This window comes from Rathayibacter sp. VKM Ac-2926, from assembly GCF_022815565.1.
Lineage (GTDB): Bacteria > Actinomycetota > Actinomycetes > Actinomycetales > Microbacteriaceae > Rathayibacter > Rathayibacter festucae.
This window is the reverse complement of record NZ_JALGRS010000008.1, coordinates 56,651-112,371: the sequence shown is the minus strand read 5'-3', so window position 1 is coordinate 112,371 and position 55,721 is coordinate 56,651. Positions and strand designations below refer to the sequence as shown.

Below are 55,721 nucleotides of genomic sequence, written 5' to 3'. Positions count from 1 at the left end.
GCGGCGGCTACGCCGAGCACGTCGTCGTCGACGCGGGGCTGCTGCTGCCGGTGCCGGAGGGCGTCGACCTGATCTCGGCCGCCGCGCTGCCCGAGACGACCGCGACCGTCTGGTCGAACCTCGTGCTGGTCGCCGGGCTCCGCGCCGGCGAGACCGTGCTGATCCACGGCGGCGGCAGCGGAATCGGCACCACCGCGATCCAGATCGCCTCCGCGATCGGCGCCCGGGTGGCCGTGACGGCCGGCAGCCCGCGGAAGCTCGACGCCTGCCGGGCGCTGGGCGCGGACATCCTGATCGACTACCGCGAGCAGGACTTCGTGGAGCGGATCGCTGCCGAGACGGACGGCGGGGTCGACGTGATCCTGGATCCGGTCGGCGGCGACTACCTCGCCCGCGACGTCGAGGCGCTCGCGCTCGGCGGCCGCGTCGTCTTCATCGGCAACCAGTCCGGCGCGCAGGGCTCGCTCGACATCGGGACGCTGATGCGCAAGCGCGCGGCGGTGCACGCCACGACCCTCCGCGCCCGGCCGCTGGAGGAGCGGCGCGCGATCGTCGCCGCGGTGCGCGAGAGCGTCTGGCCGCTCGTCGCGGACGGGACGGTGCGGCCGGTGGTCGACGAGGTGATCCCGCTGGCCGAGGCCGAGCGGGCGCACGAGCGGATGACCGCCTCCGGGCACATCGGCAAGCTGCTGCTCACCCCGTGAGCGGGCGCTGACGACACAGCATCAGCCGAGAGGCCCCGTCAGCCGCGATCGGCGATGACGGGGCCTCTCGGCTGACGTTCTGCGGCGCGGACCGGTCAGACCGCCGCGCGGAGCAGGCCGAGCGAGCGGTTGATGCCGTCGACGTCGACGCTCGCGGGGTCGAACGCCGCCTCCGGGGCGAGCCCGAGGGCGTCGAGCGCCTCCGCGTGGTCGGCGGACGACGGATCGGTGGCGGCGCGGACCGTGTCGGCCCAGGCGGCCGGGCCGCCGGGGGCGTCGAGCGGAGCGGCTCCGCGCGCGCCCGTGCAGCGCGGCAGGGCGGCGCCCAGCGGCGACACCGACTCGAGGCGGATGACGTGGCGCCACTCGTCCTCGAGGTCGTAGACGTAGAACAGCTCGTCGCCGACGCTCTCGAGCACCTCGGCGAGCGCGACACCACCCTCGTCGACGAGGCCGGAGCCGAGCTCCTCCGCGTCGGCCGGCGAGCCGATCGGCGCCTGCTCCTCGTCGGGCACGCCGACGCTGAAGTAGTGCGGCTGCGCGTCGGTCCAGCCGAGCGAGAGCTGCAGGGCGAGGTGCAGATCGCGCAGCGACGACTCCGAGGACAGCTCGAGCCGACGCCAGACGACCGGCTTCGTACCGAGCAGCGAGACGTGCAGGGCGTAGGCGGAGTCGGTGTCCTCCGTCGCCTCGTCGAGGATCTCGAGGCGGGTGGCGTCGCGGGCGCCGAGCAGCACGATGCTCGCGCGGACGACCGAGGCGAGGACCGGCTGCAGGCCCTCGGGGAGCACGTAGCCGAACTCGGGCGAGTGCAGCAGCAGGCCGAGCTCGGCGGCGTCGTCGAGCATCCGCTCGGCCGCGCCGACCATCCGCTCGCGCTCGTCCAGGGCGTCCTCGAGCGAGACGTCGAGCTCGGCGGCGAGCTCGTCGACCAGCTCGCCGACGACGAGGCCCTCGTGGATCTGCGCCTGGCAGGCGACCGCGATCCGGGCCAGGACGGCGTCGGTGGTGGTAATCGCGCGCTCGCGCGGCGAGAACGCGCCGTTCTCGGTGTCGGCGGCGGCGAGCGCCTCCTGCGCGCTGACGAGCCAGAGCTCGATGAAGCGGGCGATGTAGGCGATGCGCTCGACCGTGGCCTCGCGCGCCTCGGAGCTGCGCCAGGCCGGCGCGGCGTCACCGAGGCCCGCGGTGGAGCCGTCGGCGTCGAGCACGTCGGAGGCGACCAGCGCGTCCCACCAGGCGGAGACCGGGATGCGGACGGCGTCGTCGCTCGGCGACGAGCCGGCGGAGGCGACACCGGCCTCGACCACGATCTCGCGGGCGGCGCGCTCGGAGATCGTCGCTCCGTCGGTGGCGGCGAGGTGCTCGACGACGACGTCGGCGGCGTGCACGAGGGCGGTGGCGCGGGCGGCGGAGAGCATCTCGGCGTCCGGGATCTCCTCGACCTCGAGCAGGTCGTCGAGGACGGCCTCGACGAAGGAGCCGGCGAGGTCGAGGACCTCGTCGAGCACGGCCTGGCACTCGTCGAGCTCCTCGTCGGTGCCGGTCCAGAGGTCCTCGTCGGTGAGGAAGTCGAGGAAGTGCTCGACGACCTCGGCGACGGTGAAGAGGGTGTCGTCCAGGTCGGCCTCGCTCTCCTCGCCGGAGAGGTCGGCCTCGATCTGGTCGAAGACGGCCTCGAGGAGCTCGGCGTCCGGCTGGGCGAACGAGCCGCGCGGGCGGAGGTCGCGGGTCATGGCGAAGAGGTCGGTGAGGACCTCCACGGCCTCGTCGACGTCGAGGTGCTCGTGCAGGACGGCGACGTCGGCGAGGTGCGACCGGTACCAGCTGCGGAACCGCACCATCAGCGCGGTCTCGGCCGTGCGGCCGCCGCCCTGGCCGCCGGAGCCGCCGGAGCGCCCGTTCCCGGATCGTCCCTGATTGCGCTTCTTGCCCATCGTTCCTCCGCGACCGCTCCCCCTCGACGACGGAGCAGTACAGCCTACCCAGTGCGGGCGAGCCGGGTCACGCTCGAGGGGACTCCAGTGATGAACGCCTCGGGAACTCGATGCGGCGGGCCGACCAGCCCGCTCGCAGTGCCGGAGCTGGGATCAGCCGCGCGTTGACAGCGGGCCCACGTCCTGCCTGACTGGCCTCGACACGAGGAGGCGCTCATGGCGGGGATCACCGCATTCGACCACGTCGGCGTGACGGTGCACGATCTCGAGACGGCGACCGCGTTCTTCGTCGGGCTGGGCCTCGTGCTCGAGGGCCGGGCGCCCGTGGAGGGCGAGTTCCTCGACACGGTGGTCGGCATGCAGGACGCCCGGACCGACATCGTGATGCTGCGGCCGCCCGGCGGCGGGACCGCCGTCGAGCTCTCGCGGTTCGTCCGGCCCGCACCGCGGCCCGTCCCCGCCCCCGTCGAGGCGGACGAGCCGGGTCTCCGGAGTCTCGCCTTCGTCGTCGACGACCTCGCCGCCGTCCTCGAGCGGCTCGCAGGCGACGGGTACGGGCTGGTCGGCGGTGTCGGCGAGTACGAGGGGGCCTGGCGGATGGCGTACGTCCGCGGACCGGAGGGCGTCATCGTCGCGCTCAGTGAGCGGCTGGCCTGAGGCACGACCCTCCTCCGCCCGGATCGATCCGTCGCGAAGGGCTGTCCCGCCCGCTTCGATCCGTCGCGGACGGCTCTCCTGTGCACTCGGGCGAGTGCTTCTCCGCCGGATCGATCGGTGCCTCGGCAGTGCGGCTGCGCGCGGGTCGGCGTAGCGTCGGGCCATGGGTGCATGGAGTGGAGAGCCGTTCGGCAACGACACGGCGAGCGACTGGGTCTACGAGCTCGACGAGGCCGGCGACTGGCAGTACGTCCGCGAGGCGCTGGACGCCGCCGTCGCGCCGACGCAGGTGGACGCGGATGCGGCGACTCTCGCGATCGCCGCCGCCGAGGTGGTCGCGCGCGGGCTCGGCCGGGAGGGCGGTCCGCACGCCGAGACGATCGCGCACTTCGTGCAGCGGGCCGGGCGTCCCGACGACGAGCTCGTCGCGCTCGCCCTCGTCGCGCTGGCCGCCGCCGACTCCCCCGGCAGCGAGCTCACCGAGCTCTGGGAGGAGGCCGACCCGGAGGAGTGGCGGGAGGCCAACGACGCGGTGCGGAGCGTGCTCGAGGAGGCCTGATCGCGAGTGCCTCCCCCGCGGGCGGGCGACGCGCCACTCGCGCCGCACTAGCGTGGCGGGGAACGGCCTGAGCAGGCCGCAACGAGAGCGACGAGGGGCCACGATGCCGGACTTCACCACGGACGACGGGGTCCGGCTGAGCTGGACCGAGCAGGGCGACCCGGCCGGTCGGCCGGTGGTGCTGATCGCCGGATTCAAGGCGCCGGCGACGAGCTGGAAGCCGCAGCAGGGGCCGCTCGCGGAGGCCGGCTACCGGGTGATCTCGTTCGACCGGCGCGGGCACGGGCTGTCCGAGCGGACGGAGGCCGGCGCGACGATGCTCCGGCACGGCGCGGATCTCGCGCAGCTGCTGCGCCACCTGGATCTGCGCGGCGCGGCGCTGGTCGGCGGGTCGATGGGCGGGAACTCGATCTGGGCGTTCCTGGCCGGCTCCGCAGCAGGTACGGCGGGAAGTGCCGACGAGAGCACCGACGGAAGCGCCGACGAGAGCACCGACGAGAGCCGCGTCGACCGCATCGTGATCGTCGACCAGACGCCGCGCATGCTCAACGGCGACGACTGGCCCTACGGCTTCTACGACTACACCGAGGCGAACCGCGACACCCTCTTCGCGACGACGATCCCGGATCCCGGGCGCTGGAGCATCGCCTCGAAGGGGCCGGTGCGGATCGCGCGGCTGCTGAAGGCGCTCGGCGGCGGCGAGCGCCGGGAGCTGACGGAGACCGAGCGGCGGCTGCTGAACGACCACGCGAAGGCGGACTGGCGGCCGGTGATCGCGCGGACGAGCGTGCCGGTGCTCTTCGTCGCCGGGCGCGAGAGCGAGTTCTGGCCGGCCGAGCACGCGGCGGCCGCGGCCTCGCTCGCCCCGCGCGGCGACTCCCTCGTGATCGAGAAGGACGGCCACGCGGCGAACATCGAGCAGCCGAAGGTCTTCACCGAGGCGCTGCTGGAGTTCCTGGCGCGCTGATCCCGGGAGAACCGAGAGCGGCGCTTCAGCCCGGAAACGCCTTGCCAGGGTTGAGCACGCCGAGCGGATCGAGCGCGTCCTTGATCGAGCGGTGCATGCCGAGCACGCGCGGGCCGAGCTCGTCGGCCGCTCCCGGCAGCTTCAGCAGCCCCACGCCGTGCTCGCCGGTGACGGTGCCGCCGAGGTCGAGGCAGTCCTCGACGATGCGGTCGAAGGCGCTCTTCGCGCGGGCCTTCGCGGCGTCGTCGCCCTCGGGCGCGATGATCAGCGGGTGCAGGTTGCCGTCGCCGGCGTGCGCGATGGTCGCGATGACCACGTCGTGGTCGGCGGCGGCCGAGCGGATGCGGGCGAGCATCTCCGGGACCGCGCGGCGCGGCACGCAGACGTCCTCGGTGAGCACCGGCCCGAGGCGCTCCAGCGCCGGATAGGCGAGGCGGCGGGCGAGGAAGAGCCGGTCGACCTCGGCCTGGTCGGTGGCCTGCTCGACCGAGAGCGCGCGGGCGCCGGCCATCAGCGCCTCGACGCGGTCGGCGGCGGTGCGGCCCGCCTCCCCCGGCTCGTCGACCTTAGCCAGCAGCAGCGTGTCGACGCCGTGCGGCAGCCCGAGGTGCTGCCAGTCGTCGACGGCGCGCAGGCAGGTGCTGTCGATGATCTCGAGGGCGGAGGGGATGATTCCGGCGGCCGAGATCGCGGCGACCGCGACTCCGGCGTCCTCGAGCGAGCCGAAGGAGCCGACGATCGCGCGCTGCTCACGGCCCGCGAGCGGGAGCAGGCGGAGCGTCAGCTCGACGATGATGCCGAGTGTGCCCTCCGAGCCGACCATCAGGCCGGTGAGGTCGTAGCCGACGACGCCCTTCGCGGTGCGGCGGCCGAGGCTGACGAGCGAACCGTCGGCGAGGACGACCTTCATCCCGAGGACGTAGTCGCGGGTGACGCCGTACTTCACGCAGCAGATGCCGCCGGCGTTGGTGGCGGCGTTGCCGCCGATGGTCGAGATGGCGGAGCTGGCCGGGTCCGGCGGGTACCAGAGTCCGGCCTCTGCGACCGCCGCCCGCAGCGCGTCGTTGATCACGCCGGGCTGGGCGACGACGAAGCGCTCGTCGGCGTCGATCTCGAGGACGGCGTCCATCCGCTCGAGTGAGACGACGAGGCAGCCGGCGAGCGCGTTGGCGCCGCCGGAGAGGCCGGTGCCGGCTCCGCGCGGGACGACGCTCAGACCCGCGCGGGCGGCGACGCGGACGGCGTGCGCCACGTCCTCCGCGCTCTCGGCGAGGACGACCGCCAGCGGCAGCCCGGAGGGCGCCCACTCGGCGTCGTCGTGGCGGTAGGCCTCGAGGACGTCGTGGTCGGTGAGGACGCGGTCGCCGAGCAGCGCGCGCAGATCGGCGAGCACGCGGTCCCCGGCCGGTGGCCCGTCCTGGGTCCGCTCGTGATCCTGGGTCTGCATCGGCACCGTCTCCACGACGGACGAACCTACACCCGGCGCCTGCGGGACCCGCAGTTGCCCCCGGCCGCGCAGCATCGCGGTCACCGCTTCACGCAGGTCCCGGGAGAGCGCGGATCGCCGCGATCGCTCGCCGGAGGCTCTGACTGCGCTCAGCGGCGTCGCGGGCGTTCCAGCGCTCGCCGGCGAAGGCGTTCATGTGTGCGACGAAGAGAGGTCCTGCTCCACCGGCGACGGAGACCACTTCCGAGCGGATCGCCCGCGACCTGGATTCGGAGCACAGGGAGAGAAGGGTCCGCTTGGCGTGAGGGAACGCTTCCGGATCGGCAGGGACGCGACCGCGTGGAACCGCGAAGTAGTGGGCGAACGCGTCCGTGTCCGAGAGCAGCCACGCCTCTGACATCGAGTGAGCGATGCGCAGACAGAACGCCTCGTTCGGAGCGGCGATCGTCGCGGTCAGCTCCTGTCGAAGTGACACCGGACAGGCCGCGTCGGAGTCGCGGAACACCACCCAGGGATGTTGGACGGCGGCGAGGTTGTACTTCGGAATGAGCGGATCGAGGCGGGATTTCCCTCCCGCGACTCGGATCAGCCCTACCGACCGGCCCGCAGCACGGACGACGGCGCTCGCGACTCCCCGGTCGGACTCGCCCTCGACCGCCACGTTGACCATCAGCGCCTCTTGCCCTGGCCCGCAGCCACCAGGCCCGTGAGGTCCTGCGGAGCGATGAGGCTGTTCACGGTGTCGGACGTGGGGAGATCCGCCTCCACCTCTCCCCTGACCTCCTCGATCGTGGAGAGCAGCTGCGCGACGGTTCCATCCCGGGTCACTCGGAGGACGAGGACCTCCGAGGCTCCGACTCCTTCGTCGTCGAGCAACTCCGGAGCATGGGTCGACAGGACGACCTGCAGCGCGCGATCCCTCTGCGTCGCGGCCAGAACCGTCGGAAGAGTCCGCACGATCGCCGAATTCAGAGAAAGTTCCGGTTCTTCCAGGAGCAGGACTCCGCCGTTGGACGGCGCGCTTATCAGGGTCCACAGCAGGCCGATGAGGCGCAGAGTGCCGTCTGAGAAGTCGGCCTCGCTCTGCCGAGCGGGAGTCTCCCGCCAGTTCTGGTAACCGGCGATCAGATGCGGGCGGCCCGCGGAGTCGACTTCCAGCTTCAGCGACTGGAACTCCGGAACGGCCGCGCGCAACGCCGTCTCCATGCGCCGGAGCCAGGCGTTCCGCGTGCCGGTCGTGACCGCGTTCATCTGCGCGATGAAGTCGCCGCCGTACGGGTCCCCGGGGGCCAGCCCGTTGCGGGAGGGATCGCGGATGATCTGCGGGACCAGATGGAAGTACTGGACCTTCGCGAAGTAATCGGCCAGCACCCGGAAGCTCTGGTTGGCCGCGATCTGCTCCAGATGGGTCTGCGTGAGCCGGACGGTGTCGGACCTGTCCTCGGGATCCGGACGCTGGAGGACGACGTCCCCGTTCTTCTCGACCAGTTCCTCGTCGACGATGGGCCGGTTGAAGCCGCCCTTCTCACCGCGGATGGACAGCCGGTAGCGCCACTGGTCCTCGCCATCGGAGAGCTGCAGATCGACGACCAGCCTGCCGCCCTGGTTGTTGCGCGCGAAGAGGCTTCTGACCTTGCTGATGCCGCCTCGGCGCTCGATCGCCGAAGCGAGTCCGCCGCCGGCCGCGGCGATGTCTCCGAGGAAACGGAAGAGGTCGAGGAGGTTGGACTTGCCGGACGCATTGGGGCCGACGACGAAGAGCCTGTTCTCGACCGGGAAGTCGAGATTCTTGAAGTTCCGCCAATTGCTCGCCCTCACGTGGGTGATCCGCACGGCGACCCCTCTTCCTGCTGTCGTCCTCAACTGCGGATCAGCCTAGGGGAACCGGTCCGCACGGTCGCCTGGCGGCGCTTCCACGCACGCCGCAGAGCGGGAAGTCTGGAGTGGAGCTCGGCCGAGCGATCGGTGACGGCGCCTCGGAGCGCCCGAGCGCGACCTCCGGAGGCCCGGGCACGGTGGGCGAGTGCGTGTTTCGATCATGAGAAATCCCGCAGCGATCTTGCGGCGGGGGTTGCGCCTGGGCCCGGTTCTCGTTGGAATCGCCGGATGACCGAAACGACGAACGCCGCCGCCAGTGCCCCCGCGAAGGGCGGAGGGTCGCTGAAGAAGGTCATCACCGGCCCGCTGCTCTTCGCCTTCATCGTCGGCGACACGCTCGGCGCCGGCATCTACACGCTGGTCGGCACGATGGCCGCGGACGTCGGCGGCGTCATCTGGCTGCCGCTGCTGATCGCGCTCGTCATCGCGCTGCTGACGGCCGGCACCTACGCCGAGCTGATCACCAAGTACCCGCACGCCGGCGGCGCCGCCCGCTACGTGGACCGGGCGTTCGGCAAGCCGTACCTGTCGTTCCTGGTCGGCTTCCTGATGATGGCCTCCGGGATCACCACCGCCGCCTCGCTCGCCAACGCGTTCGCCGGCGACTACCTCGGTGCGCTGCTCGACGTGCCGCCCGTGCCGACCGCGATCGTCTTCATCGCGGTGCTCACGCTGATCAACCTGCGCGGGGTGAAGGAGTCGCTGACCGCGAACCTGGTCGCCTCGGTGATCGAGGTCAGCGGACTCGTGATCGTGATCGTCTGCGCGGCGATCTTCTTCGGCGGCGGCAACGGCGACGCCGGCCGCGTCCTGGAGTTCAACCCGGAGGTCGCGCCGCTGCAGGGCGCGTTCGCCGCTTCCATCGTCGCCTTCTTCTCCTTCCTCGGCTTCGAGGCCGCGGCGAACATGGCCGAGGAGGTGCGCAATCCCTCGAAGGTCTACCCGCGGGCGCTGTTCGGCGCGCTGATCACCGCCGCCGTGGTCTATCTGCTGATCGCCCTCGGCGCCGTGATCGTGCTGCCGAACGAGGAGCTCGCGGAGTCGACCGGCCCGCTGCTCGACGTGGTCGCGGCCAGCGGAGTGGCGGTGCCGCCGTGGCTGTTCGGCCTGATCGCGCTCATCGCGATCGCGAACGGCGCGCTGCTGTTCATGGTGATGGCGAGCCGGGTCGGGTTCGGCCTGGCGTCCTCCGGTCTGCTGCCCAGCGCCTTCGGCCGCGTGCTGCCGAACCGCCGTACCCCGTGGGTCTCGATCGTCGTCGTCGGCGGCGTGACCATGCTGCTCAGCCTGATCGGCGACGTCGGCACGCTGGCCGAGACGACCGTGCTCCTGCTGCTCCTGGTCTTCATCTCGGCGAACATCTCGGTGCTGGTGCTGAAGAAGGACCGCGTCGACCACCCGCACTTCTCGGTGCCGCGGGTCGTTCCGATCCTCGCGATCATCGCGAGCGTCGTGCTGCTGACGCAGCAGACCGGCGTGGTCTGGCTCGGGACCGCGGGCTACGTGGTCGTCGGGACGCTGCTGTTCCTGGCCACGCGCTTCGGCAAGAAGAAGCACGCGGAGCAGGTCGAGGCGGCGGAGAGCGAGGGCGCGGACCGCTCCTGATCGTCCTCCTCGGAGATGCCGTGCCTCAGAGCAGAGGCGTGGACTCTCACGCCGCGGCGGAGGCGAGCGCCTCCCGGACGACCTCGGAGCGGGTCTTGTGCTCTCTCGCGGCACGCTCGTCGAGCGCGGCGAGCTCCTCGATCGTCAGCCGTACCGCGACGACCTGCGAGGGCTGCGCGCCCCGTCCCGGGCGTCCCCGTCCTCTCGCCTTGAGCGCATCGACGTCGTACCCGCGTTCCGCCTCGGCGGCCCAGGCTGCGATCTGCTCCTCCGTCACCGGTCGGCCGGCGATCGTCTCCTCATCGGTCATGCGGATTATCGTAATACGCAATGACTGGGTCGACGACGTCTCTGAACCATCCGGCGAGCAGCCTCCGACGACGCGGAGCGGACGTCTGCAGAGGTGATCTCCGCGTCGGCTGATGAGGTCAGCGCAGGTGTGGGACCGTGGGGCATGTCCGTCTCCCTCGCGCCGTTCCCGCCCGCCGAACTCGCCGATTGGATGTCCCTCCAGCGCGGGACGTACATCGAGGACCGGATGCGCGCGGGCGACGACGAGGCCGCCGCCGTGCGGAACGCGGACGCTAACGACGAGCGACTCTTCCCGGGCGGCGTCCTCGCCCGGGGCCACGACGTGCTGCGGGTCCTCGGCGACGGGCGTCCGGTCGGCGTGCTCTGGGTCGGCCCCCACCCGCAGGAGCTCGAGGGCGTCGCCTACATCTGGGACGTCGAGGTCGACCCGTCCGAGCGCGGCCGCGGGTTCGGCCGCGCGGCGATGCTCCTGGCGGAGGAGCACGCCCGTTCGCGCGGCTACCGGGCGCTCGCGCTCAACGTCTTCGGCTTCAACACGACGGCGCGGGGACTGTACGAGTCGCTCGGCTACGAGCCGACGTCGATCCAGATGCGCAAGGAGCTCGGCGCCGCGGAGGAGTGACTCACTTCGTTGCGTTCGGGTGCCGGGTGTGCACCTGCTCGAGGAACACCGTCCGGCCCACCACGAAGAACCGGAGGCGCGCGTCGCCCTGCCGCGTCGGCTTGTGCTGCCAGCGCTCGTGGACGTCAGCACCCTTCGTCACGGTGCCGAGCTCGCCCCGCAACCGGTAGTTCGACGGGGTCGTCTCTGTCGGCGTTCTCGTCAGGAAGTCCCACGCCTCCGCCAGGGCGTTCCGGCTGGTGGCGCAGAGGTCGGTCCAGCCCTTCTGCGCCTGCAGCGTGGCGAAGCGGATCTCGTACTCCGACTTCTTGAGAGGCCGCTCGACGCGGCTGTCCCTCGCCACGGCTACGGACGCTCGACGACGATGCCGGTCTCGAGCCAGTCGACCGGCATGATCGCGAGTCCGTCGGCGATCGCCGTGGCCGACTCCCGCCAGGAGACCAGCTCGGCCGCGGCCAGGTGCGCGTGACCGGTGGCGAAGGACGCGCGCGCCGTCGACAGCAGATCCTTCGCGCACTGCTCCCGGTCCGAGCCGGACAGCGCGAGCATCCAGGGGAAGACCTGCGCCATCCGGTCGCCGAGCGTCCCCCGGTCGTCGGTCGACACCGCGATGAGCTGAGCAGCCAGCTGCAGCAGCTGCTCGCGCGAGTCCGCCTCGCGCTTGGACATCAGCACGAGGTCGTCCCCGTCGCGACGCGTGACGTCGACCGGCTGCTCCTCCGCCGCGGCGAAGACGGCGCGCGCGTTCCGGCTCAGCTCGGAGGACTGGAACGTCGGGATCGGGGTGGTCGCCATCTCTCGATCGTAGTTCAGAACGACTTCTGAATGAGCTGCGCGCGAGAGTCTTGATGCGCGAGCATCAGCCTCCTTCAGGCGTGTCAGGTTCAGCGGCGGCACCACCGTCATCGCGCCGCTGCCTTCCATGGCCCGATCTCCTGGTCGTCGACCAGCCCGCGCCGCCCTGCCTCCTCGACCAGGGCGGACCAGCGGTCGGGCGGCATCCGGTGCTCCATGTCCTCCAGCGCTCGCCGAACGGTCGTCGCCGGGACACCCTCGTAACGAGTGAGCTCGTGGTCGGAGAGGTCGGTCCGGTTCTGCAGATCCAGCCAGTCCGGCAGAGCCCGCCGAACCCGGCGGCGGGTGCCCACGCGCACCTTCGGCGGATTGAACTGCCCGAGTGTCAGCAGATCGAGCACGGACTCCCGGTGCAGGAACGCACCCTCCCCCGCGAGCGCGACGGCGATCATCGGCTGGGTGATCCGGGTCTTCAGCACGTCGCGGTGCGTGTACACGCCCTGGCCGTGCGCCCGGAGCGCACCACGAGCGGCGAGCTTCCGGACCTCGACGGCCGGAACGCCGGCATCCTCCGCCTCCGCGATCGTCACCACGCCGTGCCGCACGGCAGCCAACTCCCACAGGTCTCTGCGATATCCCATCTCGCCCCCCCCTCTGCCAAAAGCGTACCGAGATCAGGACTGTTTTGACCGTGGTCCGCGCGGTGAGGGTCATTCTGTCGTGCGCTGCGCGATGGGCAGCGAACGGAGTGGCGTCCTCGGCGGTCAGGGGCCGGACAACGTGACGGCGATCGTGCTGCTGGGGACGGCGGCGGCGGCGAGTGTCGCCGCGGCGCGGTCGGCGTCGCTCGTCAGGGTGACGGCGAGGTGGTCGGGGTCGGCGCGGAAGCCCGCGGTGGGGACGGCGGCCGAGATCGCGGTCCGGAGGCGCTGGGCGTCGTCGAGCCAGGGGCCCGGGGTGCCGGTGACGAGCAGCGAGCGGTCGGCGCTCTGGACGCTCACGTGCAGGGGCGGGGCGTCTGGGAGGAGCGCGGGGGCGTCGCGGGCGAGCGCGAAGGCGTCGTCGGCGGTCGCCTGCTCCGCCAGGAAGAGGCTCAGGCCGCTCACGCGGTCCTCGCTGTCGTCGGCGGCGAGGGCGAGGGACTCGACTCGCGGGTCGTCCCGGAGCGCGAGGGCCGCAGCGATCCGGCCGGACGTGAGGTCCTCGTCGCCGGACACGGGCAGGGTGAGGTCGTCGGCGTCGAGGAGGATCCGCACGTCGCCGGTGGGGCGCTTCGCGGCGAAGGCGGCCAACCTCTCGGCGAGGGACGTCACGTCGGCGTCGGAGAGGTCCTCGCGGGCGACGACCTCGGCGCTGACTCCGCCGGTGAACGGCATGTCCTCGACGGCCGCGAGCTCTAAGTCGGCGACCGCCTCGTCGCTGCCGAAGGTGCGCGCGAAATCGGCGCGGAAGGAGTCGCCGCTGCAGCCGGCCAGCAGGAGTACCGCCGTCAGGGCGAGGGCCGCGGCGCCCGCCCCGCGCCTCCGACCCCGCCTCATCGGGCCAGCGTACGTCGCAGCTGCGGAGCGCACCGGGAGTGGACGGATCGGCCTCCGCGTGCTCGGCGCACGAGGGGGCGCGTCGATCCGGCACGGAGGGTCGCGTGGGAGCCGTCGAGGCAGCCGTTGGTGACGGATCGATGCGGCGGTAGAGCGGGCGGGGCCGCACCCGCCGACAGGACGTCGGGCCGCCCGCGTCGAGGGCGGGCGGCCCCGGGACGTCAGCTCGTCGAGGGGACGGCGGTGGGATCGGCCGACGGGGCGGGCTCGGCGGCCGAGGTCGAGGCCACGCCCCGGCCGAAGGCCTGGCCCTGGAGGATGGCTCCGAGGTCGACGCCGGTCGCGGACTTGACGCTGTCGAACGTGGCCGACAGGCTCGCCGCCTGCTCGCGGGCGATGTGCGTGGCCGCGGTGTCGCCTCCGATCAGGGTGATGGTGCCGACGTTCTGGTAGCCCTTCGCGAACTCCGCCATCAGGGACGGCAGCTGGCCGATGAGCTCGCGGCCCAGGATCGCCTCCTGGTTCTCGCGGAGCGCCTCCGCCTCGGCCTGGATCGCGGCCGCGCTCGCCTCGCCCTTGGTGCGGATGGCCTCCGCCTCGGCGGAGGCGTTCGCGCGCAGGGCCTCGGCCTCGGCGCCGGCCTTGGCGCGCAGAGCGTGGGCCTCCGCCTCGGCGCGGGCGCTGACCGCCGCCGCCTCGGCCGCGGCGGACGCCTGACGGGCCTCCGCCTGGCGCTGGACGGCGTAGGCCTCGGCGTCGGACACCTGCTGCGCGACCTGGCGGTCGGTCTCGGCCTTCTTCGCTCGGCCGTAGGCGTCGGCGTCGGCCTCGGTCTGGCGCCGGTACTTCTCGGCGTCGGCCACGCGCTTGACGTCGGCGTCGAGCTCGGCCTGCCGGTTCTCGGCGCGCTGGACGAGGACGGCCTGCTCGCGCTCGGCGCGGGCCAGGTTCTCGGCCTGCTCGGCCTCGGCGTTGGCGCGGCCGACCTCGGACTTCGAGGCGGCGGTGTTCTTGTCGAAGGCGGTCTGCTCGATCAGGTTCGCCTCGTCGGTGGCGAGCTGACGGGCCTTGACCTCGCGGGCCGCGTTGATCCGGGCGACGTCGGCCTCGCGGCGGACGCGCTCGATCTCTTGAGCACCGAGCGCCTCGATGTAGCCGTTGCGGTCGGTGACGCCCTGGATGGCGAAGGAGTCGAGGACGAGTCCCTGGGCGAGCAGGTCGCCCTTGATGCCCTCGGCGATCTCGTCACCGAGCTTCTGGCGGTCCTGCATGACCTCCTCGACGCTGAGCTTCGCCACGACGCCGCGCAGCGCGCCCTCGAGCTGCTCGGTGGTGAAGACGTCGATCGACTGGTCCTGCGAGGCGAAGCGCTCGGCGGCGGCGCGCACCTGGTCGGGCGTGGAGCCGATCTTCACGAGGGCGACGCCCGCGAGGTGGATCGTGACGCCGTTCTTGGTCTGCGCGACCGGCTCCATCTTGATCTGCCGCGACCGCAGCGAGATGCGGTCGGAGCGCTGGGTCAGCTTGTTGACGAACGCGCCGCCGCCGGTGATGACGGTCATGTTCGAGGTCAGGCCGTCGTCGCCCTTCTGCTTCTTTCCGACGATCACGATGGCCTCGTCGGCCTGCGGGACCTGGTACCAGGCGCGGAAGATGAAGAAGCCGATGATGGCGAGCAGCAGCACGACACCGACGACGATGCCGGCGCCGACGACCCAGAGCAGATCAGAATTCATGGACGAGGGGCCCCCTTCTCGGAACCCGCGCGGGGCGGGTTTCTGAGCGATGTACAGGTTCATCGTGGCATGGACGGGGTTCCCGGGCGTCGGCCGGACGGCGGATGCGTGCTCGTTCGCGCGGGACGCGCGGAGGTGCCGGATGCACACCAGGACCGCGGTCGGGACGCCGGGCGACGAGCCGGATCGCAGCGGGAGGAGCTACAGCGGCGACGGACGCCGGGCGATGCTTCGACTCTCGCGAGCACTTCAGTGCTGGGGTACCTGGACTCGAACCAAGAACAACTGAACCAGAATCAGTCGTGTTGCCAATTACACCATACCCCAATGGTCATCCGGCGGTGAGGCCGGGACCAGGCGGCGGCCGGAGTGGAACTCGGCGCCGAGAGACGACAGTACCCTACGGACGCACGCCGCTCAAATCGGCTCCGCGATCGTGCACGGCGAGGGCCTCCGACTCGGGCGCGGCCTCGCCGAGGCGGGCGCGGACGAGGTCGCGGTTGATCGCCGAGGCGACCTGCGCGCCGGAGCCCGCGGCGACGATCAGCTGCTGCGGTCCGGGGGCGGTGACCTCGCCGGCGGCGTAGAGGCCGGGGACGGAGGTGCGGCCGCCCGCGTCGACGCGGAGGAAGCCCTCGGGGTCGACCTCGGGGCCGGCCGGGTCGAGGTAGTCGAGGACGGGGACCCAGACCGGGCGGACGAAGGCGCCGGTACGCGGGATCACATCGCCGTCGGCGAGGGCGACGCCGGTCATCACGGCGCGCTCCCCCACCAGGTCCGCGACGAGGCGGCGCTCGATGCGGATGCCGATCGAGTTCAGGAGCGACTCGTCGGTGTCGCTGACGACTCCGACGCCGTTGGTGAAGACGATGAGGTCGGTCGACCACTGCGAGAGGAGCATGGCGCGCTCGGCGAGGTCGGCGGTCTCGCCGATCAGGGCCAGCGGCTCGCCGGCCTTCTCGTAGCCGTCGCACTCCATGCAGCTGTGCACGGCGGTGCCGTAGTAGGCGCGGAGGCTAGGCAGCGTCGGGAGGCGCTCGGAGAGGCCGCCCGCGACGACGACCGCGGTCGCCAGCACCGAGCGGTCGGCCGAGCCGCGGACGCCCTTCGCGGTGACGACGAACTCGCCCCCGGAGCGCTCGACGGAGGTGACCATCGCGTTGTGCACCTCGGCCTCGTCGTACTGCTCGAGCTCGGCGCGGCCGAGGCGGCGCAGCTCGAGCGGCGAGACGCCGTCGCGGGTGAGGAAGCCGTGCGAGTGCAGGGTCGCCGCGTTGCGCGGCCGGTTGCTGTCGAGCAGCAGCACGCTGCGGCGCGCGCGGACGAGGTTCAGCCCCGCCGAGAGCCCCGCGGGACCGGCGCCGATGATGACGACGTCGTAGTGGCCGCCCTGCACCTCCGCCACGATCAGCTCCGGGTGTCGGCGAGGCGGGCGAGGCGGGCGATCGACTCGGACTTGCCGAGGATCTCCATCGACTCGAACAGCGGCGGCGAGACGCGGCGGCCCGAGATCGCGGTGCGCAGCGGCCCGTAGGCGATGCGGGGCTTGAGGCCCAGGCCCTCGATCAGCGCGCCGGCGAGCGCCTCCTGGATCGAGGCGGTCAGCCACTCCCCCTCGGGCACGAGCTCGAGGGCGCCGATCGACGCGGCGAGGACCTCGCCGGCGTTCGCGGGCAGGCCCTTCAGCGCGTCCTCGTCGTAGGAGAGGGCGTCGGCGGTGGTGAAGAGGAAGCCGAGCATGCCGGGCGCCTCGCCGAGCAGGCCGATGCGCTCCTGGACGAGCGGGGCGGCGGCGTCGAGGACGGCGCGCTGGTCGGCGGTCGGCTCGGTCTCGAGGACGCCGGCGGCGATCAGGTAGGGGATCGTCCGCTCGGTGAAGTCGTCGACCGCGAGCAGGCGGATGTGGTCGCCGTTGATCGACTCGGCCTTCTTGAGGTCGAAGCGCGCCGGGTTGGGGTTCACGTCGGCGACGTCGAAGGCGGCGATCATCTCGTCGATCGAGAAGACGTCGCGGTCGTGGGTGAGCGACCAGCCGAGCAGGGCGAGGTAGTTGACCAGGCCCTCGGGGATGAAGCCGCGGTCGCGGTGGTGGAAGAGGTTGGCGGAGGGGTCGCGCTTCGAGAGCTTCTTGTTGCCCTCGCCCATCACGTAGGGGAGGTGGCCGAAGCGCGGGACGAACGTGGTCAGTCCGATGTCGATCAGCGCGTGGTACAGCGCGATCTGGCGCGCGGTGGAGGGCAGGATGTCCTCGCCGCGGAGGACGTGGGTGATCTGCATCAGCGCGTCGTCGACCGGGTTCACCAGCGTGTAGAGCGGCTGGCCGTTGGGGCGGACGACGACGAAGTCGCTGAAGGAGCCGGCCGGGAAGGTGATCTCGCCGCGGACGAGGTCGTCGAAGGAGAGGTCGGCGTCCGGGACGCGCAGGCGCAGCGCCGGGCTCCGACCCTCGGCGCGGAAGGCGGCGCGCTGCTCCTCGGTGAGGTCGCGGTCGAAGTTGTCATAGCCGTGCTGCTTGGCGCGGCCGGCCGCCTCGTTGCGCGCGTCGATCTCCTCGGCGTTCGAGTAGCTCTCGTAGAGGTGGCCGGAGGCGAGCAGGCGCTGGATGACGTCGGTGTAGACGTCGCTGCGCTCGGACTGGCGGTACGGGCCGTGCGGGCCGCCGACGCCGACGCCCTCGTCCCAGTCGAGCTTCAGCCAGCGGAGCGCGTCGATGAGCTGCTCGTAGCTCTCCTCGCTGTCGCGGGCCGCGTCGGTGTCCTCGATCCGGAAGACGAAGGTGCCTCCGGTGTGCCGCGCGTAGGCCCAGTTGAACAGGGCGGTGCGGATGAGGCCGACGTGCGGCGTCCCGGTCGGGGACGGGCAGAAGCGGACGCGGACGTCGCTCCCGGTCGCGGTCGTGAACGGGTGCGCGTCGTGGGCGCGATCGGAGGGCGGGGTGAGCTCAGACATACGGGGCGATTCTAGCGGCGGGGCGGGGATCGGCGCCCGGACTGGACAGGGGGCCTGCTCGGGTGGACGTCCGGCTCGTGGAATCCCGTTCGGCACGCGGGAATCCGGGGATTCGGCGCGCCGAGGGTGGAATCGCGAGCCGGAGGTGGCGCAGGTGGACGTTCGGCACGCCGGAACTGCTCCGGCACGCGGCAAGTGGGTGATTCGGCGAGCCGGAGGAGGGATCGCGAGCCGGAGGTGGCGCGGGCGGACGCTCGGCACGCCGGAACAGCTCCGGCACGCGGGAAGCGCGCGATACCGCGAGCCGGAGGCGGGATTGCGAGCCGGAGTTGGGGCGGGTGGACGTTCGGCACGCCGGAACCGCTCCGGCACGCGGGAAGTGGGTGATTCGGCGAGCCGAGGGCGGAATCGCGAGCCGGAGGTCGCAGCGGCAGGGGCGCGGGGCGGCAGGAGCTCCTAGCGCGAAGCAGTGCTCCGAGTCAACGGACTTCTCGAACGGGAGGAGCAGTGGTGGCCTGTGGCTACTGCTTCTCCCCCGGGGCCGCTCGACGACGAGCGCGTCGCATCCCGCCGCCCCGGACGCGCCAGCATGCCCGGAAAGGGGTCCCGATGAGCACGGTCGTTCTCGACACCGCCCTCTCAGCGCTCGCCCCCGCGATCGACTCGCCGAGCGCGTCCGCCTCGCCGCGCGAGGAGAAGGACGCCCGCACCCTCTCGCTCTTCCAAGCGGCGGCGACCGCCGACGACGCCGAGGGCGCCCGCATCCGGGAGCGCATCGTGCTCGACCACCTCGGGCTGGCCGAGGCGATGGCGAACCGGGTGTCCCGCGCCGGCGGCGACCGCGCGGATCTCCGCCAGGTCGCCTACGTGGGGCTGGTCAAGGCCGCCCGCCGCTTCACGCCGGAGCGCGGCGACAGCTTCGCCGCCTTCGCGGTGCCCACCATCACCGGCGAGCTCAAGCGCCACCTGCGCGACCTCGGCTGGACGATCCGCCCGCCCCGCGGCGTGCAGGAGCTGCACCGCCGCTCGGCCGTCGTCGCCGACGAGCTGGCGCAGGAGCTCGGCCGCCACCCGAGCGATCGGGAGATCGCCGCGCGGCTCGGCGTCGAGCCGGCCGAGGTCGCCGACGCGCGCGCGGCCGGACATCCGCTCTCCCTCGACGAGACCGTCGGCGAGACCGGGGTCCGGCTGGCCGAGACGATCGGCGGGGAGGACGAGGACCTCGCGGCGATCGACCGCCGGCACGGCCTGGCCCGGGCGCTCGCCGAGCTCGAGAACGGCCAGCGCGAGCTGCTCCGGATGCGCTTCGTCGAGGAGATGACGCAACAGCAGATCGCCGACGCGCTCGGCACCACGCAGATGCAGGTCTCGCGGCTGCAGCGCCGGATCCTCGCGCAGCTCGCCGACCGCCTCGGCGCCCCGTCGCGCAGTCATCAGCCCACGAGCCGCGCGCGGGTCGCGTCGGTCGCCGTGGTCACGCCCGTCCACCCTGCGGCGCGGCTGCGGACCGCCTGAGGTGGGCGTCGGCGCGCGAGGGCAGGGTGGCGAGCGCGTCGAGGACGTGCTCGGTCCGCACCGCGAGCAGCGCCGGGTCGGGCTCGGAGGAGAAGACGTCTCCGCGGCGCAGCGACGCGTCGGTCAGCACGATGTGTGGTCCGCTCGCCGGCGGACCCCACGCCTCGGGCGGCGCCGGTCCGAAGATCACGACCGACGGGATGCCGTAGGCGGACGCCAGGTGCGCGGCACCGGTGTCCACCGTGACGAGCACCTCGGCCGCGGCGACGACCGCGGCGAATCCGCTCAGGTCGATCGCGCCGGCGAGCACCTCGCCCGTTCCGGCCAGCTCGGCGACGCGGCGGGCGCGGTCGGCCTCGTTCGCGCCTCCGGTGTAGACGACGCGGTGCCCCTCGGCGGCCAGCGACTGCGCGACCGCGGCGAAGCGCTCCTCCGGCCACTCGCGCGAGCCGTAGAAGGCGCCGATGTGCACGATCGCCGCGCCGTCGACGGGTGCGGGCACGGCCGGGACGGCGATGCCGACGTCCTCGGGGTCGGCGTCGAGGCCGATCGAGTTGACCAGGCGGGCCCAGCGCGCGCGCTCCAGCTCGCCGTCGAGCCAGAGCGGGCGCGGGTCGTCGTGGCTCGCGTCGGGGTCGAGAGCGGGGACGCGGAACTCGAGGCGGCGCTCGGGCTCGAGCGCGATCAGGGCGTCGCGGGACTCCGGGCCGTTGCCGTGCAGGTTGACGGCGAGCTCGATGCGACCGGGCGCGACCGGCAGCGGATCGTCCAGCCCGCGCAGGGTCGGCACGAGGGCGTCGAGGCCGTCGATCAGGTCGACGATCGGCTCCAGCCAGGGCGTGGTCGCGAGGATCAGCCGGTGCTCGGGGAAGCCGCGGCGCAGCGCCTTGAGGGCGGGGACGGCCACGAGGATGTCGCCGAGCTTGAGGGCTCGCAGGGCGAGGATCTCCGGGGTTCCGTCCGGGTCGGTGAGAGCGCGCACGGCGCCTCCTTCCTGTCGGAGGTCCCGTACCCCGCTCCGGCGACCTCAGACGCGCGGATCTCGCCCGGGCGGCCCCGCGGCTCCGACGCGCCCGAGCGCACCACTTCTCCTCCCCCGCGTTTGGAACCCGGAGGAGGGGGGTACGAGGGAGAGGTGAACGACTCGATCCAGCCGGGCTCCGCGCACCGCACCGCGGAGGACGCCCCCGCCCCGCGCGCTGCGCGCCTGCGCGGAATCCTCTTCGACCGCGACGCGACGCTCGTGGTCGACGTGCCCTACAACGGCGACCCGGCGCGGGTCGAGCCGATGCCCACCGCGCTGGACGCGGTCGAGCGGGCCCGCGAGGCGGGACTGAAGCTCGGCGTCGTCACGAACCAGTCCGGCATCGCCCGCGGCATCATCGACCGCGCGCAGGCCGACGCCGTGAACCGCCGCGTCGACGAGCTGTTCGGCGGCTTCGACGCCTGGATGCTCTGCCCGCACGGCCCGGAGGACGGCTGCGCCTGCCGCAAGCCCGCGCCGGGCATGGTGCTCGACGCCGCGCAGACCCTCGGGCTGCCCGCCGACACCCTCGCAGTGATCGGCGACATCGGCGCCGACATCGGCGCGGCGGCGGCCGCGGGGGCCCGCGGCGTGCTCGTGCCCACCCCGATCACCCGGGCCGAGGAGGTGGCCGCCGCTCCGCTGCGCGCGGCGACGCTCCTCGAGGCCGTCGAGCTGCTGCTGGCGATGCAGCCGGACGAGGACGCCGAGTGACCCGCCGCGTGCTGGTGGCGCGCCTCGACAGCGCGGGCGACGTGCTGCTCTGCGGGCCCGCTGTGCGGGCGATCGCCGCCGACGCCGAGGTGCTGCTGCTCGCCGGGCCGCAGGGCGCGCCCGCTGCGGCACTGCTGCCGGGGCCGACGCAGGTGCGCACCTGGTCCTGCCCGTGGATCGGCGACGCCTCGAAGGCGGTCGACGCCGCCCTCGTGGCGGAGCTGCGGTCGATCGTCGAGGAGTTCGCTCCGGACGAGGCCGTGATCCTCACCTCCTTCCACCAGTCACCGCTGCCGCTGGCGCTGCTGCTGCGCCTGTCCGGCGTCGCGCGGATCTCCGGGGCCTCGGTCGACTTCGCCGGTGCGCTGCTCGATGTTCGGCTGGTGCCCGGCGAGACGCTCGAGGAGGACCAGCCGGAGCCGGAGCGCGCCCTCGCCATTGCGGCGGCCGCGGGCTTCGCGCTGCCGGAGGGCGACGACGGGCTCCTGCGGGTCGACCGCGGCGGCGTCCTGCCCGCCGCGCTCGAGGGTGTCGGACCGTACGTCGTCGTGCACCCGGGAGCCGCCGTGCCCGCCCGTGCCTGGCCGGCCGAGAACGCGGCGCGCGCGGTCGAGCTGCTCGCCGACTCCGGCCTCGCGGTCGCTGTCACCGGCGGCCCCGGCGAGCGCGCGCTCACCGCGCAGGTCGCGGGCAGCCGCGGCATCGACCTCGGCGGCGCGACCGACTTCGCCGGCGCGGCCGAGGTGCTCGCCCGCGCCGAGGTCGTCATCAGCGGCAACACCGGGCCGGCGCACCTGGCGGCGGCTGTCGGCACGCCGGTGGTCAGCCTGTTCGCGCCCGTCGTCCCGGCGATCCGGTGGGCGCCCTACGGCGTCCCGGTCGAGCTGCTCGGCGACCAGCAGGCCGCCTGCGCCGGCTCGCGCGCCCGCGTCTGCCCCGTCCCCGGCCACCCCTGCCTCGCGGGGGTGAGCGCCGAGGAGGCGGTCGCCGCCGCCCACCGGCTCCGCGCGCTCCCGCGGCGCGACTCCACGACATCCACCACGACACCCTCGGAGGCGCTCGCATGAGGATCCTGCTCTGGCACGTGCACGGCGGCTGGGCGGACGCGTTCGTCCGCGGCGACCACGAGTACCTGCTGCCCACCACTCCCGCCCGCGACGGCTGGGGCCTCGGCACCGGCGGCCGCGACTGGCCGAACACGATCGAGATCGCACCGGAGGAGCTGCGCGACGCCGACGTCGACGTCGTCCTCCTGCAGCGCCCGGACGAGCTCGCGGAGGCGGAGCGCCTGCTCGGGCGGCGGCTCGGCCGCGAGATCCCGGCGGTCTACGTCGAGCACAACACGCCCCGCGGCGACGTGCCCGACAACCGCCACCCGCTCGCCGACCGCGACGACCTCCTCCTCGTGCACGTGACGCACTTCAACGCGCTGATGTGGGACACCGGATCGACGCGCACCACGGTGATCGAGCACGGGATCAACGACCCCGGCCCCCTCTACACCGGCGAGCTCGCGCACTTCGGCGTCGTCATCAACGAGCCGGTGCGCCGGCAGCGGGTGACCGGCACCGACCTCCTGCCGCGCTTCGCCGCGGTCGCGCCGCTCGACGTCTTCGGGATGAAGACCGAGGGCCTCGTCGGGACGCCCGGGCTGCCCGCCGACCGCCTCGACGTGCTCGGCGACGTGAAGACCGGTGCGATGCACGCGGAGCTGTCCCGCCGCCGGGTCTACTTGCACCCGTTCCGCTGGACCTCGCTCGGCCTCGCGCTGCTCGAGGCGATGCACCTGGGCATGCCGGTCGTCGCGCTGGAGACCACGGAGGCCGGCCGCGCCGTGCCGCCCGAGGCCGGGGCGGTCTCGAACGACCTCGACGCGCTGGCGGCAGCCGCCCGCGCGCTGATGGAGGACCCGGAGCGGGCCGCGCTCGCCGGTGCGGTCGCCCGCGAGGCCGCGCTCGCGCGCTACAGCCTCGGCCGCTTCCACCGCGACTGGGACGAGCTGCTCGGCGACCTCGCCGCCGCCCCGCGCACCCTCTCCACCGCCGGAACCAGCGAAGGGAGCACCCGATGAGCACCCCCCGTCCCCTCTCGATCGCGATGGTCTCCGAGCACGCCAGCCCGCTGGCGACGCTCGGCGGCGTGGACGCCGGCGGGCAGAACGTGCACGTCGCGGCCCTCGCCGACGCGCTCGCACGCCGCGGCCACCGCGTCACCGTCTACACCCGGCGCGACGACGCGTCGCTCCCCCGCCGGGTTCCCTTCACCTCCGGCGTCGAGGTCGTGCACATCGATGCCGGCCCGGCCGCGAAGGTCTCGAAGGACGAGCTGCTGCCGTTCATGGGCGACTTCGCGGTCGACCTCGCGAACGACTGGCTCGACTCCCGCCCCGACCTGGTGCACAGCCACTTCTGGATGTCCGGGGTCGCCGCGCTCGACGCCTCCGAGCGCGTGGAGCGCGCCACCGGGCGCCGCGTGCCCGTCTTCCACACCTTCCACGCGCTCGGCGTGGTCAAGCGCCGCCAGCAGGGCGCGCTCGACACCAGCCCCGAGGAGCGCGCCTGGCTCGAGCCCGGCGTCGGCCGGCGTGCGGACGGCGTCGTCGCCACCTGCTCCGACGAGGCCTTCGAGCTGAAGGGCCTCGGCGTGCCCACCTCGAGCATCTCGGTGGTGCCCTGCGGCGTCGACCTCGAGCGCTTCACGCCCGACGGACCCGTCGCCGAGCGGACCGGGCGGGTGCGCCTGATGAGCATCGGCCGCCTCGTGCCCCGCAAGGGCATGGGCCACGCGATCGAGGCGCTCGCCCGCCTGGTCGCCGACGGCTGCGACGCCGAGCTGGTCGTCGTCGGCGGTTCCGGCTCGGGCGACGCGCTCGCCGCCGACCCGGAGTACCAGCGCCTGCACGGCGTCGCCGAGGGCCTCGGAGTCGCCGACCGCGTCGTCTTCGCCGGCCAGCTCTCGCAGACCGAGATGCCGGCGATGCTCCGCTCCGCCGACATCGTGATCTGCGCGCCCTGGTACGAGCCGTTCGGCATCACCCCGCTGGAGGCGATGGCCTGCGGCGTGCCGGTGGTCGCCTCCTCCGTCGGCGGGCTGATCGACACGGTCGTCGAGGACGTCACCGGCGTGCACGTGCCGCCGCGCGACCCCGCCGCCCTCGCCGAGGCCCTCGCCGCGCTGATCGCCGACCCCGAGCGCGCCAGCGCCTACGGAGCCGCCGGCCGCGCCCGCGTCGAGTCGCGCTACTCCTGGGACCGCGTCGCCGCGGACACCGAGCGCGCCTACCTGACCACCCTCGCCGGACTCGGCGACGGCGATGCCGCCATGAGCGGCACCGCTCGCACCTCCCTCTCCTCCACCCCCCGGAAGGCGGCCCCGCGCAGATGAGCATCGACACCGTTCTGGACACCCCGAGGGACACGCCGTCCGACTCCCCGACGGACGCCGCCCGGCGTCTCGTCGACGACCACGTCGCCCGCGCGCTCGACGTCGTCGCGCAGCTGGAGCGGCACTCCGACCGGATCGTCGCCTGGGGCGTCGAGCTGGCGGACCGCCTGCACACCGGCGCCCGGCTGCTCGCGGCCGGCAACGGCGGCTCGGCCGCGGAGGCGCAGCACCTCACCGCGGAGCTGGTCGGCCGCTTCGACGGCGACCGCATCCCCTTCTCTGCGATCTCGCTGCACTCCGAGACCTCGAGCCTCACCGCGATCGGCAACGACTACGGCTTCGACCACGTCTTCGCCCGCCAGGTCACCGCGCACGCACGCAGCGGCGACGTCGTCGTGCTGCTCTCGACCAGCGGCCGCAGCGCCAACCTGCTGCACGCGGCCGAGGCGGCCCGCGCGGCGGGCGCCCGCACCTGGGCGCTCACCGGCGACGGGCCCAACCCGCTGACCGAGGCCTGCGACGAGTCGATCGCGCTCCAGGGCCACGGCTCGAACGTGCAGGAGGCGCAGCTCGTGCTGGTGCACGCGCTCTGCCGGGCCTTCGAGCACCGGATCCGCGTGCGGACCGGAGCGGCCGCGTGAGCCGCCTGCGGATCGCCGTGGTCGGCGACGTGATGCTCGACGTCGACCTCTCCGGGCCGGCCGAGCGGCTGAGCCCCGACGCGCCGGTGCCCGTGGTCGACGTGTCGACCCGCGGGGTGCGCGCCGGCGGCGCCGGGCTGGTGGCGCGGATGCTGGTGCGCGACGGCCACGAGGTCGTGCTGGTGACGGCGCTGGCCGACGCCGCCGATCCCGATGCGGCCGAGCTGCTCGCCGCGCTCGACGGTGTCCGCGTGGTCGCCGGGCCCTCCGGCGCGCCGACGCCCGTGAAGACGCGGGTCGCCGCCTCCGGCCAGGCGGTCGTCCGCTTCGACCGCGGCTGCGAGCGCCCGCCGGTGCCGACCGTGACCGAGGAGATGCTCGCCGCGCTCGGCGAGATCGACGCGGTCGTCGTCGCGGACTACGGCCGCCGGCTCACCGAGGACGCCTCGCTCCGCGCCGCCCTCGACGCGCTCACCGTGCCGCTGGTCTGGGATCCGCACCCGCGCGGGACCGAGCCGGTCGCCGGGACGACCCTTGCGACGCCGAACCTGGGCGAGGCGACCGGCTTCTCCGGGGCGAGCGGCCGCGGCGTCACCCTCGCCGAGACCGCCGCGACGACGCTGCTCGAGCGCTGGGGCTGCGGCGCGGTCGCGGTGACGATGGGCTCCGGCGGCGCTCTGGTCCGCTCGCGCGGCGCCGGCGTGCCGGTGGTGCATCCGGCCGCTCCCGTGCCGCCGACCGATCCCTGCGGGGCGGGCGATCGCTTCGCCGCCTCCGCCGCCGTCGCGCTCGCCGGCGGGGCCACCCCCTCCGAGGCGGTCGGCGCGGCCGTCGCCGCGGCCGGGGCCTACCTGCTCGCGGGCGGCGTCGCCTCCCTCGGCGCTCCGGCCGACACCGCCGCCCTGCACGGGGCGTCCGGAGTGGACGCGCTGCGCGTCGCCGAGGCCGTCCGCGGCGCCGGCGGCACCGTGGTCGCGACCGGCGGCTGCTTCGACCTCCTGCACGCCGGCCACGCCCGTACCCTCTCGGCCGCCCGGGCGCTCGGCGACTGCCTGATCGTCTGCCTCAACTCCGACGACTCCGTCCGCCGGCTCAAGGGACCGGCCCGGCCGATCATCCCCGAGGACGACCGGGTCGACCTGCTGCTCGCGCTCGAGTGCGTCGACGCGGTGCTCGTCTTCGGCGAGGACACCCCCGACGAGGCGCTGCGCCGCATCCGCCCGGACGTCTGGGTGAAGGGCGGCGACTACTCCGCCGAATCGCTGCCCGAGACCGCGACGGTCGCCGAGTGGGGCGGCCGCGTCCTGACGGTGCCGTACCACGCGGGCCGCTCGACCACCCATCTCGCCGCCGCGCTCGCGCGCGTCGGCTGACCGCGTCGGCTCCGGCCGACCACCGCCCCGCTGCGCCGATCCTGTCGGCGCTGACGATCCTGGAAGGGACACCCATGACCACCACCCCCACCCCCATCGGCCGCGTCCTGATCACCGGAGGCGCCTCCGGACTCGGAGCAGCCGTCGCCGCCGCCGTCACGGCCGCGGGCGGCACGCCGATCGTCCTCGACCGCGACGTGTCGAACGTCCAGGACGGCGTCGCCGCCTACCAGGTGGACGTCGCCAAGACCCGCGAGGCCGAGAAGGCCGTCGTCGAGATCGCCCGCGAGCACGGCGGCCTCGACGCCGTCGTCACCGCGGCCGGCATCGACCGCTGCGGGCGCCTCGTCGACGTCGACCCGGAGGAGTGGGAGCGCGTGATCTCGGTCAACCTGCTCGGCACCGCGGCCGTCGTCCGCGCGGCGCTGCCGTTCCTCACCGAGACCCACGGCCGCGTCGTCACCGTCGCGTCCTCGCTCGCGATCAAGGCCGTCTCGGACGCCACCGCCTACTGCGCGTCGAAGTTCGGCGTACTCGGCTTCACGCGGGCGCTCGCGGCCGAGACCAAGGGCGAGATCGGCGTCACCACGCTGATCCCCTCCGGCATGAAGACCCGCTTCTTCGACGACCGCGACGCCCAGTACAAGCCGGGTCCCGACGCGCTCCTCAACGACCCGGAGAACGTCGCCAACGCCGTGATGTTCGTCCTCGGCCAGCCCCGCGGCTGCGAGGTCCGCGAGCTCGTCATCACCCACGAGGAGGAGCCCTCCTGGCCGTGAGCCGCTGACGCCCAGGACGTCTGACGCTCCCCCGCGTCCGACCCCTCCCGCGAGATGCCACTTATGAGCGCGACACGCCGGTGTCGCCGCTCATAAGTGGCATCTCGTGGTGGGGGGCAGGGCCCGGGCGACGTCAGCGGGTGGAGGCGAGGACGCCGCGGACGTCCTCGAGGACCCGGGCGACGGGGACGTCGTCGACGAAGGACAGCTCGTGCTCGCAGCGCGGGGCGGTCCAGCCGACCTGGGTGACGTCGATGCCGCAGATCGGGCAGCGGGTCGTCCAGCTCAGCTGCACGCGATGGCGCTGGCGGCCGAGGGGCTGGGCGTTGATGGCATTGCCGACCCAGAAGACGCCGACCGTGGGCGCACCGACCGCCGCCGCGAGGTGCCGCGGTCCGCTGTCGTTGCCGAGGACGAGGTCGGCGAGCGAGAGCAGCGGACCGAGATCTGGGAGCTCGACCCGGTCCGCCCAGGACACCGCGCCCGGAGCGCCCGCGACGATCGCGTCCGCGGCGGGCGCGTCGGAGGCGTCGCCCACGACGAGCACGCGCGCCCCGTCGGCCAGCAGCGCGCGGGCCACCTCGGCGAAGTTCGCGGAGCTCCAGCGGCGCCGGACGTCGGTCGCGCCCGGGTGGATCAGCACCAGCGGCCCGCCGGCGGGCAGGGCGGCGGCGAGGCGGTCGCGGCGCTCCGGGTCGACCTGCAGCGACGCCTCGAGGCGCACCGCAGGGGCCCCCGCCAACCCGACGATCTCGAGCGCCCGCAGCATCTCGTGCTGGTAGTAGACGTAGGGGATCGTGCGCTCCAACTCGGCCGCGTCGTCGGTGCGCGAGCCGACGGTGTGCCGTGCGCCGAGGCGCTGCAGGAACGGGTTGGAGAAGCGGCCGCCGCCGTGCAGCTGCACCGCGAGGTCGAAGCGGCGCGCGCGCATCCGCTCGGTGAAGTCCTCGACGACCCGCGGGTCCTCACCCTCGCCGTCGCGGACGCCCTGCGCCACCGGCAGGATCTCGACGTCGCTCACCGGCGACTCCACGCCCTGCAGCAGCACGCGGTGCGCCGGAGTGCCGAGCAGCACGATCTCGGCGCCCGGGTAGGCGGCGGCGAGCGCGTCCACGGCGGGCAGCGCGAACAGCAGGTCGCCCAGTCCGCCGCCGCGCAGCACGGCGATCCTCTCGACTCCGTCGAAGCGGTCTCGGAGCGGGGCGATGGCGACCACGGTCGTTCCTCTCGGTGGGGCGGAGTCGCGCGCGGCGACTCCGGGGAAGGGGCACTCCTCCTCTTCCCCGTCGGAGGCGATCCGAAACCGGAGGCGGCCGTCGAGCCCCGCACAACATCAGCTGAGATGGGAGGGCCTCCGCTGTGGAGGGAGGGACCCCCCTCTCAGCTGATGTTGTGCGGCGACCTGCGGGCGGCGGGCCCGCGCAGGCCCGCCTGCGCGGCTGCTCAGTCGCCGGCGAGAGCCCCGCGGCGGATCTTGCCCGCGTCGTCGCGCAGCGGTGAGCGCTGGAGTCGCAGAGCCCGCGGTGCCCGGGAGCCGAGGTGCTCGCGCGCGAAGGCGAGCAGCTCCTCGTCCGTCACGGCGGCGTCCGCGATGTCGACGACCGCCTCGATCGCCTGGCCGAGCTCGGCGTCCGGGACGCCGAAGGCGACCGCCCCGCGCACCGCCGGGTGCTCCTCCAGCACCCGCTCGATCTCCGCCGGGTAGACGTTCACCCCGCCGCGCAGGATCAGGTCGTCCTCCCGGTCCAGCACCGTGAGGTAGCCGTCCGCATCGACGGAGCCCAGGTCGCCGAGGGTGTCCCAGCCGTCGTCGGTCCGCTTCGACTCCCCGCCGAGATAGCGGTAGGTCGCGTCCCCGCGGCGCATCTGCACGAGCCCGGCCTCGCCGGGCCCGCACTCCGACCCGTCCGACCGCAGCACCCGCAGCTCCGTCCCGCCGATCGGCCGGCCGACGCTCCCCGGCCGCTCGAGCCACTCGTCGCCGCGGATCATCGTCAGCCCGTTCGACTCGCTGCCGGCGTAGACCTCGACGACCCGCTCGGCACCGATCCAGTCGATCAGTGCGCGCTTGTCCGCGGGCGGGCACGGCGAGCCCAGGTGCAGCACCGTCTCCAGCGACGACACGTCCGCGTCCCGGTGCGCGGGCGTCCGCAGCAGCCGGTGGATCATCGTCGGCACCAGCAGCGCCCAGGTCACCCGGTGCTCCGCGATCGCCGCGAGCACCCGCGCCTCGTCGAAGCGCGGCAGGATCACCAGCCGCTGCCCGGTCAGCAGCCCGCGGAAGGCGTAGGTGAAGGTCGCGGAGTGCAGGAGCGGCCCGGCCACCAGCTGCACCCCCTCTCGCGGCAGGAACGCCGCGACCGGCTGCGTCGGATCCATCAGCGCAGGCGCCGCCGCGAGCACGATCTTCGGCCGCCCGGTGCTGCCGGAGGAGGCGGGCGCCTTCCACGAGGACGCCCAGAGATCCGGCAGCTCGTCGTCCGGCAGCGAGGGGTCGGGCGCGAAGCCCGCGGGCACGAAGGGCACGCCCTCCAGCTCCACGCCGATGCTCAGCGACGGCCGCCCGAGCGCGCCGACCTCGGCGAGCTCCCGCGCCGAGAGCCCGGGCGAGAGCGGCTGCGGCGTCGCGCCCGCCTTCCAGATCGCGGCGCAGGCCAGCACCAGCTCGGCGCTGTTCGGCAGCGAGACCGCGACGAGCGAGTCCGGAGTGACGCCCCGCGCCGCGTAGGCACGCGCGAGCCGGTTCGAGGCCCGGTCCAGGGCGCCCGCGGTGAGGGTCGCGTCGTCCGCGACGACCACGACGCGCTCGGGGTCCCGCTCGGCCAGCGCCGAGAAGCAGCGCGAGAACGACCGGCGCATCAGCTGCCGCCGACGTGAGAGAGGTACAGCGCCTCGTGACTCGCCGCGACGTCGTCCCACGAGTGCGAGAACGCGAGCTCCCGCCCGGGCCCGGGCCTCGGCGCCGCCCCCGCGAGCGCCGCGGCGAGCGCACCCCGGATCCCCGCCACGTCGCTCCCGTACGCCACGGTCTCCCCGAACACCTCGCGCAGCACCGGCAGATCGCGCGCGACGACCGGCACCCCCGCGGCGAGCGCCTCCATCGCCGCCAGCCCGAAGCCCTCCTTGGTCGAGACGAAGCCGAGCACCGTCGCACCGGCGACGAGCGCCGCGAGCCGCTCCTCCGGCACCGTGCCGAGCACGACCGGCACGACGCCCAGCTCCGCCGACCGGCGCTCGAACTCCTCGCGGTAGCCGCGGTAGTCGAACAGCGTCTCCCCGCCGCCGAAGACGAGCGCGGTCCCCGGAGCCAGCCCCGCGAACGCCTCCAGCAGGTCGATGCTGCCCTTGCGCGGCTCGATGCCGCCGAGCGCCAGCACGTAGCGGCCGAGCTCGGCCCGCCACTCCCCCGCCGCAGCACCGCCGGCCGCGGCCGCGAACCGCGCCGCGTCGACGCCGTTCGGGATCACCGCGGGCGCCCGGCCCCAGCCCGCCGCCACCTCGTCAGCGACCGCCCGCGACACCGCGAGCAGCCCGGCCGGCCCGGTGATCGCGCGCTCGTGGCAGGCGATCAGCGCGGGCGTCGTGAAGGCGTCCAGGTGGTGCACCGTGCGGAGCAGCCCGCCGACCCCCGCGAACCCGGCGTCGAGGGCGGCGTTGGCCGAGATGCAGTCCTGCGCGTGCACGACGTCCCACTCCCCGCCGTCCTCCCCCAGCGCCACGGCCATCGCATCGAGCGAGCGGACGATCCGGTCGCCGACGTCCTCCCCGTCGCGCGCCGCGAACGGCACCACCCGGACCGCCACCGCGGGGTCGACTGCGCGGAAGAAGGCGGAGTCGCCGCCGCGGCCGAGCGTCCAGACGGTCACCTCGTGCCCGCGCCGGGCCAGCGCCTCCGACAGCGCGAGCGTGTGCACCACGCCGCCGCGGGGCTTCGTGGAGTAAGTCAGCTGCGCGATCCGCACGGGGTCTCCTTCAGGCGGGGCGGCGCCCGCGGGCGGCACCGGTCGGACGGGCGGCCCCGGGTTCAGACGGTGGGAGCCGCGCGGTGGTACGCGTGCTCGGCGCGGTCGCGCAGGTGGTCCATGCTGCGACGGGCCCGGGCGACGGAGGCCGAGACGTCGTCGGTCGCGACCGCCAGCCCGCCCTTCGCCCAGGTCTTCGCGAGGATCTCGCCGGCCGGGTCCACGACCTTCGCCTGCCCGAGGAAGCGCAGCCCGCCGAGCACCCCGGTCTGGTTCGAGGAGACCAGGTAGACCTGGTTCTCCGCGGCGCGCGCGCAGTCGTAGAGGTCGAACAGGTGCGCCTGGCGGTCGTTGCGGATCCGATCGGAGCGGTCGGTGACGCTCGCGGGCCAGGCGCTGAGGCAGCAGAGGATCTCGGCCCCGTCGAGGGCGAGCGAGCGCGCCGACTCCGGGAAGGTCTTGTCGAAGTCGATCATCATCCCGATCCGCCCCACGGCCGAGTCGAACGAGCGGAAGGAGTCGCCCGCGGCGTACGCCTCGGACTCGCCCAGCGGCAGGTGCACCTTGCGGTGCGTCCCGATCACCTCACCGCCCTGCACGCAGACCGCCGAGTTGTAGCGCCGCACCTCGCCGCCCTCCAGCGCGCGCTCCGCGATGCCGAAGCACACCGTGGTGTCGCCCGCCATCGCCGCGACGGCCGCCACCTCCGGCCCGTCGACCTCCACGGCCTGCGGCAGGTCGTCGGGGCCGGGGTGGTGCATATCGAGGAGGTAGCCGCCGAGGGTCGCGTCCGGCAGCACCAGCAGGTCGATCCCGCGCTCCTGAGCGCTCGCGATCATGCCGGGCAGCTTGACGAGGGTGCGCTCGATGTCGCGGCCGAAGTGCGCCGCGACCGCGGCCATCGTGATCGTCGCCATGGTCCTTCTCTCCCGCCCTCTGCAGGCGGACGGTGCGCCGGGGCGGACGGAGAGCCTCCGCCCTCCTCCGCCCCGCGCGGCAGAGCGGTGCGCTCGGGCCGAGCGCGTGGCCGTCACCGTACCGCGGCGCCCTCGAGCCGGTCCATCCGCGCGCCGCCGAGCAGCTGCTCCGCCACGTGCTCCGCGTCGCGCGCGATCGCCTCGAAGCGCCCGGAGCCCCAGGTGTTCAGCCACGGCAGCCCGAGGAAGTGCAGCCCGGGCACGGCGGTCGCGCCGCGCCGGTGGGTGGGGTGCCCGGCGCCGTCGAAGACGCCGATCTGCATCCAGGAGTAGTCGGAGCGGAAGCCGACCGCCCAGACGATGCTCGTGATCCCGGCGGCCGCCAGATCCAGCTCCTCGATCTCGTGTTCCGGCCGCCAGACCGGCGCGTACCGGGCCTCGGTCGGCGCCGAGACACCCGAGCGCTCGATGTAGGCGTCGATGTCGTTCTTGATCGACTCCGCGACCGAGTCCGCGTAGTCGAGCGACGCCTCCGCCGTCGGGGCGAATCGGAGCGACCCGCCGTCGACCTGCTGCAGCCGGCCGTAGAGCGTCATCCCGTCGCGCGCGAACGCCCGCAGGTCGATGTCGCGGCCGCCGCCGCGCCCGGTGACGTAGTGGTTGGTCGACTCCCGCTTGGAGAGCCCGCCCACCTGCGCGTGCACCGGCACGTCGTAGACGCCCATGTCGGCGAGCCAGGCGACGCAGTCGCGGCCGCGGTAGAACCGGGCGACCCGCGGGGCCGTTCCCAGCGCCAGGTGCACGTCGCGCCCCTCGAGGAAGAGGTCCTCCGCGATCTGCGCGCCGGACTGGCCGGAGCCAACCACGAGCACCCCGCCCTCCGGCAGCGCCGCGGCCGAGCGGTAGTCGGCCGAGTGCAGCTGAACGATCGAGTCGGGGATGCGGTGCGCGACCGCCGGCAGCACCGGGCGGTGGTAGCCGCCGGTGGCGACGACGACCTGATCGGCGGTGATCGTGCCGCGCGAGGTGACGATCTCGAACGCCCCGTCCGCGCTCTCGCGCAACCGGAGCACCTCGGTGTCCTCGGCGACGGGAGCGCCGAACGACTCGGCGTAGCGCCGCACCCAGGCGTGCACCTCGGCGCGGGTCATGAAGCCGTCGGGGTCGTCGCCGTCGTAGGGGTAGCCCGGGAGCCGGCACTGCCAGTTCGGCGTGACCAGCGTGAAGTTGTCCCAGCGGCGGTCGATCCAGTCGTGCGCGATGCTGTCGCGCTCGATCACGAGGTGCTCGACGCCCTGGTCCGTGAGCAGGCGGCTGATCGACAGCCCGGCCTGGCCGGCGCCGATCACGGCGACCGGCAGGTGCCGGCCGTTCTCGAGCGCGGTCATGCGCGCGCCCCCTGCGCGGACGCGGACGACGGAGCGGACGCCGGAGGCAGCGGCGGATCCATCGCCAGCACCCGCACGCGGCCGCCGTCGAAGCGCGCGGCGGCCGCGAGGATCTCCGACTCCTGCTGCAGCGCGGAGGTGCAGGCGAAGCCGAACTTCGCGCGCACCCGCTCGCTCGCCAGCCGCAGCGCCTCGGTCGAGCGGCCGACGAAGTCCTCGAGCGGGTAGCTCTCGCCCTCGGCGAGGTAGTCGTGCATCACCAGGCTCGGCGAGTAGCAGCGCTCCTCGACGCCGTCCGGCCAGCGGACGTGGAAGGTCATCTCAGGCATGGACCAGCCCTCCGCTCCACACGCGCTCGATGTCGTAGGCGTCCGGCCGGCGGTCGCGGAGGTGGAACATCCCGCCGCGCATCGCCTCGAAGGTGCCCCGCACGTCGATGTCGGCGACCGCCATACCCGAGCCGAGCAGCGTCGTCGCGAGGATGTTGCCGCCCGGATCGACGACCTTCGCGTTGCCCACGTAGCGGAGCGACCCGAAGGTGCCGGACTGGTTCGACGCCAGCCAGAACACCTGGTTGTCCAGGGCCCGGGCGATGTCGAACTGGTTGAAGCGGTAGGTCCAGCGGTCCTCCTGCAGGTTCTCCGCCGTCGCCGTCCGCGCGGCCGGCCAGGCCGAGAGCGAGGCGATGATCTCCGCACCGTCCAGCGCCATCGAGCGGGCCGCCTCCGGGAACGCCTTGTCGTAGCAGATCTGCAGCCCGACCCGGCCGACCGGGGTCTCGAAGACCGAGTAGCCGGGCCCGGGCGAGTACGACATGTGCTCGCCGAGCGGCTGGTGCACCTTGCGGTAGCTGCCGTAGATCTGCCCGCCGTCGAGCAGGGCGGCCGCGTTGTAGCGGGTCTCGCCGTCCGCGTCGAGCTCGCAGAAGCCGATCGCGACCAGCAGGTCGCCGGCGATCTCCTGCACCCGGCGCAGCTCCGGCCCGTCCAGCGCGATCGCCGGGGGCATCGAGCGGGTGGTCGTCTTGACCGTGTCGCCGTGGTTGCCGAGGGAGGAGAGGTAGCCGCCGATCGCGGCCTCAGGCAGGACGAGGAACTCGACCCGCTTCTCACGGGCCTCCTCGGCCAGCGCGGCGATGAGCGCGTAGTTCTGATCGAGGTCGCGGGTGAAGTTCGCCGCGACCGATCCGACGACGGTCATGGCGCGCGCCTAGAGGTTGTAGGTCGAGTTGATGATGGCGCCCTTGCGGGCGTAGTGGATGACGGCGTCCTGGACGTCGAGCGGGTGGCAGGGGATGGTGCCCTCGATCAGGTCCTCCTCGCGCAGGCCGTGCAGCGCCATGCCGAAGCGGCAGACGAAGACGCGGTTGCCCTCGTCGATGAAGGTCTTCAGGGCGTCGTTGATGTTCTGCTCGCCCGGGAAGCCGGAGTCGCCGACCGTCGGGAAGCCGCGGGTGGCCATCGCGTTGATCGTGCCGGGGCCGTAGAAGTAGACGGCCGACTCGAAGCCCTTGCGGGCGGCGCGGGTCGCCTGCAGGATCGCGACGAAGCTGACCGAGGACTCGTGCGCGATGCCGTGCACGAGGGTGAAGTAGGACTGGCCGGGCTCGGCCTGGTAGTCGGGGAAGACCTTGGTGGAGCCGTAGAGGTTGCTGCCCTTGGGCAGCGAGGGGTGCGCGATCTCGGAGCGCGACTTCTCGATGTTGGCGCTGATCTGCTCTTCGATGCTGGTCTGGTCGTCGGTGCTGGTCTGGTCGTCGGTCATGAGAACCTCCGGGGTTCGGTGAGGAGCGCGCCGGGCGGGGCGCGAGCGAGTGGTGCAGGGACAGGAGTGCCGGGTGGAACGGGCGGTGCTGTGATGCAGAGGCCGGCGTCGCTCGGGGCGGGACAGAGGACGAGCGGAGCGACGGGGCCGGGTCGGGAGCGTTCGTCCCGACTGCGTCCAGTCAAGGCCGCTCGTGTTTCGGAGTGGTTTCGGCCAGAAGAAGCCTGCGTGACGCCGGGCGGGCATCGGGCCGGCGTCGGGGCCGCCGCCGGATGTAACACGATCGCGTTCCCGATGTCATCGCTCCGAAACACCGCGTTGACCTAATGGAGGCTCACGACGTCGGACTCCGCCGTCGCGCAACGCTCGACTCGAGACTCCGAGGAGCACCATGACCGATCTGCAGACGCCCCGCCTCCGCACCGCCGATCCCGCACCCTCCGACTCCGCCGACTCCTCCTGCGCCGCCGACGCCTGCGGCTCCGCCCCCGTCCGCCGCACCGGCTCCTCCGCCCTGCGCACCCGCGTCGACATCGCCCTCCAGGGCATCCGCGTCGACGCCCCCGTGCACCGCGAGGCCGGCGCCGGCCCGAGCGACGACGGGCACGTGATGCTCGGCGGGCTCGGCGCCGCCATCCCGGTGAACCCGAAGAGCCCCTACGCCGTCACCAACGGCCGCCTCCTGCTCGACGGCGCCGACATCGGCCTGGACGTCGAGCCGGTGAAGCGCCCGCGCTTCTACGACCTGAGCACCGCCGACGGCGTCTCCTACGAGAAGATCGCCCGCCTGCACGGCCGGAACATCCTCGCCACCACCGTCGTGCAGACCTGCATGCGCTACGACGAGGCCGAGCGCTGCCGCTTCTGCGCGATCGAGGCCTCGCTCGCCAACGACTCCACCATCGCGGTGAAGACCCCCGCGCAGCTCGCCGAAGTCGCCGAGGCGGCCGCCCGGCTCGACGGCATCCGCCAGATGGTGATGACCACCGGCACCTCCAAGGGCCGCGACCGCGGCGCCCGGCACCTCGCCCGCTGCGTCCGCGCGGTGCTGCAGGCCGTCCCCGGGCTGCCGATCCAGGTGCAGTGCGAGCCGCCGGAGGACCTCGCCGCCCTGCAGGAGCTCAAGGACGCCGGCGCCCTCTCCATCGGCATCCACATCGAGTCGATGGACGACGACATCCGCCGCCGCTGGACGCCCGGCAAGGCGCGCGTCTCGACCGCGAAGTACTGGGAGGCCTGGGACGAGGCGGTGCGGATCTTCGGCCGCAACCAGGTCTCGACCTACCTGCTCGTCGGCCTCGGCGAGGACCCAGACGAGCTGGTCGCCAGCGCCGGCGAGCTGATCGAGCGCGGGATCTACCCGTTCGTGGTGCCGTTCCGGCCGCTCAAGGGCACGCTGGCGACGGAGGTGGACCACGTCCTGCCGCCGGCCGGCTCGCTGCTGGAGAAGGTCAGCGAGCAGGTCGCCGCGCTGCTGATCGCTGCCGGCATGCTCTCCTCCGGGCAGAAGGCGGGCTGCGCGGCCTGCGGCGCCTGCGGCGTGCTGAAGACCGCCGGCGCCTGATGGAGCTCTCGATCCTCGAGGGGGTCCGCGCGGTCGCACCGGCCGCCCGCGAGGCCTTCGTGGTCGTGGTCGCCGACCCGGCCGAGGTGGCCGCCTACCGCGCCGTGCGCCGTGAGGTCTTCGTCGGCGAGCAGGGCCTCTTCGACGCCGACGACCGCGATGCACTCGACGAGGATCCGCGCACCGTCGTGCTGGTGGCCCGCTCGGCCGACGGCGTGCTCGGCGGGGTGCGGATCGCGCCCGCGCTCGAGCAGGACCTCGGCTGGTGGACCGGCAGTCGATTGGTCGTCCGCCGCAGCGCCCGAGGCGGGGCCGGGATCGGCGCCGCACTGGTGCGCGCCGCCTGCGCCGAGGCCGAGGCGCGCGGCGTGATCCGCTTCGAGGCGACGGTGCAGACGCAGAACGAGGTTCTCTTCCGCCGGCTCGGCTGGGATCGGCTCGGCGCCGTCGAGGTCGCGGGGACTCCCCATGTGCGGATGCGCTGGCCCATCGACCGGTTCGACCGTCTCGCGCGCGGAGCCAAGGCCGCCCTCGGGCCGCTGCTCGACGCCTTCGCCGGCCAGCTCGGCGGCCCGGGCTTCCGCGGCGACGACGGCGCCCCCGTCCCCGGCTCCGACCTCGTCGCCGTCTGCGACGCGATCGTCCCCTCGATGGTCGAGCGCGACCCGGAGTGGGCGGGCTGGTGCTCGGTGCTCGTCAACGTCAACGACCTCACGGCCATGGGCGCCGATCCGGTCGGCCTGCTCGACGCGGTCGCCGCGCGCGACGCCTCCTTCGCCGCGCGCGTCCTCCGCGGACTGCGCGCCGGCGCCGAGGCCTGGGGCGTCCCGCTGCTCGGCGGGCACACCCAGCTCGGCGTCCCGGCCGCCCTCTCCGTCACCGGCCTCGGCCGCACCGCGCGCCCGGTCCCGGGCAGCGCCCCGATCGGCCACGAGCTGAGCCTGACCGCCGACCTCGCCGGCGGCTGGCGCCCGGGCTACGCCGGACTGCAGTGGGACTCGACCTCGGGCCGCTCACCGGAGGTGCTGCGGGCGCTCGCGGCGAGCGTTGGCGCCGCCGCCCCCGACGGCGCGAAGGACGTCAGCATGGCCGGGCTGGTCGGCACCGTCGGCATGCTCGCCGAGGCGTCCGGCGCGGGCGCCGAGCTCGACGTCGCCGCGATCCCCCGCCCCGCCGCCGCGGGACTCGCCGACTGGCTCTCCTGCTTCCCCGGCTTCGCGATGCTCACCGCCGACCGCCCCGGCGCCTCCCGCATGGGCACGCCGCACAGCACGACCGCGGCGATCGGCCGCGTCGTCCCCGGCGAGGGCGTCACCCTCCGCTGGCCCGACGGCGAGACCACCCCCGCGATCACCTCCGCCGTCACCCGCCTCGGCGCCGCCTGACCCCCGCCGCGGATGCAGAACATCAGCTGAATCGGCCTCTCAACGGTCATCGGCGGTGAGTCGCCTTCTCAGCTGATGTTCTGCGGCGGTATCCGTTTGAGCCGCCGCCGCGCGGGTACCGGAGGTCTGCACGCGCGTCCGCGACCCCTGCGGACGCCTCCGACCGAGAGGTGACCGTGACCATCGACACCGCGACCCCCGCCGCCGGCACGACCGGCGCCACCGCCGACCTCGCCGCCGACGCCGTCTCCCGCGCCCGCGCCGCCTTCCCCGCCTGGGCCGCCACCGCGCCCGCCGAGCGCGGCGCCCTGCTGCGCGCCGCCGCCCACCGCGTGGCCGCCCGCGAGCAGGAGCTCGCCGACCTCAACACCGAGGAGACCGGCAAGCCCGCGGGCGACGCCCTCGGCGGCGTCCGCGCCGGCGTCGACACCCTGCTGCAGTACGCCGAGCTCGGCCCCCTGCACCGCGGCAAGAGCCTTCGCGGCGGCGCCCTCAACGTCGACCTCGCCCTGCCGCACCCGCGCGGTGTGGTCCTCGCGCTCACCCCCTGGAACGACCCGGTCGCCGTCGCCGCAGGCATGCTCGGCGCCGCGATCGTCTCCGGTGACGTCGTCGTGCACAAGCCGAGCGAGCGCAGCCCCGGCACCGGCGCGCTCTTCACGCGCCTGCTCGCCGACGCCCTGCCCGAGGGCGTGCTGACCCTCGTCGAGGGCGACGGCGCCGTGGGCGACGCCCTGGCCCGCACCGACGGCGTCGACGTCCTGGCGCACGTCGGCTCGACCGCCACCGGCCGCGCCCTCGCCCGGATCGCCGCCGTCACCGGCGCGCACACCATCCTCGAGAACGGCGGCAACGACGCGCTCGTCGTCGACCGCGACGTCGACCCCGTCTGGGCCGCCGAGCAGGCCGCCCTCGGCGCCTTCGCCAACGCGGGCCAGATCTGCACCTCCGTCGAGCGGATCTACGTGCACCGCGACGTCGCCGAGGCCTTCACCGCCGCGCTGGTCGTCGAGGCCGAGCGCTGGCGCGACGGCCCGCTCCCCCGCCTGGTCGACGCGCGGATGCGCGACGCCGTGCACGAGCACGTCACCTCCGCCGTCCGCGACGGCGCCCGCATCCTCACCGGCGGCGAGCCCGGTGACGGCACCTTCTACCCGGCCACCGTCCTCGCCGACTGCACCGACGAGATGCTGGTGATGACCGAGGAGACCTTCGGCCCCGTCGCCCCCGTCCTCGTCGTCGACGACTTCGACGAGGCGCTCACCCGCGCCGCCGCCGGTCCCTACGGCCTCGCGGCCACCGTCCTCACCGCCGACATGGAGCACGCGCACCGCGCCGCGGCGACCCTCCCGGTCGGCACGGTCAAGATCAACGGAGTCTTCGGCGGCGCCCCCGGCGGCAGCGCCCAGCCCCGCGGCACCAGCGGCTCGGGCTTCGGCTACGGCCCGGAGCTGCTCGACGAGATGACCACCACCACGGTCGTGCACTTCGGCCTCCCCGTCCTCCCCGGCGCCGGGCGATGAGCCTCGAGGGCTCCGCGCTCCAGCGGGCGAGCGCGCTGGTCGCGCATGTGCGCGAGCGGCCGCCGGTCGTCGCCGTGGTCGGCGACCTCATCCTCGACTCCTGGTGGCTCGGCGAGGCGGAACGGGTGACCCGCGAGGCCCCCGCCCCGGTGCTGCGCCTCGAGGACGTCGTCGACGTCGCGGGCGGCGCGGCCAACACCGCGGCGAACCTCTGCGCGCTCGGCGCCGTGGTCCGCACGGTCGGCGTCGCCGGACGCGACCCCGAGGGCGACCGCCTCCTCGCCGCGCTCGAGCGCGCGGGCCTGGACACCGGCGCGATCGTCCGCAGCGACGCCGCGACCACGATCAAGACCCGGGTCGTCGGCGGTGACAGCGTCATGCTGCGCGTCGACTCCGGCCCGCACCGCCCGTCCGACCCCGAGCTGGCCGAGCTCGCCGAGGCCGCCGTCCGCGCGGCCGACGGCGCCGATGCCGTGCTGGTCTGCGACTACGGCTCCGGGATCCTCCGCGAGGCCGTCGAGCGCGTGCTCGCCGCGCAGCGCCCCGGCCTCCTCGTGATCGACGCGCACGAGCTCGCCGACTGGGCCTTCGCGGCGCCCGACCTGGTCACCCCGAACGCGAAGGAGGCCGAGCGCCTCCTCGGTGCCCCGCTCGGCCGCGGCACCGAGCGCGCCGCCGCCGTCCGCGCCGCGGCCCAGAGGCTCCGCGAGCGCTCCGGCGCCCGCCACGTCGTGGTCACCCTCGACCGCGACGGCTCGACCGCGCTCGACGCCGACGGAACCGTCAGCCGCACCTTCGCGCAGCCCGCCGAGGAGAAGCAGGCCTCGGGCGCCGGCGACACCTTCGCCGCCACCGCGACCCTCGCCCTCGCCGCCGGCCGCTCGCTGGCGACTGCCGTCGACCTGGCGCAGGCCGCCGCGGACGTCGTCGTGCAGCGCCCCGGCACCTCCGTCTGCACCGCGGACGACCTGCTCGCCTCGCTCGCCGCGCCCGGCGCTGTCGTGCTCGGCGAGGACGGACTGGTCGAGGTGCTCGCCGAGGAGGCCCGCCGCGGCCGCCGCATCGTCTTCACCAACGGCTGCTTCGACGTGCTGCACCGCGGTCACACCGCCTACCTCCGTCAGGCGCGCGAGCTCGGCGACGTGCTGGTCGTCGCCGTGAACGACGACGACTCCGTCCGCCGGCTGAAGGGCGAGGGCCGCCCGATCAACCCCGAGGGCGACCGCGCGGGCGTCATCGCCGAGCTGGGCTGCGTCGACTACGTCACGCTCTTCAGCGGTGACACCCCGATCCCGCTGCTCGAGCGAGTGCAGCCCGACGTCTACGTGAAGGGCGGCGACTACGCCCCCGACATGCTCGCGGAGGCGGTGGTCGTCCGCTCCTACGGCGGCACCGTCACCACCGTGGGCTACGTCTCCGAGCACTCGACGACCGAGATGGTCCAGCGCATCCGCTCGTCGTCGGCGCCGTGAGCAGCCGGCGCTGGTCGGGTCTCTGGGGGCGCGACCTGCCCCCGGAGGCCCCGGCCGTCGACGTCCTGATCCCGACGGCCGGCCGCTCGGCCGAGCTGGCGGCGACCCTCGCGGGCCTCGCCGCGCAGGACGATCCGCCGTTCCGCGTCGTCGTCAGCGACCAGTCGGACACCGCGGTCACGGAGACGGACCCGACCGTCGTCTCGATGCTGCGGATCCTCGCCGCGCAGGGCCGCGCTCCGCTCGTGCGCCGGCACCTCCCCCGCCGCGGCCTCGCGGAGCAGCGGCACTACCTCCTCTCGCTCGCGACCGCCCCGGCGGTCCTCTACCTCGACGACGACGTCTGGCTCGAGCCGGGCACGCTGGCGCGGCTGCACGAGGCACTCGGGCGCCTCGGCTGCGGCTTCGTCGGCTCGGCCGTGCAGGGCCTGTCCTACCTCGGCGACGAGCGGCCGCACGAGCAGACCGCCTTCGAGCCTTGGGACGACGGCGTGCAGCCCGAGCGGATCCGGCGCGGCACGCCGGAGTTCCAGCGCTGGCCGCTGCACAACGCGGCGAACCTCACCCACGTCGCCGCCCGCCTCGACGTGCCGGAGGGCGCCTGGCGCGCCTACCGCGTCGCCTGGCTCGGCGCGTGCGTGCTCTACCGTCGCGAGGCGCTCGTCGCCTGCGGCGGGTTCGACTTCTGGGAGCAGCTGCCCCCGGAGCACAGCGGCGAGGACGTCGCCGCGCAGTGGCGCGTCATGGAGCGCTTCGGCGGCGCGGGGCTCGTCCCCAGCGGCGCCGTGCACCTCGAGACGCCCACGACGGTCACCGACCGGTGCGTGGACGCCTTCGACCGGCTCTTCACCGAAGAGCACCAGCACTGACCGAACGACGAAAGGACAGAACGATGGATGCCCCCAACCCGATCCAGGTCCAGAAGTACCTCTCCGGGATCGACTACCCGGCCTCGAAGGACACGATCGTCGAGACCGCCGAGAAGGAGGGCGCCGACAGCGACGTCCTCGACGCCCTCCGCGCCATCCCGGCCGGCGACTACGACAAGCCCACCGACGTGAGCTCCGCCGTCTCGAACGTCTGACCCCTCCGCGAGATGCCACTTGTGAGCGCGACACGCCGTGTCGCCCGCTCACAAGTGGCATCTCGCACGTAGAGGCCGCACCTGCGGTGCGGCTCCCCCTCATGCTGGCCGAGCAGCCCCGCATCACGAGGTCGCACCTCCGGTGATGCTGCCCTTCCATGCTGGTCGAGTAGCCGTCCGCAGGACGGCGTATCGAGACCCCGCCCCGCCCGCACTCAGGCCGAGACGATCTCCCGCTCCTTCAGCACGCCCGACTCCAGTGCCGCGAACGAGAGCACCTTGTAGCCCTCGGACTCGAAGAAGATCGTCGCGCGGTCGTCCTCGACGCTCATGACGGTCCCCGCACCCCACTCGCGGTGCTCGACGGCCTCGTCGACGCTCAACGGCGCCTCGGAGGGAGCCGCGGACGCCGCCTCGTCGGCCGCCTCCTGGCGCGCCTCGTGCCGCTCGCAGCCGTCGCAGTTGCCGCACCACTCCGGCCCCTCGACGCCGAAGTAGTCCAGCAGCACGCGCCGCCGGCACTGCGAGGTCTCCGCGTAGGCCCGCATCATCGACAGCCGCGACTCGGCGATCCGCTCGCGCGAGGCGAGCTCCTCCTTCACCGCGCGCACCGCGTCGTCCCCGCTGGCGTCGCTCACGGCCCGCAGGCCGCCCTCGGTCTCGAGCAGATCCGCCTCGGCGAGGTCGTTGACCAGCCGCGCGACGGTGCGCGGCGACTTGCCCAGCGCCTCCGCCAACTCCTCGACCTGGACGCCCGGCCTGTCGGACACGGCCGCCCAGACCACCCGCAGCGCGGCCGGCTCGACCCGGCGCTTGGCGAAGAAGCGCCGCAGCCCCAGATCCTCGAGCCGGTAGTGCAGCGCACCGGTCGCGGGCTCGCCGTCGCGCCCCGAGCGCCCGATCTCCTGGTAGTAGGCGTCCAGCGACTCGGTCGTCGTCGCGTGCAGCACGTAGCGCACGTCGGCGCGGTCGATCCCCATCCCGAAGGCGGAGGTGGCGATCACCACGTCGAGCTCGCCGTCGCGCCAGCGCTCGTGCACCTCGCGCCGCTCGCTCGTCTTGAGCCCCGCGTGGTACGCCGCGACGCTCCGGCCCGAGTCCGCGATCTCCGCCGCGTAGGTCTCGGTCTCCTTGCGCGTGGCGACGTAGACGAGCCCTGGCGCCGTCCAGCTGCGCGCCTCCTCGACCACGGCCGCGCGCTTCTCGTTCTCGCTCTCGTGGCGGTGCACCACGAGGCGGATCTCGGGGCGGTCGACGCCGTGCACCTGCACCTCGGGGTCGGTCATGCCGAGCCGGTCGATGATCTCCTCGCGCACCGGCCGGGAGGCGGTGGCCGTCATCGCGAGCACCGGCGGGTCGCCCAGCGCACTGCGGACGTCCTTGAGTCGCAGGTAGTCCGGGCGGAAGTCGTGGCCCCAGGAGGAGACGCAGTGCGCCTCGTCGACGACCAGGAGCGAGACGCCGGCCGCGGCGAGCCGGGCGACGTTCTCCTCCTTGGCCAGCTGCTCCGGAGCGAGCAGCACGTACAGCGGGCCGCCCTCGTCGATGCGCTCCCAGGCCCGCGCGACGGCGGCGGTGCCCTGCGCGGAGTTGATGGCGACGGCGGGCGGCGCGGCCGGCGCGGCCTCGATCGAGGCGAGCTGGTCGGCTTGCAGCGCGACGAGCGGCGAGACGACGAGCACGACGCCTCCGCGCTCGGCGCCGGCGATCTGGTACACGGCGGACTTGCCGCCGCCCGTGGCGAGCACCAGCAGCGTGTCCCGGCCCGCGGCGGCCGACTCGATGGCCTCGCGCTGCCCCGGCAGCAGCGACGTCCAGCCGAAGTCCTCGCGAGCGATCCGATCGACGCTGCTGCGCGTGATCTTCTTCGTGGCGGTCTTCTTCGCGGTGGTCTTCTTCGCGCGGCTCTTCTCAGCGGCGGCGGTCGTCGTGGCAGTGGTCTTCTTCGTGGCGGTGGTATCGGAACTGCGGGTCGTGCGGGACGAGCTCATGCTTCGACGCTACGACTCCGCCCCCGCCGAGCGTCTCCACTTGACAGCTCCGGGGAGCACGGTGAAGCCACCGCCCCGCCCCGCGCCGGTCGCAGAGCGCCGGAGCGCCCCCCTGCTGGTCGAGTAGCGCCGGAGGCGCGTATCGAGACCCACCTACCGCCGGAACGTGTCAAGACCCTGACGCCCGCGACCACCCGGATGCTCCGATGGACACACCGACGAGAGGAGCCCCCGTGCCCGAGAACGTGAACGAGGACCTGCCCGAGCAGGAGTCCGACCTGACCCCGAACACCGGCGGCGCGCAGACCGTGCTGCCCGGCGAGGACGCGACCGACGCGAGCGCCGCGGGCGCCGCTCCGGGAGGCACCGCCATCGACCGCGGCGTCTCCGACACCGTCACGGAGGGCGACAGCGCCGGCGACACCGTCTCCGGCGACGCCGACCTCCCGGACGACACCGACGGCCCCGTCACCGACGAACGCGCCTCTGCCGACTGAGTCGAGCCCGCCAAACCGCGAGATGCCACTTGTGCGCGCGACACGCCGTGAAAGGCGTGCACAAGTGGCATCTCGCGGAGACGCGTCAGGCTCGGGACACCACCGGGCTGAAGAGCGTGCCGATGCCCTCGATGTCGATCGCGACCGTGTCGCCGTTGGCGATAGGCCCGACGCCGGCGGGCGTCCCGGTCAGGATGATGTCGCCCGGCAGCAGCGTGAACACCCGCGAGACGTAGGCGATGATCTCGGGCACCCCGTGGATCATGTCGCCGGTGTTCCCGGACTGCAGCCGCCGTCCGTTCACCCGCGTCTCCAGCGCGCTCTCGTTCCAGACGAACTCGGTCTCGATGACCGGCCCGATCGGGCAGAACGTGTCGTAGCCCTTCGCCCGGGCCCATTGCCCGTCCGACTTCTGCAGGTCGCGCGCCGTGACGTCGTTCGCGATCGTGTACCCGAAGACGACGTCCTCGTAGTCCTCCGCCCGCACGTTCCGCGCGATCGCCCCGATCACGACCGCGAGCTCGCCCTCGAACTCCACCTGCTGGCTGTCCTCGGGCAGCACGATCGCCTCGTCCGGCCCGATCACCGAGGTGTTCGGCTTCAGGAACATCAGCGGCTCGGCCGGAGCGTCGCCGCCCATCTCGGCCGCGTGGTCGGAGTAGTTCTTGCCGATCCCGATCACCTTCGAGCGCGGGATCACCGGCGCGAGCAGCTTCGCCTCGGCGAGCGGGATCCGCTCCCCCGTGGTCTCGAAGCCCGCGAACATCGGGTCCCCGGCGAGCACGACCAGGTCGTCCTCGTCCAGGATCCCGAAGTGGATCGCGCCCCCGTTGTCTCCGGAGCGCTGCGTGGCGAATCGTGCGATCTTCATGCGTCCAACCTCGTCATCCAGCCGTGCGTGTCCTCGCGACGTCCGTACTGGATGTCGGTCAGCTCCTCGCGCAGCGACATCGTCAGCGCGCCGGCCGGCGCGCCCTCGTGGCCCACCGAGAAGCCGTCGCCCTTGAGCTCGGCGATCGGCGTGATGACCGCCGCGGTCCCGCAGGCGAACACCTCCACCACGTCGCCGGACTCGACCCCGTCGCGCCACTCGTCGATCGACACCTGGCGGCGTTCCACGCGGTGACCGCGGTCCTCGGCCAGCTGCAGCACGCTGTCGCGGGTGATCCCCTCGAGGATCGAGTCCGACTCCGGCGTGACGAGCGTGCCGTCCTTCTTCACCAGCACCACGTTCATGCCGCCGAGCTCCTCGATCCAGCGCGACTCCTGCGAGTCGAGGAAGAGCACCTGCGCGCAGCCGTGCTGGTACGCCTCCTGCTGCGGCAGCAGCGACGAGGCGTAGTTGCCGCCGGTCTTCGCCGCTCCCGTGCCGCCCTTGCCCGCGCGGGCGAAGGACGTCGACAGCCAGATCGACACCGGGGCCACGCCGCCGGAGAAGTAGGCGCCGGCCGGGCTCGCGATCACGTAGTAGCCGACCTCCTCGGCCGCGCGCACGCCGAGGAACGCCTCCTTGGCGAACATGAACGGCCGCAGGTACAGGCTCGTCTCCGGCTCGGACGGCACCCAGGCGCCGTCCGCCGCGATCAGCTGCCGCAGCGACTCGACGAACAGCTCGGTCGGCAGCTCGGGCAGTGCGAGCCGGCGGGCGGAGCGCTGCAGCCGGCCGGCGTTCGCCTCCGGGCGGAAGGTCCAGATCGAGCCGTCCGCGTGGCGGTAGGCCTTCATCCCCTCGAAGATCTCCTGCGCGTAGTGCAGCACGGCCGCGGCCGGGTCCAGCTGGATCGGGCCGTACGGCTCGACGCGCGCCTGGTCCCAGCCGCCGGCGCGCGACCAGCGGATGTCGACCATGTGGTCGGTGAAGTGGACCCCGAAGCCGGGGTTCGCGAGGATCCGGGCGCGCTCCTCGTCGGAGCGGGGCGCGGGATTGGCGGTCACCTCGAAGGCGAGGGCCTGCGCGGGGAGGGTGTCGGTCATGAGGGGTTCTTCCTGGAGTGGTGTGGGGCCCGGGGGCGGGGGCCGGAGAGGAGGGTCAGCGGAGCCGCGAGACGACGGAGTCGCCGATCGCGGCCGTGGAGCGCGGGGTGCCGTCGCGCGACTCGATGTCGGCGGTCACGGCCGCCGTCACGCGGGCGGCCTCGTCGCCGCGACCCAGGTGGTCGAGCAGCAGCGCCACCGACAGGATCGCGGCGGTCGGATCGGCGAGCTGCTTCCCGGCGATGTCGGGCGCGGATCCGTGGACCGGCTCGAACATGCTGGGGAACGCGCCGTCGGGGTTGATGTTGCCCGAGGCCGCGAGTCCGATGCCGCCGCTGATCGCGCCGGCCAGATCGGTCAGGATGTCGCCGAACAGGTTGTCGGTGACGATGACGTCGAACCTAGCAGGATCGGTCACCAGGAAGATCGTCGCCGCGTCCACGTGGAGGTAGTCGACGGCCACGTCCTCGTAGGTGGCCCCTACCTCGTCCACGAGCCGCTTCCACAGCGAGCCCGCGAAGACCAGCACGTTCGTCTTGTGCACCAGCGTCAGCTTCGAGCGGCGCTTGCGGGCCAGCTCGAAGGCGTGCCGGACGACGCGCTCGACGCCGTAGGCCGTGTTCACCGAGACCTCGTTGGCGATCTCGTGCGGCGTCCCCTGGCGGATCGACCCGCCGTTGCCGACGTACGGCCCCTCGGTGCCCTCGCGGACGACGACGAAGTCGACCTCGCCGGGCGCCGACAGCGGCGACGGCACGCCCGCGTAGAGGCGGGTCGGGCGGAGGTTGACGTAGTGGTCGAGCGCGAAGCGCAGGCGCAGCAGCAGCCCGCGCTCGATGTTCGCGTCCTTGAGGCGCGGGTCGCCGGGCACGCCGCCGACGGCGCCGAGCAGGATCGCGTCGTGCGCGGAGATCGAGGCGAGGTCCTCGTCGGTGAGGACGTCGCCGGTCTCGAGGAACCGGCCGGCGCCGAGCGAGAACGGCGTCTTCTCGATCACCAGGTCGGAGTCGGCGGTGACGGCGTCGAGGACCTTCACGGCCTCGGCGATCACCTCCGGTCCGATCCCGTCTCCGGGGATGACGGCGAGCTTCACGGTGCGGGTCATGGCGGTCCTCAGACGTGCGGGGGGCACGGGCCGGAGTGCTGCGCGTCCAGAGGACTGGGCGCGCGGAGCACTCGAGCGTGCGGGGCAGGAGACCAGCCCAGCGTACTCTCGGGCCGCCGCCCGCGCCGGTCGCGCCGCGTCAGCTCCGGCGCAGGCGCCAGGCCGCGACGACGCCGGCGAGCAGCACCAGTCCGACGCCGATCCAGGCCGACCAGCCGACGCCCGCGTCGAACGCGGCTCCGGCCGAGGCGAGCAGGCTCGACGCCGACTCCGCAGGGATCTCGCCCGCGACCGCGACCGCACCGCCCAGGGTCTCCCCCGCGCGCTGCGCCTGGCCGGCGTCGAGGCCGTCGGGCAGCACCACGCCGCTGCGGTAGGCGGCCGTCAGCACCGTGCCGAGCGTCGCCGTGCCGAGCACCGCGCCCAGCTCGTACGCCGTCTCCGACACCGCCGAGGCGGACCCGGCCTTGTCGGCGGGCGCGTTCGCGAGCACCAGCTCGTTGGAGACCGTCTCGGCCGCGCCGATCCCGAGGCCGAGGAAGGCGAACGAGACCGCGACGGTCAGCGCGGAGGCGCCGCCGGGAGCCGCACTGCCGATCGCGAGCAGCGCGTAGCCCACCGCCGAGATCACGAGTCCGGCCGGCACGACGATCCGCGGCGAGATCCGCCGGGCGATCGGCACCACGCCGAGCCCCGCGCCGATCATCACCACGAGTCCGGGTACCAGCACGAGCCCCGCCTCGAGCGGCGAGAGGCCGACCACGAGCTGGAGGTGCTGCGAGACGAAGAACAGCCCGCCGACCAGCGCGACGACGCTGAGCAGGTTGACCACGATGGCCGCGCTGAACGAGCCGCGGCGGAAGAGCGAGAGGTCGAGCATCGGCACCTCGCGGCGCTGCTGCCGTCGCACGAAGAGCACGCCGCTCACGACGCCGACCACGAGCGAGAGCACCGCGACCGCGTCGATCCCGTGCTCGGCGGCCGACTTGATCGCGTAGACGATCGGCGCCATCGTCGCGAGCGACAGCACGATGCTGACCACGTCGACCGGGCCCGGCTTCGGGTCACGCGACTCCGGCACCAGGATCGGCGCGAGCACCACCAGCGGCAGCAGCACCGGCACCGCGAGCAGGAACACGGAGCCCCAGGGGAAGTTCTCCAGCAGCACGCCGCCGACCAGCGGGCCGACGGCCGAGCCGACCGCGAACCCGGTCGCCCAGATCGCGATCGCCATCCGGCGCTGGTCGCGGTTCGGGAAGAGGCTGCGCAGGAGGGAGAGGGTCGAGGGCATCAGGGTGGCGCCGAAGAGACCGAGCGCGGCGCGAGCAGCGATCAGGGCGCCGGCCGTCGGAGCGAAGGCCGCCGCGACGGAGACCACCGCGAAGCCGACCGCGCCGATCAGCAGGAGCTTCCGCCGGCCGACCCGGTCGCCGAGGCTGCCCATCGCCACCAGCAGTCCGGCGAGCACGAGCGGGTAGGCGTCGACGATCCAGAGCAGCTCGGTGCCGGAGGGACCGAGGTCCTCCGCGATCAGCGGCAGCGCGAAGTTGAGGACGGTGTTGTCGACCGAGACGAGCAGCACCGGCAGCATCAGCACGGCCAGCGCGAACCAGGCGCGGCGCCCGACGCGGGGACCGTCGGGCTCGACGGCGGCGCGCGAGGCGGGGCCGGGGGTCGTGACGGTGGTGACAGGTGCGGTGCGGGCGGACACAGTGATGCTCTCTCTCGAACGGGGTGATCGCCACCGAGTATACCGTCCAGCCGGTACAGTAGCCAGGGGCGGAACCGGGATCCGTCCCTAGGATGGAGCCCATGCCCGCCGCCCCCGCCCGCGACCGCGTCCTCGACGCGTTCGAGGCCCTGCTGATCGAGCAGGGCGAGCGCTCGGCCACCCTCGACGCCGTCGCGAAGGCCGCCGGAGTCTCCAAGGGCGGGCTGCTCTATCACTTCCCCTCGAAGGACGCCCTCGTCGACGGACTCGTCGGACGGCTCGACGACCGCCTCGCCGAGGACATCGATCGGATCCGCACGTCCGACGAGGGCGTCGTGCCGTACCTGATCCGCACCTCGTTCGCCGCGGACACCCCCTTCGACCGCACCATCCTCGCCGTCTCGCGCGTGGCCCAGGGGCACGACGAGCGCGCGAGCGCCGGCCTCGCCCGCATCCACGACAGCTGGTACGCCGTCGTCGCCGAGGCCGTCGGCGACCCCCTGGTCGCCCGCGCCATCGTCCTGCTGAGCGACGGCCTCTACTACAACTCCGCCCTGCTCCCCACCGGCGACAGCCCCCGCGGCGAGGCCGCCGACGTCCTCGCCGTCATCGCCCGCCTCCTCCCGAGCTGACCCCCGGAGGAGCACCAGCCCGAAGGACGCGGAGCATGCTGGTCTTGTAGCTGCCGACAGGCATGCTGGTCGAGTAGCCGGCCGCAGGCCGGCGTATCGAGACCCGCCGCCTACAGCCGCACGGACCCCTCGATCAGCGTCGCCGTCGCCCCGCCGATCCACACGTCGTCCCCCACGCGCTCCACGAGCACGCGTCCCGCGCGCCCCATCGCCGTCCCCTGCGCCGCGACGTACCGCTCGGGCGCCAGCCCGGCCCCGATCAGCCACTGCGCTATCCCCGCGTTCAGGCTGCCCGTCACCGGATCCTCGGCGACCCCCGCATCCGGGATGAACGCGCGCACCTCGAAGGCGCACTCCGCCCCCGCCGGATGCGGCCCGACCACGCCGACGGCGAGCCCGCCGAGCCGCGCTGACTCCGGCCGGATCGCGAGCACCCGCTCCGCCGACTCCAGCCGCAGCGCCAGCCAGCCCGGCCCGTTGTCGGCCCACTCGTGCCCGAGGATCTCCTCGCGCGCGAGCCCCAGCGCCGCCGCCGCGCGCGCCAGCGTCGGCTCGTCCACCGGCCCCGTGCGCTGCCGCGGCGGTGCCGCGAACGCGATCGCCCCGTCCGACACCCGGAGCCGCACGAGCCCGGCCGCGCACTCCTGCACCAGCACTCCCGAGTCGCGGGGCACTCCCCCTACCGCGAGCCAGGCGTGCGCACTGCCGAGCGTCGGGTGCCCGGCGAAGGGCAGCTCGCGCCGCGGCGTGAAGATCCGCAGCCGGTAGTCGGCCTCCGCGGTCGTCGGCGGCAGCAGGAACGTCGTCTCCGACAGGTTCGTCCAGCGCGCGAACACGGCCATCGACGCGTCGGACACGCCGTCGCCGTCGACGACCACCGCCACCGGGTTGCCGAGGAACGGCTCCGCGCCGAACACGTCGACCTGGGCGAACCTGCGCTCCATGCTGCCGTCTCCTCCGCCGCGCTCGGACCTACTCGGTGATGTCGATCTCCTGCATCAGGTCGGCGTCGATCGCGACGCGGACCTTCTCCAGCAGTCCGTCCGGCGCCGGCGAGTCGATCGTGATCACCGAGAGGGCCTTGCCGCCCGCCTCGGTGCGCGCGATCTGCATGCCCGCGATGTTGACGGAGGCCTCGCCGAATTCGCGCCCGTAGACCGCGACGATCCCGGGACGGTCGACGTAGCTCATCACCACGTGGTGCTTCGCGAGCGGCACCTCGACGTCGTAGCCGTTGATCGCGACGAGCTTCTCGACCTGCTTGGTGCCGGTCAGCGTGCCCGAGACCGAGATCTGCGAGCCGTCCGAGAGGGCGCCGCGGAGCGTGATCACGTTGCGGTACTCGTCCGAGACCGCGTCCGTGATCAGCCGCACCTCGATGCCGCGCTGCTCCGCGAGCACCGGCGCGTTGACGTACGACACCGTCTCCGACACCACGTTGCTGAAGACGCCCTTGAGCGCCGCGAGCTTGAGCACCTTGACGTCGAAGCCGGCCAGCTCGCCGCGCACCTCGACGTCGATCGACGTCACCGGCGAGGCGGCGAGGCCGGAGAAGACCTGGCCCAGCTTCTCCACCAGCGGGATGCCCGGGCGGACGTACGGGTCGATGACGCCGCCGGCGACGTTCACCGCGTCCGGCACGAGCTCGCCCGAGAGCGCGAGCCGCACCGACTTCGCGACCGAGACGCCCGCCTTCTCCTGCGCCTCGTCGGTCGACGCGCCGAGGTGCGGAGTGACGACCACGTTCTCGAGGGCGAGCAGCGGCGAGTCGGTCGGCGGCTCCTTGACGAACACGTCGAGCCCGGCGCCGGCGATGGTCTTCGCGACGAGCGCGCGGTGCAGCGCGTCCTCGTCGATCAGCCCGCCGCGGGCGACGTTCACCAGGAACGCGGTCGGCTTCATCAGCGCGAGCTGCGCGTCCGAGATCATCCCGGTGGTCTCCGGGGTCTTCGGCATGTGGATGGTGATGAAGTCGCTCTGCGCGAGGAGATCCTCGAGCGGCAGGAGCGTCACGCCGAGCTGCTGCGCGCGGGCGCTGGTGACGTAGGGGTCGTAGGCGACGACGTTCACGCCGAAGGCCTGCAGGCGCGCGGTGATCAGCGCGCCGATGCGGCCCAGGCCGATGATGCCGACGGTCTTCTCGTAGAGCTCGACGCCGGTGTACTTCGAGCGCTTCCAGAGACCCTGCGCGAGCGCGCTGTGCGCCGCCGGGATGTGCCGGGCGAGGCTCAGGATGTGGCCGACGGTGAGCTCGGCCGCCGAGATGATGTTCGAGGTCGGCGCGTTCACGACCATGACGCCTGCGGCGGTCGCCGCGGTGATGTCGACGTTGTCGAGACCCACGCCGGCGCGCGCGACGACCTTCAGCGAGGGGGCCGCGGCGATCGCCTCCGCGTCGACCTGCGTCGCGGAGCGGACCAGGATCGCGTCGGCCGAGGCGAGCGCCTCGAGCAGCGCGGGGCGGTCGGTGCCGTCCACGGAGCGGATCTCGAAGTCGGGACCGAGGGCGTCCACGGTGGCGGGCGAGAGTTCTTCGGCGATCAGGACGACCGGCTTAGTCACGAGAGGCGCTTCCTTCGGAGAGGGGACGGAGCGGGCACCGAGCACGAGGGCCGGTGGAGCCCCCGCCACTGTAGCGGAGGGCCGCAGCCGTCCCCGGCCGTGTGACGTCCGGTCTCGCCCGGTGGCGAACGACGCGTCTAGAGCGAGACGAGGCTCTCGAATCCGAGGATCAGCTGCACGTCGAGCGACAGCGCCGCGGAGAGGCAGAGCGCCGCGAACAGCAGCCCGGTCCGCGCCAGGAGCCCGCGCCGGCGGCCGAGAATCAGTGCCAGCACGAAGCAGACCACCGGCAGCGCCAGCCCGAGCAGCAGCACCGCCCAGCCCGTGCCGTTCAGGTCGGTGCCGAGCGTGGCGGCGTAGGTGCGCAGCCCGACGAGGTTGCCGATCCCCTCCCAGACGTCCCAGGCGAAGAAGAGAGCGAAGACCGCGGCGATCAGCACCGAGAGGAGGAGGCGCCGGCGCGGGTCGCTGCGGCGCGCACCGCCGAGGGTCGCCTTCGCCGAGCTCTCGGTCGAGGTGGAGTCGGTCGATGCGGTGTCGCTCATCACGCCCCCTTCAGGAACGGCAGGGGTGCCAGCAGGATCAGCCCGGCGATCAGCCAGAGCACCCTGGTCCGGGTGCGGGCGTTCCGCGTGCCGAGCAGCACGGCCGCGAACCAGGCGGCCGGCCCCGCGACCGCGAGCCAGAGTCCGAGCCCGTAGAGCCCGCCGCCGAGCGCGTCGCCCGCGAACGTCGCGGCGACCGTGGCGTTCTGCCGCGTCGCGGTGATCATCCAGCCGATCGTGGAGAGGAGGTAGAGACCCGCCGCGACACCCATCGCCACCAGCAGCACCGAGGAGGCGGCCGCCGCCTCCGCGGGATCGCGCTCGTCGTCGTCGTCCGGCTCCTCGTCCGCGTCGTCCTCGCGCAGCTCGTCCGGCAGCTCCTCGACGTCGCCCTCGCGCGCCGCGCGCTCCGCCGGGGCCGAGCGGACCGCCCGCGGCGCCTTCCGCCGCGCGGTCCCGTCACCGGCCACCAGGGTGGGGTCGCCGCCCTCGCCCGCCCAGCTGAGCGCGTCGTCGTCCCGGTCGTCCTCGGGTCTGCTGTCGATCACCGCAACACCCTAGCCGCGCGGCCTCGCCGTCGGCTCGGAGCAGCCCGACACCTCCCCGCCACCGCGGCGTCACCGCCCGGCCTCCCCGGCGGGCGACCCTTCGGGGGATGGCGGAGCAGTCGGGGACGGACGAGCGCGCGGTGGAGGCCGGCCGGCGCCGCTACGTCGCGATCGGCGACTCCTTCACCGAGGGCGTCGGCGACCCGCACCGGCTCCTGCCCAACGGCGTGCGCGGCTGGGCCGACCGCGTGGCCGACCGGCTCGCCCGCGCCGAACCCGGCTGGGAGTACGCCAACCTCGCGATCCGCAGCAAGCGGCTCGCCCAGATCACCGCGGAGCAGCTGACGCCCGCGCTCGAACTGCGGCCGACCCTCGTCACCCTCTACGCCGGCGGCAACGACATCCTCGACCTCGGCACCGACATGCGCGTGCTGATCGACGCTTACGAGCACCTGGTCGACGCCCTGGCGACGACGGGCGCGTCGCTCGTGCTCTTCACCGGCTTCGACATCCCCGGGCTGCCCGCCCCGCGGATGTTCGTGAAGCGCAACCGCGTCTACAACAGCGCCGTCCGCCGCATCGCCCGCGAGCGCGGCGCCGTCCTCGTCGACTACTGGCGGATGCAGGCGTTCCGCGACGCCGCGATGTGGTCGAGCGACCGGATGCACCTCTCCAAGCGCGGGCACCGCGTGCTCGCGGCCCAGGTGCTGGACGTCCTCGGCGTGCCGCACACGATCTCGGTGGGCCCGTGGGACCCGCCCGAGCCGCTCACGCCGCGCGAGCTGCTGCGCGACCAGTACCGCTGGGCGCACGACTGGGTGCTCCCCCTCGTCGGCCGGAAGATCCGCCGGGTGACCCTGGGCGACCACCTCTCCCCGCGCTGGCCGGAGCCCGTGCTCGTCCCGCCCAAGGGCGGCCTGCGCCGCCTCGCCCGCGACGCCGCCCGCTGACGAGCGTTCACGCGCAGAACATCAGCCGAGAGCACTCGTCATCCGCCATCGGCGATGAGCAGCACTCTCCGCTGATGTTCTGCGCGACGAGTCGCCCGATCCCGATGCGCCGGCCGCTAGGACAGCAGCGGCAGCCCCGCCACCAGCAGCAGCGCCACCGCGAGCATCACGATCGGCGCCACCCGTCCCGCACCCGCGCTCGACGGCGCCGGCCTCCGCGCCAGTCCGGTCAGCCGACGGCGGTCGATCGCCGCCACTCCCCCGCGCACCGACAGCGGTCCTTCCTCGAGATCCCCCGGCCAGCGCTCGACCAGCAGCCCGCGGCTCCGGGCCAGGGCGGCGTCGGACGCGCGCAGCACCGCCAGCGGCAGCCCGTTCGCCTGGGACGAGCCGATCCCGGCCGCAGCTCCGGCCGCGACGACGACCGCCGCGGTGACGACGGCCCCCTCCGAGCCCTGCAGGGCGATCGCCGCGATCATCAGCAGCACGCCGGCGAGCGCGAGGACGATGCCGACGAGCGAGAGCGCCGAGAACAGGAGGGAGTGGGCCCGCAGATCCCGCGTGGCCGCCCTCCTCCTCGCCTCGGCCCGTGCCGCACGCGACGGCGCGAGGATGCCGACGAGGTCCGCCGGCGAGAGCGCGTCCTCCGGCAGGCGCACGTCGAACGGCAGATCGGCGGTCTCCGCGAGGTCGTCCCGGCCGAGGTCGGCGGGGACCGACCACGCGGCCCGGGCGAAGCGGGCTCCCGCGGCCTCCGTCCGTCGCCGCAGGGCGGTGGCGGTCGCCACGAGGACCCCGCCTGCGATCAGCGCGAGCGCGAAGGCCGTGACCGTCCGCAGCGCCACCGGCGCCGACTCGAGGATCCCGCCGGACGCCAGCGCGAGCGCCGCCGCCAGCCCACCACCGGCCAGCCCGCACAGCACGATCCCCGCCGACACCTCGCACGACAGCCCGTCCCGCGCCGCCGCCACGCCCTCGTCCCACTGCCGCAGCCGCCGTGCCCGTCGCTCC

54 protein-coding genes and 1 tRNA gene (2 of these 55 running past the window's edge) are annotated in these 55,721 nt (G+C 73.7%); 23 read left to right on the top strand and 32 right to left on the bottom strand.

Going from position 1 to position 55,721, the window contains the following annotated elements:
- Positions 1–704 carry the 3' portion of an NAD(P)H-quinone oxidoreductase gene (locus MT351_RS12775; RefSeq protein WP_123737229.1) on the top strand. 271 nt of this gene lie to the left of the window's left edge, so 704 of the gene's 975 nt are visible here — the last part of the coding sequence; its start codon lies beyond the left edge, outside the window; the stop codon is at positions 702–704.
- Positions 705–799: 95 nt separating this feature from the next.
- On the opposite strand, the gene MT351_RS12770 is transcribed toward MT351_RS12775, so the two are convergent.
- Positions 800–2,641, bottom strand: a complete 1,842-nt coding sequence (locus MT351_RS12770; protein ID WP_243582355.1) for a plasmid pRiA4b ORF-3 family protein — start codon at positions 2,639–2,641, stop codon at positions 800–802.
- A gap of 216 nt (positions 2,642–2,857) precedes the next feature.
- Between MT351_RS12770 and MT351_RS12765 the strand changes: the two genes are divergently transcribed.
- The 3 genes from MT351_RS12765 to MT351_RS12755 all read left to right on the top strand — a co-directional run bounded on the left by MT351_RS12765 (position 2,858) and on the right by MT351_RS12755 (position 4,824).
- Positions 2,858–3,298 carry a VOC family protein gene (locus MT351_RS12765; RefSeq protein WP_243582354.1) on the top strand — a complete coding sequence of 147 codons (441 nt, stop codon included), beginning with the start codon at positions 2,858–2,860 and terminating at the stop codon, positions 3,296–3,298.
- A 163-nt stretch (positions 3,299–3,461) separates the two neighbouring features.
- Positions 3,462–3,857, top strand: a complete 396-nt coding sequence (locus MT351_RS12760) for a DUF4259 domain-containing protein (protein ID WP_123737231.1) — start codon at positions 3,462–3,464, stop codon at positions 3,855–3,857.
- A gap of 103 nt (positions 3,858–3,960) precedes the next feature.
- Positions 3,961–4,824 carry an alpha/beta fold hydrolase gene (locus tag MT351_RS12755; RefSeq protein WP_123737232.1) on the top strand — a complete coding sequence of 288 codons (864 nt, stop codon included), beginning with the start codon at positions 3,961–3,963 and terminating at the stop codon, positions 4,822–4,824.
- Positions 4,825–4,849: 25 nt separating this feature from the next.
- On the opposite strand, the gene MT351_RS12750 is transcribed toward MT351_RS12755, so the two are convergent.
- The 3 genes from MT351_RS12750 to MT351_RS12740 all read right to left on the bottom strand — a co-directional run bounded on the left by MT351_RS12750 (position 4,850) and on the right by MT351_RS12740 (position 8,104).
- Positions 4,850–6,271 carry an FAD-binding oxidoreductase gene (locus MT351_RS12750; protein ID WP_243582353.1) on the bottom strand — a complete coding sequence of 474 codons (1,422 nt, stop codon included), beginning with the start codon at positions 6,269–6,271 and terminating at the stop codon, positions 4,850–4,852.
- A gap of 88 nt (positions 6,272–6,359) precedes the next feature.
- On the bottom strand, positions 6,360–6,941 hold the full coding sequence (locus MT351_RS12745) for a hypothetical protein (RefSeq protein ID WP_243582352.1): 582 nt from the start codon (positions 6,939–6,941) through the stop codon (positions 6,360–6,362).
- Complete coding sequence (locus MT351_RS12740) at positions 6,941–8,104, bottom strand: AAA family ATPase (RefSeq protein ID WP_243582351.1); 1,164 nt, start codon at positions 8,102–8,104, stop codon at positions 6,941–6,943. Before MT351_RS12740 ends, MT351_RS12745 begins: the two co-directional genes overlap by 1 nt.
- A gap of 273 nt (positions 8,105–8,377) precedes the next feature.
- Between MT351_RS12740 and MT351_RS12735 the strand changes: the two genes are divergently transcribed.
- Complete coding sequence (locus tag MT351_RS12735) at positions 8,378–9,754, top strand: APC family permease (protein ID WP_123737235.1); 1,377 nt, start codon at positions 8,378–8,380, stop codon at positions 9,752–9,754.
- A 46-nt stretch (positions 9,755–9,800) separates the two neighbouring features.
- Here the strand turns inward: MT351_RS12735 and MT351_RS12730 are convergent, their stop codons facing one another.
- Positions 9,801–10,064 (bottom strand): ribbon-helix-helix protein, CopG family, encoded by a 264-nt coding sequence (locus tag MT351_RS12730; protein ID WP_132438274.1) that lies wholly within the window; start codon positions 10,062–10,064, stop codon positions 9,801–9,803.
- Positions 10,065–10,208: 144 nt separating this feature from the next.
- On the opposite strand from MT351_RS12730, the gene MT351_RS12725 reads away from it, so the two are divergent.
- Positions 10,209–10,688: a GNAT family N-acetyltransferase gene (locus MT351_RS12725; protein WP_243582350.1), complete on the top strand. Its 480-nt coding sequence runs from the start codon at positions 10,209–10,211 to the stop codon at positions 10,686–10,688.
- 1 nt (position 10,689) lies between these two features.
- On the opposite strand, the gene MT351_RS12720 is transcribed toward MT351_RS12725, so the two are convergent.
- The 8 genes from MT351_RS12720 to gltX form a co-directional block, all read right to left on the bottom strand.
- Complete coding sequence (locus tag MT351_RS12720) at positions 10,690–11,031, bottom strand: hypothetical protein (RefSeq protein ID WP_132438276.1); 342 nt, start codon at positions 11,029–11,031, stop codon at positions 10,690–10,692.
- Positions 11,032–11,033: 2 nt separating this feature from the next.
- The gene (locus MT351_RS12715) at positions 11,034–11,483 is read right to left on the bottom strand and encodes a prevent-host-death protein (RefSeq protein WP_132438277.1); all 450 of its coding nucleotides are present in this window, start codon (positions 11,481–11,483) and stop codon (positions 11,034–11,036) included.
- A 107-nt stretch (positions 11,484–11,590) separates the two neighbouring features.
- The gene (locus tag MT351_RS12710) at positions 11,591–12,124 is read right to left on the bottom strand and encodes a type IV toxin-antitoxin system AbiEi family antitoxin domain-containing protein (protein ID WP_243582349.1); all 534 of its coding nucleotides are present in this window, start codon (positions 12,122–12,124) and stop codon (positions 11,591–11,593) included.
- 123 nt (positions 12,125–12,247) lie between these two features.
- Positions 12,248–13,021: a hypothetical protein gene (locus tag MT351_RS12705; RefSeq protein ID WP_243582348.1), complete on the bottom strand. Its 774-nt coding sequence runs from the start codon at positions 13,019–13,021 to the stop codon at positions 12,248–12,250.
- A gap of 221 nt (positions 13,022–13,242) precedes the next feature.
- Positions 13,243–14,757: an SPFH domain-containing protein gene (locus MT351_RS12700; RefSeq protein ID WP_123737241.1), complete on the bottom strand. Its 1,515-nt coding sequence runs from the start codon at positions 14,755–14,757 to the stop codon at positions 13,243–13,245.
- Between the two features lie 255 nt (positions 14,758–15,012).
- Positions 15,013–15,084: transfer RNA gene (locus MT351_RS12695), tRNA-Gln, on the bottom strand.
- A 73-nt stretch (positions 15,085–15,157) separates the two neighbouring features.
- On the bottom strand, positions 15,158–16,153 hold the full coding sequence (locus MT351_RS12690; protein ID WP_374204771.1) for an NAD(P)/FAD-dependent oxidoreductase: 996 nt from the start codon (positions 16,151–16,153) through the stop codon (positions 15,158–15,160).
- A gap of 11 nt (positions 16,154–16,164) precedes the next feature.
- A complete protein-coding gene (gene gltX, locus MT351_RS12685; RefSeq protein WP_132438280.1) occupies positions 16,165–17,706 on the bottom strand; it encodes a glutamate--tRNA ligase in 1,542 nt (513 codons plus the stop codon).
- A 609-nt stretch (positions 17,707–18,315) separates the two neighbouring features.
- On the opposite strand from gltX, the gene MT351_RS12680 reads away from it, so the two are divergent.
- The gene (locus MT351_RS12680; RefSeq protein ID WP_243582346.1) at positions 18,316–19,221 is read left to right on the top strand and encodes a sigma-70 family RNA polymerase sigma factor; all 906 of its coding nucleotides are present in this window, start codon (positions 18,316–18,318) and stop codon (positions 19,219–19,221) included.
- Here MT351_RS12680 and MT351_RS12675 read toward each other — a convergent pair.
- Positions 19,181–20,203: a glycosyltransferase family 9 protein gene (locus MT351_RS12675; protein WP_123737244.1), complete on the bottom strand. Its 1,023-nt coding sequence runs from the start codon at positions 20,201–20,203 to the stop codon at positions 19,181–19,183. The two genes, MT351_RS12680 and MT351_RS12675, sit on opposite strands and share 41 nt — an antisense overlap.
- Before the next feature lie 153 nt (positions 20,204–20,356).
- Between MT351_RS12675 and MT351_RS12670 the strand changes: the two genes are divergently transcribed.
- From MT351_RS12670 to MT351_RS12640, 7 genes are all read left to right on the top strand, one after another.
- Positions 20,357–20,959, top strand: a complete 603-nt coding sequence (locus MT351_RS12670) for an HAD-IIIA family hydrolase (protein WP_308197751.1) — start codon at positions 20,357–20,359, stop codon at positions 20,957–20,959.
- Positions 20,956–22,026, top strand: coding sequence for a glycosyltransferase family 9 protein (locus MT351_RS12665; protein ID WP_123737245.1), 1,071 nt, complete (start codon positions 20,956–20,958; stop codon positions 22,024–22,026). The genes MT351_RS12670 and MT351_RS12665 overlap by 4 nt, the downstream gene beginning before the upstream one ends.
- A complete protein-coding gene (locus MT351_RS12660; protein WP_243582345.1) occupies positions 22,023–23,030 on the top strand; it encodes a glycosyltransferase in 1,008 nt (335 codons plus the stop codon). Before MT351_RS12665 ends, MT351_RS12660 begins: the two co-directional genes overlap by 4 nt.
- Positions 23,027–24,343: a glycosyltransferase gene (locus tag MT351_RS12655; RefSeq protein WP_123737247.1), complete on the top strand. Its 1,317-nt coding sequence runs from the start codon at positions 23,027–23,029 to the stop codon at positions 24,341–24,343. Before MT351_RS12660 ends, MT351_RS12655 begins: the two co-directional genes overlap by 4 nt.
- Positions 24,340–24,984: an SIS domain-containing protein gene (locus tag MT351_RS12650; RefSeq protein WP_243582344.1), complete on the top strand. Its 645-nt coding sequence runs from the start codon at positions 24,340–24,342 to the stop codon at positions 24,982–24,984. Before MT351_RS12655 ends, MT351_RS12650 begins: the two co-directional genes overlap by 4 nt.
- Positions 24,985–24,989: 5 nt before the next feature.
- Positions 24,990–26,357, top strand: a complete 1,368-nt coding sequence (locus MT351_RS12645) for a PfkB family carbohydrate kinase (protein ID WP_123737306.1) — start codon at positions 24,990–24,992, stop codon at positions 26,355–26,357.
- A gap of 74 nt (positions 26,358–26,431) precedes the next feature.
- A complete protein-coding gene (locus MT351_RS12640) occupies positions 26,432–27,136 on the top strand; it encodes an SDR family oxidoreductase (RefSeq protein ID WP_123737249.1) in 705 nt (234 codons plus the stop codon).
- A 133-nt stretch (positions 27,137–27,269) separates the two neighbouring features.
- Here MT351_RS12640 and MT351_RS12635 read toward each other — a convergent pair whose 3' ends face one another.
- From MT351_RS12635 to MT351_RS12600, 8 genes are all read right to left on the bottom strand, one after another.
- Positions 27,270–28,352 (bottom strand): glycosyltransferase family 9 protein, encoded by a 1,083-nt coding sequence (locus MT351_RS12635; RefSeq protein WP_132438287.1) that lies wholly within the window; start codon positions 28,350–28,352, stop codon positions 27,270–27,272.
- Between the two features lie 227 nt (positions 28,353–28,579).
- On the bottom strand, positions 28,580–29,995 hold the full coding sequence (locus MT351_RS12630) for an AMP-binding protein (protein WP_243582343.1): 1,416 nt from the start codon (positions 29,993–29,995) through the stop codon (positions 28,580–28,582).
- Positions 29,995–31,098, bottom strand: a complete 1,104-nt coding sequence (locus MT351_RS12625) for an MSMEG_0565 family glycosyltransferase (RefSeq protein ID WP_243582342.1) — start codon at positions 31,096–31,098, stop codon at positions 29,995–29,997. The genes MT351_RS12630 and MT351_RS12625 overlap by 1 nt, the downstream gene beginning before the upstream one ends.
- A gap of 62 nt (positions 31,099–31,160) precedes the next feature.
- Positions 31,161–32,015 carry a carbon-nitrogen hydrolase family protein gene (locus tag MT351_RS12620; RefSeq protein ID WP_243582341.1) on the bottom strand — a complete coding sequence of 285 codons (855 nt, stop codon included), beginning with the start codon at positions 32,013–32,015 and terminating at the stop codon, positions 31,161–31,163.
- Between the two features lie 113 nt (positions 32,016–32,128).
- Positions 32,129–33,403 carry an MSMEG_0569 family flavin-dependent oxidoreductase gene (locus MT351_RS12615; protein WP_132438290.1) on the bottom strand — a complete coding sequence of 425 codons (1,275 nt, stop codon included), beginning with the start codon at positions 33,401–33,403 and terminating at the stop codon, positions 32,129–32,131.
- A complete protein-coding gene (locus MT351_RS12610; protein ID WP_243582340.1) occupies positions 33,400–33,732 on the bottom strand; it encodes an MSMEG_0570 family nitrogen starvation response protein in 333 nt (110 codons plus the stop codon). Before MT351_RS12610 ends, MT351_RS12615 begins: the two co-directional genes overlap by 4 nt.
- Entirely contained in the window at positions 33,725–34,603 is an 879-nt protein-coding gene (locus MT351_RS12605; RefSeq protein WP_123737256.1) for a carbon-nitrogen hydrolase family protein, read from the bottom strand. Before MT351_RS12605 ends, MT351_RS12610 begins: the two co-directional genes overlap by 8 nt.
- 9 nt (positions 34,604–34,612) lie before the next feature.
- Entirely contained in the window at positions 34,613–35,167 is a 555-nt protein-coding gene (locus MT351_RS12600; RefSeq protein ID WP_243582339.1) for an MSMEG_0572/Sll0783 family nitrogen starvation response protein, read from the bottom strand.
- Between the two features lie 391 nt (positions 35,168–35,558).
- On the opposite strand from MT351_RS12600, the gene MT351_RS12595 reads away from it, so the two are divergent.
- From MT351_RS12595 to MT351_RS12570, 6 genes are all read left to right on the top strand, one after another.
- The gene (locus MT351_RS12595) at positions 35,559–36,731 is read left to right on the top strand and encodes an MSMEG_0568 family radical SAM protein (protein WP_243582338.1); all 1,173 of its coding nucleotides are present in this window, start codon (positions 35,559–35,561) and stop codon (positions 36,729–36,731) included.
- Positions 36,731–38,116 carry an MSMEG_0567/sll0787 family protein gene (locus MT351_RS12590; RefSeq protein WP_243582337.1) on the top strand — a complete coding sequence of 462 codons (1,386 nt, stop codon included), beginning with the start codon at positions 36,731–36,733 and terminating at the stop codon, positions 38,114–38,116. The genes MT351_RS12595 and MT351_RS12590 overlap by 1 nt, the downstream gene beginning before the upstream one ends.
- Positions 38,117–38,292: 176 nt before the next feature.
- The gene (locus MT351_RS12585; protein WP_374204769.1) at positions 38,293–39,639 is read left to right on the top strand and encodes an aldehyde dehydrogenase; all 1,347 of its coding nucleotides are present in this window, start codon (positions 38,293–38,295) and stop codon (positions 39,637–39,639) included.
- The gene (gene rfaE2 / locus MT351_RS12580; RefSeq protein ID WP_132438295.1) at positions 39,636–41,111 is read left to right on the top strand and encodes a D-glycero-beta-D-manno-heptose 1-phosphate adenylyltransferase; all 1,476 of its coding nucleotides are present in this window, start codon (positions 39,636–39,638) and stop codon (positions 41,109–41,111) included. Before MT351_RS12585 ends, rfaE2 begins: the two co-directional genes overlap by 4 nt.
- Positions 41,108–41,980, top strand: a complete 873-nt coding sequence (locus tag MT351_RS12575) for a glycosyltransferase family 2 protein (protein ID WP_243582336.1) — start codon at positions 41,108–41,110, stop codon at positions 41,978–41,980. The genes rfaE2 and MT351_RS12575 overlap by 4 nt, the downstream gene beginning before the upstream one ends.
- 23 nt (positions 41,981–42,003) lie before the next feature.
- Positions 42,004–42,195, top strand: coding sequence for a DUF2795 domain-containing protein (locus tag MT351_RS12570; protein WP_123737261.1), 192 nt, complete (start codon positions 42,004–42,006; stop codon positions 42,193–42,195).
- Positions 42,196–42,410: 215 nt separating this feature from the next.
- On the opposite strand, the gene MT351_RS12565 is transcribed toward MT351_RS12570, so the two are convergent.
- Positions 42,411–44,186 (bottom strand): RecQ family ATP-dependent DNA helicase, encoded by a 1,776-nt coding sequence (locus MT351_RS12565; RefSeq protein ID WP_243582335.1) that lies wholly within the window; start codon positions 44,184–44,186, stop codon positions 42,411–42,413.
- A gap of 233 nt (positions 44,187–44,419) precedes the next feature.
- On the opposite strand from MT351_RS12565, the gene MT351_RS12560 reads away from it, so the two are divergent.
- The gene (locus MT351_RS12560) at positions 44,420–44,683 is read left to right on the top strand and encodes a hypothetical protein (RefSeq protein ID WP_243582334.1); all 264 of its coding nucleotides are present in this window, start codon (positions 44,420–44,422) and stop codon (positions 44,681–44,683) included.
- Between the two features lie 85 nt (positions 44,684–44,768).
- Here MT351_RS12560 and MT351_RS12555 read toward each other — a convergent pair whose 3' ends face one another.
- From MT351_RS12555 to MT351_RS12540, 4 genes are all read right to left on the bottom strand, one after another.
- Positions 44,769–45,554 carry a fumarylacetoacetate hydrolase family protein gene (locus MT351_RS12555; RefSeq protein ID WP_123447967.1) on the bottom strand — a complete coding sequence of 262 codons (786 nt, stop codon included), beginning with the start codon at positions 45,552–45,554 and terminating at the stop codon, positions 44,769–44,771.
- Positions 45,551–46,657: a branched-chain amino acid aminotransferase gene (locus MT351_RS12550; protein WP_243582333.1), complete on the bottom strand. Its 1,107-nt coding sequence runs from the start codon at positions 46,655–46,657 to the stop codon at positions 45,551–45,553. Before MT351_RS12550 ends, MT351_RS12555 begins: the two co-directional genes overlap by 4 nt.
- A 55-nt stretch (positions 46,658–46,712) precedes the next feature.
- Positions 46,713–47,762, bottom strand: a complete 1,050-nt coding sequence (locus MT351_RS12545; protein ID WP_123734015.1) for a 3-isopropylmalate dehydrogenase — start codon at positions 47,760–47,762, stop codon at positions 46,713–46,715.
- Between the two features lie 139 nt (positions 47,763–47,901).
- Positions 47,902–49,473 carry an MFS transporter gene (locus MT351_RS12540; RefSeq protein ID WP_243582332.1) on the bottom strand — a complete coding sequence of 524 codons (1,572 nt, stop codon included), beginning with the start codon at positions 49,471–49,473 and terminating at the stop codon, positions 47,902–47,904.
- 101 nt (positions 49,474–49,574) lie between these two features.
- Here MT351_RS12540 and MT351_RS12535 point away from each other — a divergent pair, with 101 nt between their 5' ends.
- Positions 49,575–50,105, top strand: coding sequence for a TetR/AcrR family transcriptional regulator (locus tag MT351_RS12535; RefSeq protein ID WP_123447970.1), 531 nt, complete (start codon positions 49,575–49,577; stop codon positions 50,103–50,105).
- A gap of 110 nt (positions 50,106–50,215) precedes the next feature.
- Here MT351_RS12535 and MT351_RS12530 read toward each other — a convergent pair whose 3' ends face one another.
- The 4 genes from MT351_RS12530 to MT351_RS12515 form a co-directional block, all read right to left on the bottom strand.
- A complete protein-coding gene (locus MT351_RS12530) occupies positions 50,216–51,049 on the bottom strand; it encodes a PhzF family phenazine biosynthesis protein (RefSeq protein WP_243582331.1) in 834 nt (277 codons plus the stop codon).
- 28 nt (positions 51,050–51,077) lie between these two features.
- Positions 51,078–52,667 (bottom strand): phosphoglycerate dehydrogenase, encoded by a 1,590-nt coding sequence (gene serA, locus MT351_RS12525; protein WP_243582330.1) that lies wholly within the window; start codon positions 52,665–52,667, stop codon positions 51,078–51,080.
- 137 nt (positions 52,668–52,804) lie between these two features.
- Positions 52,805–53,212, bottom strand: coding sequence for a hypothetical protein (locus MT351_RS12520; RefSeq protein ID WP_243582329.1), 408 nt, complete (start codon positions 53,210–53,212; stop codon positions 52,805–52,807).
- On the bottom strand, positions 53,212–53,760 hold the full coding sequence (locus MT351_RS12515; protein ID WP_132438300.1) for a hypothetical protein: 549 nt from the start codon (positions 53,758–53,760) through the stop codon (positions 53,212–53,214). Before MT351_RS12515 ends, MT351_RS12520 begins: the two co-directional genes overlap by 1 nt.
- A 107-nt stretch (positions 53,761–53,867) precedes the next feature.
- On the opposite strand from MT351_RS12515, the gene MT351_RS12510 reads away from it, so the two are divergent.
- A complete protein-coding gene (locus MT351_RS12510) occupies positions 53,868–54,710 on the top strand; it encodes an SGNH/GDSL hydrolase family protein (protein ID WP_132438301.1) in 843 nt (280 codons plus the stop codon).
- 116 nt (positions 54,711–54,826) lie between these two features.
- Here MT351_RS12510 and MT351_RS12505 read toward each other — a convergent pair whose 3' ends face one another.
- On the bottom strand, positions 54,827–55,721 hold the 3' portion of the coding sequence (locus MT351_RS12505) for a hypothetical protein (protein WP_243582328.1). 2 nt of this gene lie beyond the right edge of the window; the window shows 895 of its 897 coding nt (coding positions 3–897); its start codon straddles the right edge of the window (only 1 of its three bases is visible, at position 55,721); the stop codon is at positions 54,827–54,829.

Bases quoted from the DNA above. Each gene is read 5' to 3' on its own strand.
- MT351_RS12735 (WP_123737235.1), top strand. From the start codon at position 8,378: ATGACCGAAACGACGAACGCCGCCGCCAGTGCCCCCGCGAAGGGCGGA.
- MT351_RS12655 (WP_123737247.1), top strand. From the start codon at position 23,027: ATGAGCACCCCCCGTCCCCTCTCGATCGCGATGGTCTCCGAGCACGCC.
- MT351_RS12610 (WP_243582340.1), bottom strand. From the start codon at position 33,732: ATGCCTGAGATGACCTTCCACGTCCGCTGGCCGGACGGCGTCGAGGAG.
- MT351_RS12570 (WP_123737261.1), top strand. From the start codon at position 42,004: ATGGATGCCCCCAACCCGATCCAGGTCCAGAAGTACCTCTCCGGGATC.
- MT351_RS12605 (WP_123737256.1), bottom strand. From the start codon at position 34,603: ATGACCGTCGTCGGATCGGTCGCGGCGAACTTCACCCGCGACCTCGAT.
- MT351_RS12765 (WP_243582354.1), top strand. From the start codon at position 2,858: ATGGCGGGGATCACCGCATTCGACCACGTCGGCGTGACGGTGCACGAT.
- MT351_RS12715 (WP_132438277.1), bottom strand. From the start codon at position 11,483: ATGGCGACCACCCCGATCCCGACGTTCCAGTCCTCCGAGCTGAGCCGG.
- MT351_RS12755 (WP_123737232.1), top strand. From the start codon at position 3,961: ATGCCGGACTTCACCACGGACGACGGGGTCCGGCTGAGCTGGACCGAG.
- rfaE2 (WP_132438295.1), top strand. From the start codon at position 39,636: ATGAGCCTCGAGGGCTCCGCGCTCCAGCGGGCGAGCGCGCTGGTCGCG.
- gltX (WP_132438280.1), bottom strand. From the start codon at position 17,706: ATGTCTGAGCTCACCCCGCCCTCCGATCGCGCCCACGACGCGCACCCG.
- MT351_RS12725 (WP_243582350.1), top strand. From the start codon at position 10,209: ATGTCCGTCTCCCTCGCGCCGTTCCCGCCCGCCGAACTCGCCGATTGG.
- MT351_RS12620 (WP_243582341.1), bottom strand. From the start codon at position 32,015: ATGGCGACGATCACGATGGCCGCGGTCGCGGCGCACTTCGGCCGCGAC.
- MT351_RS12700 (WP_123737241.1), bottom strand. From the start codon at position 14,757: ATGAATTCTGATCTGCTCTGGGTCGTCGGCGCCGGCATCGTCGTCGGT.
- MT351_RS12770 (WP_243582355.1), bottom strand. From the start codon at position 2,641: ATGGGCAAGAAGCGCAATCAGGGACGATCCGGGAACGGGCGCTCCGGC.
- MT351_RS12705 (WP_243582348.1), bottom strand. From the start codon at position 13,021: ATGAGGCGGGGTCGGAGGCGCGGGGCGGGCGCCGCGGCCCTCGCCCTG.
- MT351_RS12630 (WP_243582343.1), bottom strand. From the start codon at position 29,995: ATGCGCCGGTCGTTCTCGCGCTGCTTCTCGGCGCTGGCCGAGCGGGAC.
- MT351_RS12710 (WP_243582349.1), bottom strand. From the start codon at position 12,124: ATGGGATATCGCAGAGACCTGTGGGAGTTGGCTGCCGTGCGGCACGGC.
- MT351_RS12600 (WP_243582339.1), bottom strand. From the start codon at position 35,167: ATGACCGACGACCAGACCAGCACCGACGACCAGACCAGCATCGAAGAG.
- MT351_RS12590 (WP_243582337.1), top strand. From the start codon at position 36,731: ATGGAGCTCTCGATCCTCGAGGGGGTCCGCGCGGTCGCACCGGCCGCC.
- MT351_RS12730 (WP_132438274.1), bottom strand. From the start codon at position 10,064: ATGACCGATGAGGAGACGATCGCCGGCCGACCGGTGACGGAGGAGCAG.
- MT351_RS12760 (WP_123737231.1), top strand. From the start codon at position 3,462: ATGGGTGCATGGAGTGGAGAGCCGTTCGGCAACGACACGGCGAGCGAC.
- MT351_RS12640 (WP_123737249.1), top strand. From the start codon at position 26,432: ATGACCACCACCCCCACCCCCATCGGCCGCGTCCTGATCACCGGAGGC.
- MT351_RS12510 (WP_132438301.1), top strand. From the start codon at position 53,868: ATGGCGGAGCAGTCGGGGACGGACGAGCGCGCGGTGGAGGCCGGCCGG.
- MT351_RS12750 (WP_243582353.1), bottom strand. From the start codon at position 6,271: ATGCAGACCCAGGATCACGAGCGGACCCAGGACGGGCCACCGGCCGGG.
- MT351_RS12550 (WP_243582333.1), bottom strand. From the start codon at position 46,657: ATGACCGACACCCTCCCCGCGCAGGCCCTCGCCTTCGAGGTGACCGCC.
- MT351_RS12595 (WP_243582338.1), top strand. From the start codon at position 35,559: ATGACCGATCTGCAGACGCCCCGCCTCCGCACCGCCGATCCCGCACCC.
- MT351_RS12520 (WP_243582329.1), bottom strand. From the start codon at position 53,212: ATGAGCGACACCGCATCGACCGACTCCACCTCGACCGAGAGCTCGGCG.
- MT351_RS12745 (WP_243582352.1), bottom strand. From the start codon at position 6,941: ATGGTCAACGTGGCGGTCGAGGGCGAGTCCGACCGGGGAGTCGCGAGC.
- MT351_RS12530 (WP_243582331.1), bottom strand. From the start codon at position 51,049: ATGGAGCGCAGGTTCGCCCAGGTCGACGTGTTCGGCGCGGAGCCGTTC.
- MT351_RS12545 (WP_123734015.1), bottom strand. From the start codon at position 47,762: ATGACCCGCACCGTGAAGCTCGCCGTCATCCCCGGAGACGGGATCGGA.
- MT351_RS12650 (WP_243582344.1), top strand. From the start codon at position 24,340: ATGAGCATCGACACCGTTCTGGACACCCCGAGGGACACGCCGTCCGAC.
- MT351_RS12680 (WP_243582346.1), top strand. From the start codon at position 18,316: ATGAGCACGGTCGTTCTCGACACCGCCCTCTCAGCGCTCGCCCCCGCG.
- MT351_RS12555 (WP_123447967.1), bottom strand. From the start codon at position 45,554: ATGAAGATCGCACGATTCGCCACGCAGCGCTCCGGAGACAACGGGGGC.
- MT351_RS12615 (WP_132438290.1), bottom strand. From the start codon at position 33,403: ATGACCGCGCTCGAGAACGGCCGGCACCTGCCGGTCGCCGTGATCGGC.
- MT351_RS12660 (WP_243582345.1), top strand. From the start codon at position 22,023: ATGAGGATCCTGCTCTGGCACGTGCACGGCGGCTGGGCGGACGCGTTC.
- MT351_RS12535 (WP_123447970.1), top strand. From the start codon at position 49,575: ATGCCCGCCGCCCCCGCCCGCGACCGCGTCCTCGACGCGTTCGAGGCC.
- MT351_RS12565 (WP_243582335.1), bottom strand. From the start codon at position 44,186: ATGAGCTCGTCCCGCACGACCCGCAGTTCCGATACCACCGCCACGAAG.